We start from the raw sequence: 56,628 nt of genomic DNA on the forward strand, positions 1-56,628 counted from the left end.
ACTGATCCACACTGATCAAGGCGTTTTGGCGCGGTCTGCGGCAGGCACAAAAAAAGCCCCTTGATCAGGTTCCTGACCTGTTCAAGGGGCTTTCCAGCGGTGGTCCCAGCTGGTTTCGAACCAGCGACCTTCCGCGTGTGAGGCGGACGCTCTCCCGCTGAGCTATGGGACCGAACTTTGCCGTCCGGTTGACTCTGCAGTGTCATCCGAACGAGGAGGAACATTAGCACGCACCACCCGGCGTCCACCAAATCGCCACCCGGATGTCGCGGAATGCCATGCCGTAGCGGTGTATTGGATGCTCCGGCGGTCAGGGGCGAATGTGTCGAGATGGGTTGTCCCGACAGGGGTGGCCGAGTCGCGGACGCGGCCGAGTTGCATTGCCGGAGTTGCTCGTCGAACCCATGGCACCCGATCGCATGTGCTGGACCCCTCCGGGCGACACCCGTGTCCGAATCGGGCGCAATGTGCAGCCCAACTCCAGGACCACCACCCGAACAACACCGGTGTGATTCGAATTCGACCCCTCCTACCAGCGGATTTGTACCTTTCCGCGAACGTCGTCTAATGTTTCATCTCGCACCACGGAGGACAGCAAGACGGCCCCCGAGATGCAAAAATGCGGATGTAGCGCAGCTGGTAGCGCATCACCTTGCCAAGGTGAGGGTCGCGGGTTCGAATCCCGTCATCCGCTCGAGAGGTAGGCCAGGCTTAAAATTTCTTTATGCCGTCCTCCTTTGCGCGGTGGAGTGGCCGAGTGGTGAGGCAACGGCCTGCAAAGCCGTGCACACGGGTTCGATTCCCGTCTCCACCTCGCGCGATTAGCTCAGCGGGAGAGCGCTTCCCTGACACGGAAGAGGTCACTGGTTCAATCCCAGTATCGCGCACCACCGTAATACCAGGTCAGCCCCGGTTTTCACCGGGGCTGATTTGTTTTGTGCCCATCGCGTGCCCAATCCCAGAGTCCTACTGGCGCTGTTGAGCTGTTGAATGCCGCGCAGCCGCGCCGGGCAGCCACCGCGCATCCGGAATCCGGCCACATCGACGCCCGCGCAGTATGGGTGTCCGCGATGGTCGCGCGATCGCGCAGGCCACACCGATTGTGTGAGTGATTCCTCCCATCCGCGGACGCTGACATTTCTTCAAGCCACATCGCACTGTCGCCGGGCAGAGTGGCGATCGCACCGATCGACCGACATCCGCGACTTCGCCGAACATCTCTGAACCCATGTGCGGCGGAAGTCGGGCGCAACCACAACCTCGACCTTACGGAGGCATGTTCATGCGGATTCTCATCTCCGGCGCCAGCGTCGCCGGTCCGGTGCTGGCGTACTGGCTCACCAGGCACGACTTCTCCGTCACCGTCGTCGAGCGCGCACCGACTCTGCGCAAGACCGGCGGCCACGCGGTCGACCTGTTCCGACCCGCGGTGGACATCTCGGAGAAGATGGGCGCGCTCCCGCGCATCGAAGAGCGGGCCACCGGCACGACTCGGATGACCCTCCAGCGGGAGGGCGCACGGCGTCCCGTCCAGGTGGATCTCTCCAAGATCTTCAGCGCCGCCTCCGAGCGGCACGTGGAGATCATGCGCGACGACCTGAGCGAGATCTACTACGACGCCGCGCGCGACGACGTCGAGTACATCTTCGGCGACTCGATCACCGCGATCTCGCCCGACGGCGAGGTGCGGTTCGAGAATGCCGCACCGCGTCGCTTCGACCTCGTCGTCGGCGCGGATGGGCTGCACTCCAACGTGCGCCACCTCGTCTTCGGCGACGAGTCCCGCTTCAGCACCTTCATCGGGGCCTACCTCGGGGTGCTGACCCTGCCCAACACCTCCGGCCTCGACGGCGAGCTTCTCATCCACGTTGGCGTCGGCCGCACTGTCGGCATGTACGGCGCGCGGCACCTCGGCGACGCGCGGGCGTTGTTCCTGTTCCGGAGCGAGCGCGAGCTCGACTACGGCTACCGCGACGTGACCCGGCAGAAGGAACTGCTGCGCGATGCGTTCGGCGACTTTCACGCCGACGTGGACCATTGGCTCGACGAGCTCGACCGCACTCCGACGTTCTACTTCGACTCGATCGCCCAGCTCCGCATGGATACCTGGTCGCGGGGCAGGGTGACCCTCGTCGGCGACGCGGGCTACTGCCCCGGCCCGGCCGTCGGCGGCAGCACCAGCCTGGCCGTCGTCGGCGCGTACGTCCTCGCTGGAGAACTGGCGCGGGCAGGCGGCGACAACGAGCGCGCCTTCCCCGCCTACGAGCGCGCGATGGCAGAGCACGTACGCGGCAGCCACGCGGCCGCACTGAGCGCGGCGAAGACCCTCATCCCCGCATCCCGCCTGGGCGTATCGGGCCTGGTACAGGGTGCCCGCCTGCTCTCCGCCCTACCCGCGGGACCCAGCCGCGCTCTGCTGCGCCTCACCACCAAGAGCGCACGCCTCTACAGCTCCATGACAGTCGACGATTACCCGCCGCGGCCCGCCGCATCAGGACGCAGGGTCGGCCTCGGGAACGAGCCAGGCGTGGAGTGACGAGCTCACCATCGAGCTGAGCATGCTGCTGCTCGCCGAGAAATCGTCGTGCCCGGTACATGAGTCCGGGCCATCTGGCCGCCACCTCGATCAGATTGGCATCTCTCCCGATCAGGCCGCCACGCCACCCGCCTCGACCTCGCCACCCAGCTGCCAGCCGCCGTCCTCGCCGATCTACTCGGCATCAGCGCATCCGCGGCCGACCGATGGGTCGAGCATTCAGGCTCCTCCTCAACTACGCCACCGTGGTCCAACGGCGAGCCACCGACTGAGTCTCAGTGGTGTGTTCCGTGGTCGGCACGGATGTGACCGGCGCAAACCGTGCCTAACGTCATGAGCATGGAAATCAACACGAACATCAGCACCGACATCAACGTTCAGCTCGAGGTGGCCGATCCCCAGGCCGCCGCCGCGATCTACGACGCCGCGTTCGGGCTGGGTGACCGGCTCGGGTTCCGGGCCTCGCAGGCACCCACGACCGGTTTCCGCGGATTCCTGCTCTCGCTGGTGGTATCGCAGCCCTCCACCGTCGACAGCCTCGTCGCCAGCGCGGTCGATGCCGGGTTCACCGTCCTGAAGCCCGCGAAGAAGAGCCTGTGGGGTTACGGCGCGGTGGTGCAGGCACCGGACGGGACGATCTGGAAGGTCGACACCTCGAAGAAGAAGGATGTGGGCCCGTTCACCCGCGAGATCGACGACCTGGTGTTGCTGCTGGGTGTGGCGGATGTAAAGGCCAGCAAGCAGTTCTATGCCGATCGCGGATTGACGGTGGCGAAGAGCTTCGGCGGCAAGTACGCCGAGTTCGCGAACCCGGGCTCGCCGGTCACCCTGGCGATGTACCCACGTAAGGCCGCGGCCAAGGACGCCGGGATGTCCCCGGAGGGCAGCGGATCGCACCGCATCGTCATGGACAGCGGCATCGGTTCGTTCATCGACCCGGATGGGTTCGTGTGGGAGGCGACGGCCTGAGCCGGGTGATCAGGTCCTCCCGGCGGCGGCGAGGGTCAGGCTCCGGGTGTACTGGTCAGGGGCAGTGGGCGCGTTCGAATTCCGCCGCGAGGGCGGGCAAACAAGAGGAGAAAGATCATGAAGTTTTCGGCCCACGTCGAGCCACCCGAGCCCATGCGGGGGCTGGAAGTTCCGCCCGAGGTGATAGCAGCGCTCGGCGAGGGTGCGCGGCCGCCAGTGACGATCTCGATCAATGGGCATTCCTGGAAGAGCCGGGTCGCCCTCATGCGCGGCCGTTACCTGCTCGGCCTCAGCAACGCCAATCGGCAGGCCGCGGGTGTCGCGATCGGCGACGAGGTCGAGGTCGAGGTCGAGGTCGACACCCAGCCGCGCGTCGTCGTCGAGCCCCCAGACTTCGCCCGAGCCCTGGACGAGGACCCTGTCGCCCGCGCCGCCTATGACAACCTTGCTCATAGCCGCAAGCGCGAGCACGTGCACGCCATCGAGAGCGCGAAGAAGCCCGACACGCGCCGACGGCGCATCGAGAAGGCCATCACCACCCTGCGGGGCTGATACCCGAGACGCGAGACTGCGCGCCCCGGGATGTCGGTGGGCGGCGTTAGGCTTTGCCGCGTTGCGTTGTGGAGTCGAGGTAGGGGGTTGCCGCGGTGACGATGGATCGAGGCGTTGTGCCGAGTGCGGACGATAGCGGCCACGATGATGCGGAGTTCGAGCTGGTCGACGACATCGAGGGGGATGTGTCGTTCGGGCTCGAGGAGATCAACGAGTTGTTGGGTGAACTGGTCGAGATGCATGGGGATCGCCGGCGGCGGGATGCGGAGATCGTCGGGCTCCGGTTAGGAGTCAGCGGGGAGGCGCCGGAGACGTTGGCGCGGATCGGGGCGCGATATGACCTGTCGCGGGACCGGATTCGGCAGTTGCATACGCGGGCGGTGGGACAGATCATTCGGGAGGCGCAGCTGAGTGGGCACCGAGCGGCGCGGGTGTTCGGGGCGCGATATCCGGTGGGAACCCGGGATTCGCAGTTGGTGCGGGCGTTGCTGGTGGAGACGTATGCGACGGACAGCGATATCGCGGCCAATGAGTTGTCGTATCTGAAACTGCGGCTTGCGGGGCATGCCGGGGAGGACGCGCGGCGGATCGCGGGGTTCGTGATGCAGCGGATCTTGGCGTGGCAGAAGAAGACGAATCGGCGGCTGGCGAAGTTGCATAATGCCGAACCGTCAGCGACCGACGAGGTGAATTCGTGGCTGGGGCACGTTGATTGGCCCGGGCCGATGGCTGCTGCCGCGCTGCCCCGCGAGTCGGTGCGGGTCGTCGACGGCGATGACGACGGCAGGGGCAGATTCTATCTGGGCAAGGTAGGGCGCGACGTGCCGTTCGATTCCGGGCTGGAGGCTCGGCTCTTGCGGACCCTCAACGCGAGCGATCTGATCGCCACGTTCCAGGAGCAGCCGAACGCCGTCGAATATCAGGTGGACGGCACGGATCGGATCTTCTACCCGAGCATCGTCGCCGAGCTGGCAGACAAACGGGTCGTGTTGATCGATGTCCAACCGCTGGGACATGTCGGCTTTCACATCAATCGGGCAAAGTCGGCCGCGGGGCGGGCCGCCGCGCACGCCAACGGATGGGGATGGCTCGTCTGGACAGGTAGCCGACTCGGTGTGCCAGAACTGCGTGGGCGACAGGTCGATTCGCAGTCCGAGAGCCGGCTGCGCGAGCTGATCGACAGCGGGTCGGTCCACTGGCCTGCGATACAGCACCTGCGGACGGAGACCGGACTCGAATTGCTCGACCTCACCACACTGGTCCTGCGCAACGAATGGCGCTGGGATCGTGCGCCGTTCCGATTGAGTGCGGGCCGCTGACGCGGCAGTCGGCGAGCTCAGCGCACCACCATCGCACCGGCCAGGAAGGTGACGATCAGCATCATGGCGCAGCAGGTGATCAGCTGCCAGTGGCTGATGGATTGCTGGAGATTGGTAATGGTGGCGCGCAGGCTGGTGTCGACTCTGTTGTGGTCGGCGAGCCTGCGCTGCGCTGCGGCAAGTGAGTCGGCGTGCTCCTGGGTGGATTCCTCGGCGCGCTCCAACCGAGCGGTGAGCTTCATGATCTGTTTCTGCTTGTCCCGCACAGTTTTCCGGGACAGGGCCAACGTGGTGCGTTGATTGACCAGTTCTTGGCGTTGGCGGGCGATGACGCTGGCCTGCGTTCGGGTGTGATGTTCCCAGTCGGTCACGGTTGCCCATCCTCCTGTCGTCACGTCGCGGTGGCCCCACACGATGTCACCGGTGACCCAGCCCCGCAGAAAGTCGCGCAGTTCATACGGTTCGCGCTGCGGAACAACCACGGCACTGTGTGCGGCGTCGAGCATTCCGAGGTCGATGACGTAGTCGCAGGCGGGCGGTGCGAGATCGGCAATCCCGATCGCGGGCAAGTAGGGCACCCAATAGCCCGGCGCGCACAGCCACAGCACACCGGCACACCCGGACGCACGCAGCCGCTCGGTATGTTGCTGTGCCGATACCCGATCCAGCGGCCCGCTGCGCACCTCGATGGCGAACTGGCGGTCGCCGACCCGCCAGTAGACGTCCACCGGCACATCGCCGACGCGGCGATCGACCTCGGCCTCGTCGGCACCGTAGGCGAGCATCCTGGCCGCCAGCCAATACTTCAGCCGTCGAATATTCCATTGCGCATCGACACATTCCGGGCACCGACAGGCATATCCGGACTCGTCCCGGACCGGTCCGCGCACACGCTCCTCGGACACCACCTCTTCGGACGCGCGACTATCCGATATGCCCAATTCGGCGAGCATCGCCCGACGCCCGCAAGCGGTGTCCACTCGCTGCTTCGTCCTCACGCGACCACTCCCCTGCCCAAACCACCGCAGTTCCGACGACCTCGATCGCCGGCCATAGATCAAGAGTGCGTCAGACTTCCATCGACCGCCAGTCCCCTTTACCCCGCGCTCGGGTGCGCCACCACCGGAGAACCACCGCTCACCAGCCAATGTGCAGTGCGTCACAGGAGATTTCGCAGCGACATGCGAGAGCATCACCACAGATTTCCACCGGATCGACACTTGCCGCCATTTCATGACGGCCGGACCACGACACACGCATATTGCCGTCGTCCAGCCACCGGTACAGCCCCCTCGACACAGTGGCTCGCTTCGATGCCGATCTACTATCGATCGATCATCGCTGCAGCAATTGCGCACCACAGCGAGTAGTTTCCCAAGCGAACGAAAAGTGCCGCGGCCCACTGGGTGTTGGTTGCCTCGAGCCGCGTATCTACCGATCGACGGATAGAATCGGCCGGCCACGGGCGGAGTTCGGGCACATACGGGGAAGAAGGTAGACGAATGGACCACGGCGAGCCGGGTGGCGAGTCGATCGGCACGCTCTTGTCGAGCCTAGCGACGACCCTGCGCGAGGTGAGCGACAAGCTGGACGCTGTGGCCGGCCGCGTGGAGGAGGATCGCGAAGACAACGACGTGGTCGAGCGCCTTGCGAAGCTGGAGGCGTGGGCCTTTCGTGCTGGGGACGATATGGCAAAGCTGGACGGGCGATTGGAACGCGTCGAATCCGGCGACGCCACAAGTAAGGACACCACGGCGGCCACTCCCAGCAGGCTCGACGCGAGTCGTCCGGATGCGCCGAAGCTGCCCTCGCGGGCGCAACGCCGCGAAGCCACCGCGATACCGCCACTGGCCAATCAGTCCGAACGGACAGCGACAGCGCCGTTCGACGTTACTCCGGCGACGCCACGCCGAGCCCCGGCCGCGGCCGTGAACCCGGAGAGTCGGATCGAGCCCGCGGCAGCCGCCTTCCCGAGCGAACGGCTCGAATCCCCGTCTCCCACAATGCAGCACGAACACCCCGAGCCAGCGACGATCACCCCGCGCACACCACGCGCCGAGTCGACCGCAGCGCCGTTCCACAACGAACCTTTCGGTCCCGCAACACACAGCGAGCCCCGTAACTCCCGGCCCGAGCAGACGGCCCCGACCTTCGGCAACGAGCGCCTGGAGCCCCTGGCACCGACCCGTAGCGATTGGCAGGAGGCGGCGCCCACTACGCAGGCCGAGCGACCCGAACCTGCCAAAACCCGGAGCAACGAACGCCTCACTCCCCCTGCCCAGGCATCCCGAAACGACTGGGCCGACTTCAGCACACCCGCCGCGGGCAACGGCCGGGTCGACTACAACACCGCAGGATCGAGCAACGGCCGGACCGACTACAGCACACCCGGTTCGAGCAACGGCCGTTCGAGCAACGGCCGTTTGGAAACGCCCCGAGCCGATTCCGGCATGACCGCGCCCCGCAGCGACCGCGAAGAAGTCGTTCCCATGGCGCCGGGAGCACATCGCGCCGCCACACCCACCGAAGACAATTCTCATGTGGACAAGCTGCAGGCGATGCTCGACGAGCTCAAGCGCAACGGCCCCTTCGGTGCCCGCCCCGAGGCGCCTTCTCCGAGCGAATTGCCCGGTATCGACCCGCATTTCGCGGTGCGAACCGAGGGGTAGACAGCGGCACTGCGGTGCTGGACGCCGGGGCTCTTCGCCGCCCTGAGCACGTCACCGCCGACTCCGGTACCGATCGCAGAAACTGAATCCCGCACCGAACCTTCGGACGACGATGCCGACGGCCATCGTTCGAGACCGCCGGACCGGGTGGCCACGGCCCGGCCTGTGACTTCGGGTGCAGCACTGGGCAGACCTCACCACACCCGCGTGCGCAGACACCTCGGCCCGGTGTCCGAACGGCTCGGCAGAATCAGAACAAGGCAGCGGCACGATCGACGGGACGAGCCGATGTCGATGTCGATGTCGATGTCGATGTCGATGTCGATGGGAGTGTCCCGACTACAGGTGCTCACCAACCCCATTGCCGCCTCTGATGTCGACAGGACACGGCCCCGTCGGCCTATTGTCGGCCGCCGTGGCGAGGTTGCGGGTCGGCGCCATCGACAGCACTGGTGAGGACGGCGCGGATCAGCTCGCGAAACCAGCGATGGCCACTGTCGGCGGTGTTCCGAGGGTGCCAGGCCATACCGACGGTCACCTCCGGCAGGGGCAGCGGAATCTGGAAGGCACACAGCCCGAGCGCGGCCAGCGTGGTCGCGCTGAGTGCGGCCGGGGCCGGACAGATCAGGTGGCCCGCTCGGACGGCGAGCAGTGCGGTGGTGAGGTTGGGGACGGTGGCCACGACGCGGCGAGTGCGGCCGTGCAGGGCCAGTCGGTCGTCGATGGGGCCGCGGGCGCGACCGAGTCGGGAAATGGAGAGGTGGGCGGCCGAGGCGAAGGCCGCCACCGTGACATGGTCGGTGACGAGCGGGTGGTCGGGCGCGGCGACGCCGATCACCCGGTCGCCGAGCACCCGTTGCACCGTCGTTTCCGGATCGGTGTGGTCTATGACGCCGACCTCGATGTCGACTCGACCGTCACGTAACGCTGCGGTCCCCTCGAGAGTGTCGGGCAGAAAGTGCACTGTGACGCCAGGGGCTCGGGTCCGGACGGCGGTCAGCAGTGGGGCGGCGAGTTCGGCCAGCACCGTGTCAGTTGCCTGCACGGCGAAGCTGCGCTTGAGCCCTGCGGAGTCGAGGGCGCCGCGCGGGGTGAGCAGCGCACGGCCCTGCTCGACCAACACGCTCACTTCGTAGCGCAACTCCAGCGCGCGCGGCGTCGGCACCAGGTTGCGGCCTGCGCGCACCAGCAGTGGATCGCCGAGTACGCGCCGCAACCGAGCCAGCGTTCGGCTCATGGCGGGGGCCGAGGTGTGCAACCGCTCGGCAGCCCGCGTGACGCTCTGGGTGTCCAATAGCGCATCCAGAGCAACCAACAGGTTCATGTCCAAGGCCTCCACACCTGGATTATCACCAACGGAAAGATAAGTTACCAACATTGCACTGGTGATAATCCATGGCGAGTCCTGGCGTCGCGGCCAGACGGCGCCGTACCGCCGATCTCGAAATCCACTGTCGGAAGGAACCATCCACTCATGTCCCCCATCCACAGCTGGCTGTGCTGAGCCAGAGCGGCCGCACATTGAGCTTCTTCGACCTCACGACCCGGACCCGGACCGCACGAGTAGCCGTCCTCCCCGAAGGACACGAACTGTGCACAGACCCCAGCTCACGACTGCTATACGCCGGCAACACCCAGCACTCGGACCGTTGGCAGTCCACCTGCGGCCGAGGGCCACGAGATCACCGTGGTCGACCTCGACACCCATGACATCGTCGATGTCATCGACCTGTCTTCGGAACATGCACGGCACGAACTGTTGCTCGACTCCGACGCCGGGCTACTCCATGCCAGTGCCGAGGAAGGATCCGCGGGACCGGGCGGCGTCGTGGCCCTCGATCTGATATCCCGAAATATCGTGCGCCGCATCTCGGCGGATGCCGCGAGCCCGCAGTGGGGCGGACTCACTCAGGGCGGCAAGAAACTGTACGCCAGCAACATACGGGCACCATCCGTTTCGGTGCTCGATCTCGCCGGCCACAGGGCGCCACGGCGGATACCGGTGCCGGGCAGCACCGGCCTGGCCCTGTCACCCGACGGCATGCTGTTGTTCGTGACGACACCAGTCATGAGCATCCGGCCCGATCTGGAAGTGTCATATGCGGTGCAGGTCATCGGGATCAGCACCGACGCCGTGGTCGACCGATTTCCATGCTCGCGGCACCGGCCCGGACCATGTCACCGTGAACAGTCGCCTCCTGATCGGCCAGTGGCGGTTCGGGGGCGTCGGCTCGCCGTTCGGCGCCGGGCTGCTCAATATACGACGCGATCTCTCTCGCGCCACTCGGCCGGATCGAGGTGGGCGTCGGACCCATCAGCATTGTCTCGACTCCCGGCGGCGCATTGGGATTGGTGAGCAATCTGTAATCCGGGACGTCATCGACATCGACATCGACAACGTCACGGTCACAGCCACTCTGGAGGCGGATCGCTGCGACGGTCCGCCGCTGGACATCACGATCGCCCCTCCGGGTGCGCACGGCATGGCCTACATTCCGGCCATCACCTAGCTGCCTGGCACTGCCTGGGTTCCGGCCGGCACCTGCACCCCTGGCGTGGTTTCGTTCGCCGAGGGTCGACGCTCGCCCAGACCGCGGTAGGACGACGGTTTGATCGTCCGGAACCATTGCGCGGCGCGGGTTCGCATCGGCAACCGATAGTGCAGGTCAGCGAGCATCTCATCGATGTTGTGGATCGAGAACGGGGTGATCGCGGTGCCGTGGGCGTGGTGGCCGTTGGTCCGCTCGGCCATCCACTGCAGGCGCTCATCGACCTGCGCGCCCATGGTCTCGGCGGTGGGCAGGGCGAGCCTGCCGCCGAGCAGTGCGGCGGTCCAGTGCGCGGCGACCTCGGCGTTGAGCGCACTGATCACCGAGGAGTTGTAGCCGACGAAGGTCAGGTTCGCAACGCCGACCGGCAGGATATGGCGGTACAGGCGGAAATTGCCGTCGTCGTCGGTGAGCTGACGCTGGATGTATGGGGTGAGGAACGGGACACGCTGATGGAATCCGGTGGCGCAGATGACGACGTCGGCCTGGATCGTCTCGCCGGTGGACAGCTGCACGCCGGGTCCATTGTCACCGAGCATCTCCGCGATGGTGGCGTCACGATGAACCGCGATACGGCCCGCCGCCACCTGTTCGTAGAAGTTTTCGGTGGTCAGACCCACGGTGCTTTCCGCAATCTCCTCGAAGCGGCCCTCGGGCACCAGACCCAGCTCACGCAGGTTCATCCGCTTGGTGGCGAGTTCCTGGATCACATCGAGATTGGTCTCACGGAACGAGCGGCCACGGCCGTGCAGAACACGTTCGAACCGACCGAGCTCCTGATAGCGGAAATGCGCCTCCCCCAGACGGGTCAGCATCAGCCGCTCGTAATCCAGGACGCCGGCCAGCTTGCGCGGCATCTTCCACAGCAATCGTCGCGCGACCACACTGGTCGAGGCGGCGACGTGGCTGACCGCCTCGGCGATATCGCAGGCGGACTTGCCGTAGCCGACCACAACGACCGACTTACCGCGCACGGCTTCGACGTCATGGAATTTCGACGCGACACCCAGCTGCCCGCCCGCCCGGCGGAAGCGGTCGGCGCCGGGGAAGTCTGGCAGCACAGGATCGCTGAACACTCCATTGGCGATCACCAGGTGGTCGCAAGAGGTGCGGTGGATACCGTCCCTGTCGCGAATCTCCAGCAGCCAACCGCTGTCGACGGGATCGGCGGCGACCACCTCGGTGTTGAGCCGCAGGTGCTCGCCCAGGCCGTTGTGGCGGACGTATCCGTCCAGGTACGCCTGCATCTGTTGCCCGTCGGGCACGCGAGGGTAGTCCGCGGGCATCGGATAGTCCGAGAAGTGATAGGTGTGCTTGCTGTTCTGCGCGCGTAGCCCCGGATACCGGCGCGTCGCGCTCCACACACCCCCGACGTCGGAAGTCCGGTCGAATACCTCGACCGGAAATCCCTCCTGTCGCAACACCTTCGCGCAGGCGAGGCCTGCGATGCCCGCACCTACGATCGCGATGCGGTTCCCGCTCGTCATGGGACGGAGATTACGTCGCCTGCGCCCGTGCGGCAAAGCCCGCCCAATATTTCACCCGTCTGAACGCGGAGTGACGACCATCGTGGCCTTGCCGCGCGGCACCGTAGTGATGTTGCGTACACGACCGCGTTCCGGCTTCGCACCCGCGGGCGCCGACAGGCGGTATCTGCTCAGGATTTCGCGTAGCACGGTGGTGCCCTCCATGAGCGCGAAACCCGCACCGATGCAGCGGCGCACCCCACCGCCGAAGGGTAGCCAGGTGTTCGGCGTCACCTCGCCGTCGAGGAAGCGCGACGGCCGGAATGCGGCGGCGTCGCGATAGTTCTCCGTACTGCGGTGCGCCAGCAGGATGGAGCAGCTGACCACGGTGCCCGCGGGCAGCTGCCAGCCACCGATCGTCATATCGTCGGTGAGTTTGCGGACGGCGCCGGGAATCACGGTGCGCAGCCGCAGGGCTTCCTTCATGACGGCTTCGAGTGTTTTGTCGTCGTCGGTGCGCACCGCCTCGATGGCCTGCTGTTGCAGGTCGGGGTGGATGGCGAGTTCATGCAAGGCCCAGGACAGTGCCGCGGCGGTGGTTTCGTGCCCGGCCAGCAGCAGGGTGATCAGCTGGTCACGCAATTCGGCATCGGTGAGCGGCGGGTCGGCGTCTGTCCTACCGCCCGCCTGCAGCAGCCTCGACAGCACATCCGTGCGCTCCGCGAGGTCAGGTACTGTGCGGCGGGCAGCGATCTCCGCGTAGAGCAGATCGTCGATGGCGACCAGGTTGCCGTGGAAGCCCTTCCACGGCGCGAACCGCTGCAGCGCGGGTTTCAGGAAACCGATGTACTGAATAGTGCCGATGGTGACAATGCGATGCAGCCGCGGTGCGAGTGCCGCACGGGTGCGTGCGTCGGTGACGCCGAACACCACCCGCATGATGACCTCGAGAGTGAGCGCGTTCATCCGGTCGAGGGTGATCACTGTCGAGCCGGGCTGCCAGCGGTGCACTTCCGCGCCCGCGATCTCGGCAACCACGGCCCGATAGCCGCGCAGTGCCGAACCGTTGAAGGCAGGCATCAGCAATCGACGCGCCTTGGCGTGCTCGGCTTCGTCGGTCATCAGAACCGAATGCGCGCCCATGATCGGCCCGAGAATCTGGTTGCCTTCACCGGCATGCAGGTCCCGCGGGTCGCCCGCAAAGATCTGCTTGATGTGTTCGGGCCGGGTGAACACCACGAGCTTGTCCGCGAATGGCGGCACGCGCAGCGCGAACACGTCACCGTAGCGCCGACGCAGCGGCGGCAAGATCAGTGACCGGCGGCGCAGGTACAACAAGCCCTGCACGAATGCTGGTAGCGGCGGGCCCGGCGGATACGTTGCTGTCATCGTTTCCTCCGAATCCGAGGCCGGAGGCATCCTTGTGTCCGGTCACGAGCAAATGTCGCACATTCCGTCGACCGCACGTAAGGCCGAGGGCCCGCCTGCCGCAGGTCCGCAGCGCGGGCATGCGGTGCACGAGGAGAAGACCGCTGGCGCTCGCCCCGAATCGACTATCCACGCGCCGCTCGAGTTACCTTGCGCCCCTGTTATTTTGGCGCTCGTCCCGCCGGCCCGATGCCAGGATCCCGAACCCGTGACCATCGCTGGTATCGGCAATCGGTCATCGATGACAGCGTCTTCCAGAGTGGGCGTAGTCGTCGAGTTCGAGGTCGCAGGAGTCCGGCGCGGGTAGATCGCCGGCGATGGTGCCGGCCTGTCGGGCAGCTGCATGACCGGCACGCTGTGCCACGGTCGGCCACCGTGCGACCACGACGTGCCCGGAACGGGGATGCGGCGTGGTTCCCGGCCTGCACGGTTCGGCGGGCGTACCGCCGCCGGTGTCGTTACCCTGCGGGAATGAGTTCGATTGCGCCCGTGCTGCGCGGCGCTCGGATCGCGAACTCCTTCGCGTTCGGGTTGCAGGGTTTCTTCTTCGCGGTGGTGCTCACCCACTTGCCACAGCAGAAGGAGCGGTTCGACCTGTCCGACGGCCTGATCGTCGGGTCGGTGGTGTTGGTGTCACTGCTCGCCGGTGGCGGTAGCGTGGTGGCCGAACGGCTGGCGATCCGCTGGTCGAGCCGCACCACGCTGCGCATCGGTCTGCTCGGCATCGCGATCACCGGCTGCGCGCTCGCCATGGCACCGAACACGATCGCGATGTTGGTGATGCTCGGCTGCTACGGAATCGCGGTCGGCATCGTCGATGCGAGCACCAATATGCAGGCGGTGTTCATCCAGCACGGGTACGGCACCTTTATCCTGTCGTCGTTCTACGCGGCCTGGAGCGCGGGGGCGATCACCGGCGCGCTGTTCGTGTCCGGCTGCGAGGCACTCGAGGTGACGCTGCGCGAATCGGTCCTGACGGCGGCAGGGGTAGTACTTGTGCTCGGGCTGGTACTCGGACCGCGACTGCTCGGCGCCGACGCGGCGGAAACAGGTCCGGCGGAAGCGGGTGCGGCCGAGAGCGAATCCGGAGCAACGGAACCATCGCGGACTGTCGCGCTCTCGGCGTATCTGGTGTTCGGCATTGCTATGGCGTTGGTGTTCGCGATCGACCTCGCGGTCGGCAACTGGTCTGCGCTCTATCTGACCGACGACCTGCTCGCCGGTTCGGCGACCGCGGCCTTGGCCTTGGCCGCCTATCAGGGCGCCTCGCTGATCGCCCGGCTCACTGGGGACATCTGGGTTCGACGCTTCGGGCCGCGTCGGGTCGTGCAGGTCGCCGCCACGATCGGGGTGGTCGGCCTTGCGGTGGTGGTGGCGGCTCCCGGGCCGGTGGTCGCCATTGTCGGCTTCTCGGTCGCGGGTATCGGAATGCCGGTGATCGCACCGTTGTGTTTCAGTGAGGCGGGACGGCTGACCAGCGGACGCGCATTGGACGCGCTGATGGCACGCCTGAACCTGTTCAACTACGCGGGCACGCTCGTGGGTGGCGGTGTGGTCGGCGCGATCGCCGCCGGTTTCGGACACCGTGCCGGATTCGTCATTCCCCTCGTCTTCGCGGCGATCCTCATCGGGCTCGCACGTGTGTTCCATTCCCGTTCCGAAGCGGGCAAGTTTCTCGCGGAGGGCGATGACCATGCTGTACTGGACAGATGAGCAACATCCCAGTCACTGTCGACCGGGCCGGATTGTGGGACGCCGAAGCCCTCAGTGACGTTGCGGCCGCGACCTTTCCACTAGCCTGCCCACCCGGCGCCACCGCCGACGACATGGAGATCTTCATCAGCGATGTGCTGTCGGGAGAGCGCTTCGGCGAATACCTGACCGACCCGACGCGCACTGTGCTGAAGGCGGTCGCGAACGGTGACATCGTCGGCTACGCGATGCTGCACGCAGGCGACCCGACCGATCCCCAGGTCGCCGCGGCGGTGAATCTGCGGCCCGTTGTCGAGATCAGCAAAATGTATGTGCTGCCCGGCCATCACGGCAGTGGGGTATCGAAGGCGCTGATGCGGGCCGCACTTCAACGCGCGCGTGAAGAGGGGGCCGCGGGAGTCTGGCTCGGGGTCAATCAGGAAAACACCCGGGCCCAGCGTTTCTACACCAAGCACGGGTTCACCAGGGTGGGCACCAAGACCTTCCACGTCGGCAACCAGCTGCATCACGACTTCGTGATGCGAATGATGCTCTAGCTCTTCACGAAATTCACCAGCGCCATATGAAATGCCGGTTCGATCACGGCCATCAAATGGTCACCGGGCACCATCGCCAGAGTGCCGTCTGGTAAGGCCGCGGCAAGACGTTCGGGTTCGGCGGCGAATGGGTCGGCGGCACCTGCCAGAACCAGCGTGGGCACGGTAACGCCGGCCAGTGTGGCGATCGGCTCGTCGTCGAGACCGGTCGCGACCGCCTCGATGGCCGCCCGGTCGGCACCGATCGCATCGGCGAGAATCCGGAACATCTTGGCGACCTGGGACGCGCCCGCGCCGTCGCCGCGCATGGCGGTGCGCAGGTCGTCGATGTCGATGACGCGGCGGTCGACGCCACCGCAGTCGAGCACACCCGAGCCGATGCCGCCGACGGCCAGCTTCGTCACCCGCTCGTCGGCGGCCGCGACCAGTAGCGAGATAACCCCACCCATCGAATAGCCGACCTGCACGACGCGATCGAAGCCGAGCTCGTCGTACAGTGCGCTGACGTCCTTCGCCATCGCCGCCCACGAATACCGAGCGGGGTCGTGTGGTTTGTCCGAGCGGCCGTGTCCGCGGGCGTCGAGCGAGACGACGGTGTGCCCGGCAGTGTGCAATGCCTGCACCACCCCGGTGCCCATCCAGTTGGCATTGGTGTCGGCGACGACCCCGTGCTGCAGCACGACCGGGACCCCCTCGCCCTCCCACACGCGGTAGTTGAGCCGCAACCCGTCCCAGGTCTCGAACTTCGTCATGCCCGCATCGTAACTGGATCCGTTTCAGAGGTTGACAAGTTCTGATTGTTCAGTATTTACTGAACACATCAGTTCTTACGGAAATCGCAAGACATACAGAACCTGATCGAGAACATTTCGAAGGAGCATCATGACCACCGCCGCGATCCGCACCGAGGGCCTGACCAAGCACTACGGCAAGCATGTCGCCCTCACCGACCTGAATCTCGAGGTCGGCCAGGGCGAGGTATTCGGATTTCTCGGCCCCAACGGCGCGGGCAAGTCCACCACCATCCGCATCCTGCTGGATCTGATCCGGCCGACCTCAGGGCAGGTCGAAGTTCTCGGCGTCGATCCGCGTGCAGGCGGTGCGGAACTGCGCAAACGCATCGGCTATCTGCCGGGCGAGCTCGAGATCGAAGGCCGCAACACCGCACGCGACCTGCTCGGGTTCCTGGCCGATCTGCGCGGCACGGTCCCGGCGAATCGGATCACCGATCTCGCCGATCTGCTCGATCTGGATCTGTCCAAGAAGGTCGGCGCGATGTCCAAGGGCAACAAGCAGAAGGTCGGCATCATCGCCGCCTTCATGCACAACCCCGACCTGCTCATCCTCGACGAACCGACCTCCGGCCTGGATCCGCTACTGCAGCAGCGCTTCCTGGACCTGGTCACCGCGGCGAAGCACAACGGGCAGACAGTGTTCATGTCCTCCCACATTCTCAGCGAAGTGCAGCAGACCGCCGATCGGGCCGTCATCATGCGCGCGGGCAGGCTGCTCGGCACCGAGAACGTCGAGGATCTGCGGCGCCGTTCGCCGCGCTCGGTCGAGCTGGTGTTCGGCGAGGACATTTTCGCCGACGATTTCGCGAAGCTGCCCGGCGTGCGCGACCTGACCATCGAGGGAAAAACGTTGCGCTGCACCACCGAAGGCGAAGTGGACGACCTGTTCAAAATGGCCGCGAAGTACCGCATGGTCAGCGTGCTCTCCGCCGAGCCGGACCTCGAACGGATCTTTTTCAGCCTCTACGGCCGCTGACCCACACCGCGGACACACCACCAAAATACCTATCGCACAGGAGGACTCGTCATGACCCGCTCGGTTTTCACCCAGACGCTGAAGGAACAGCGCCGCGGCCTGATCGGCTGGTCGATCGGCCTGGCCATCGTCCCGATGATGTACCTGCCCAACTTCCAGTCGCTGCAGCAGCAGGGCTCGCTCGACATCAAGCAGAACAAGATGTACGAAGCCATGGGTATGGGCGATTTCGCCAGTGCCACCGGCTATATGCAATCCATGGTGTACGCGATGATGGGCACGCTGTTGTTGCTCATCTTCGCGGTCACCTTCGCAGCACGTTCGGCCGCCCAGGAAGACAGCGGGACGCTGGACCTGCTACTGGCCCAACCGATCAACCGCCGGGGCCTACTCGCTCAGCGGTTCGCGGCACTGGTGGTGCAAACCGGAATCGTCACCACTGTCTTCACTCTGAGCATCATCGCCGGCGCGAACGCGGGACAGATGAACATTCCAGCGGGCAATATCGTTGCCGCAAGCGCGGGACTGGGCCTGCTCGCCCTCCTCGTCGGCACGATCACCATGTTGATCGGCGCCCTCACCGGAAAGCGTACGCTGACACTGGGATTCGCCGCGCTGGTCGCACTGGCTGCCTACCTGGCCAACAACCTCGGCGGGATGTTCGACGGCACCGATTGGCTGCGCAAGCTGTCGCCGTTCTACTACGCGATCGGTGACTCGCCTTTGGTCAACGGCTGGAACGGCATCAACCTGGCGGTGCTGGTCGCCGTGGTCGTTGTCGCCGTGACGGCCGCGCTGAGTGCCTTCGACCGCCGCGACCTGGCGGTCTGATCCTTCCGAACGGGGCGGGCCGACACGGCCCGCCCCGTTTACCCATATCGACATCACCGAAGGGATACTCGACCGATGAGCGAGCGCAGCGAACGAAACATATGCACAGCGCCACCGGGGACCACCGAACAGACCGCTGGCGAGGCCCGATCATGAGCACCGCGGACAACGAGCCGACCAATGACCCCACGCCGGAACAGTTGGCTTTCGTCGAGGATTTGGCGCTCGTCTTCGAAAAAATGGGCTTGGTCCGGATGGTCGGCCGGGCGGCGGCCTGGCTGCTGATCTGCGAGCCGCCCCAGCAGACGTTCGGCCAGATCGCCGACGCGCTGCAGGCATCGAAGGGATCCATCTCGAGTGCACTGAAGACCTTGGTCGCCATGCGCTGGGTAGACAAGATCTCCAGGCCGGGTGATCGCAGGGACTACTACTCGATCCGGCCTGGAATCCTTCCCGACCTGCAGCGCCAACAGCTCGCTCAATACACCGATCTCACCGACACGACCACACGCGGCCTCGCGCTGTTCGACGACCCGAACGGCGAACAAGCCGCCCGGGTTCGCGACATGCACGAGTTCTTCCTGTTCGTCGCCAAGGAGATACCCGTACTGCTCGATCGCTGGGACGCCGCGCACCCGCGCTCCTGAACCGAGCATCCGAGACTTGGCCTCAGCCGGGATCCCTTGCGTGACAGCCGGAATCAGGCCAGCATTTTGGCCTTCAGTGCAGCGACGTCGGCGGTCGAGAGCCGAAGACCCTCGCGGACGTAGTTGTCGAAACTGCCGTAGGTCCGGGCGGCTTGATCGAAGGCGGCGTCGAGCCACGGCTGCTGGACGCCGTTGATGGTGTCGTTCGGGCCGGTGTTGCGGTACTGGTTGGACAGCAAGTAGTCCTGGTTCACAGTGTCGCGGTCGACGCCGAGAATGGTCAGCAGGACCGCGGAGGTCCAGCCGGTGCGGTCCTTGCCCGCGGTGCAGTGGAACAACACAGCGCCATCTTCGGTGTCGATGATGTGGCGCAGCACCGCGGCAAAGGCTTCATCGGCGCCGGGGGCGGTGATGAAGGCGCGGTAGAGGTCGTCGCCACCGGTCAGGGTGGTGATCAGGGTCTGTGGCGGCGCCTGGCCGATGACATCGGCCCACTGTGGGGTGGCGCCGGCGGGCACCTTGTCGGGGCCGATGGCGCGCTCGAAGACGGTGCGCAGGTCCTCGACGTAGCGGACCTGGCGGTGGGTCAGTTCGGCGAGATCGGCCGGTGTCGCGTTGTTGAGCTGGCCGGTGCGGTACACCAGCCGGTGCGTACCAGGTGGCCGTCCCCGGTGCGGTAGCCGCCCGCGTCGCGCGCGTTCTGCACGCCCTGCAGGTTCAGCGAACGGTCGAACACGGCCTCCGAAACACTCGGCCGGTCCGCGAGGGCAACGCCTGTCACGGGCCCGAAGGCGACCGTGAGACCGGCGGCGAGCGCCACCGGGACACGGATCGAACGACTGACCATGGCAGATCTCCCATCGGTTGAACGAACAGCCCCCGGCTTCGAGACCCACCCAACCAATTGAAATACCATTAGGTCAACTTTGCGTCGTGGCTCCTACGCGGCAGCCGCTTCGAAACGCGACAGCGCCAGCAGTCGCGAGATCGCACGCAGGTACTTCTTGCGGTATCCGCCGTCGAGCATCTCCTGCGAAAAGATCTCGTCGAGCTTGGCACCGGAGACGGTCACCGGAATGCTCGCGTCGTAGAGCCGGTCCGCGAGCACCACGATGCGCAGCGCGACGGCCTGGTCGTTGACCTGGTGCACGTTCGAGATATACACCGACGGCACTCCCGAGATCAGTGCACCGTACTTCGACGGATGCAGCGTGCTCAGGTGTTGCAGCAGCGCGTCGAACTCATCGAGCGTGGATCCCGGTGTGGCAGTGGCCCGTTCGGTCAGCAACTCCGGTGAGGTCGGCTCGGGAGCAGGCGGCAGATCGCGGTGGCGGTAGTCGGGGCCATCGACACGCACGGCCTCGAAAATCGAGCCGAGCTTCTTGATTTCCCGCAGGAAGTCCTGCGCGGCGAAGCGCCCTTCGCCCAGCTGTCCGGGCAACGTATTGGAGGTCGCGGCGATCGACACCCCGCGCGCGGACAGCTCCGTCAGTAGTCGCGAGACCAGCATGGTGTCGCCGGGATCGTCGAGTTCGAACTCGTCGATGCACAGCACACTGTTGGCCGCCAGCCGCTCGACAGCATTGTTGAAGCCGAGCGCACCGACGAGATTGGTGAGCTCACCGAAGGTGCCGAATGACTTCGGCGCGGGCGCGCTGTGAAAGATCGAGGCGAGCAAGTGGGTCTTGCCGACACCGAATCCGCCGTCGAGATACAGGCCCGCGCCACTGACCGGCTTCTTCTTGCCGAACAGGCTCTTCTTGTTGGCCGCGTGGTTGATCTTGGCGACCTGACCGGCGAAGTCCTCGGCCTTGCGCACCGCGGCGGCCTGGCTCGGCTCCTTGGGATCCGGGATGTAGGAGGCGAAACTGACCTCGTCGAACATGGGCGGGGGCACCATCTGCGCGACCAACTGGTCTGCCGGAACCTCCGGATGGCGATCGACAAGGCGTTCTTGCATAGACGGAGCTTAATGACGTGGTGTGATGTTGCTTCATGCAGCGTATCCACAATGCGATCCAGCTCACAGGGCTGAGCGACGACGACCTGGCCGAGCTGTACGCCTACCCCGCCCGGCTCGACCGGCCCTGGGTCCGAGCCAATTTCGTGTCCAGCATCGATGGCGCCGCCACCAGCGGCGGACTGTCCGAGGGGCTCGGCACGCCCGCCGATAAGTCGGTGTTCACAATGCTGCGCGAGTTGGCCGATGTGATCCTCGTCGGCGCGGGCACCGTGCGCGCGGAGAACTACGGCGGCGCCCGCGCCGACCCGCAGCGGCGCCGTGCTCTCTACGACCGTGGGCTCGGCGGCCACCGCGACGGCGCACCCCCGCCGATCGCCGTGCTCACCGCGAGCGCCGCGATCGAACCCGGCTCGCGGCTGTGCACCGATACCTCCGTCGCACCCATCATCATCACCACTGTCGCGGCTGCGCGCGACCGCAAGCAGCAGTTGCGTGACGCGGGCGCGCGGGTCGTGGAGGCGGGCGATATCGCGGTCACACCGAAAGGACTGCTCCGGGCGTTGGAGGAGTTCGAAGTGCGCCGCGTGCTGTGCGAGGGCGGCCCCCAGCTGTTCGGCGAGCTACTCGGCGCCGACGCGATCGACGAACTGTGCTTGACTACCGCACCGGTGCTGGTCGGCGGCACAGCGCGACGAATTTCGCTGTCCGCACACGAGTTCCGCACCCCGATGGCACGCAAGCACATTCTGCTCGACGACGACGGCACGATGCTCACCCGTTGGACCCGTCGCTGATGGCCGCGACACCCATGCCCCAGCGCCCATCTACGGCTCCTTTGTGAAACAACCGGGCGAACCTGGCAGGCTGTAGCGCATGCGCTGGACTCGGGCCGCCGTGCTGGCCTCGACACTCTCGATCATGATCGCCGGATGCGGTGCGGGACCTTCCGATCGCCCCGGTGTCGCCGTCGAGCGCGCGCCCGCCGTCGGGGGGCCCGCCGCCACGTCGACCCCGCCACCGCCGCCAAAGGCCGAGCTGCCCAAGACCGACCTGAGCTGGCGGGAGTGCACGGCGCCGACGCTGAACCTGCTCGGGCTCGGCCCCGCGCCCACCGGCCTGGTTCTCGAGTGCGCGGAGTTCTCGACGCCGATCGACGGGACGGGCTCGGTACTGGGCACCTTCCGCGCAGGCGCCATGCGGGCCCGCCTGCCGCAGACCCCGGCCGACGCCGCCCCGCTGGTACTCACCTCAGGAGCGGATCGGTCCTCCTCGGCCACCCTGGCCGGGCTGGCCGTGGGACCGGCGAGCAGTCTGCTGACCACGCGTCCGATCGTTGCGGTGGATCGCCGGGGCCTGGGCACCTCGCAACCGATCGACTGCCTGCCGACCGACGTGCGTCGCGGCCTCGCCGACAACGCGCAATTCACACCGGGCACAACCGATCCCGCCGAGGCGGTGACCGGGTTCAGCCAGGACGCCACCATCGCGTGCCGCGACTTCCTGCACCCTTACGAGGGCACCTTCGACGCCCCACACGCTGCCGACGACATCGAACAGCTGCGCAAGCAGTGGCAGGTCGAACACATCGACCTGCTCGGCAGCGGCAACGGCGCCAAGGTGGCGCTGAGCTTCGCCCGCAGGTACGGCGACCACCTGTCGCGGCTGATCCTCGACTCCCCCGAAGCCGTCGGCGCCGACGCGATCACCAGGACCGAGCAGCAGGTCCAGGGCGCGGAGGCGGCGCTGACCGCCTTCGCGCAGCGGTGCATAGGAATCAACTGCTCGCTCGGTGCGGACCCGCGCGCGGCAGTGACCGATCTGGTGAAACGCGCGAGCACCGGTGGTCTCGGCGATGTCTCCGCGCACGCGCTGCTGACCGCAGTGACCGGCTTTCTCGGCGCGCCGCGCTCCGACCAGGCCAACCGCATCACCGAACTCGCCGATGCGCTCTCAGCGGCCGGACGTGGCGACCGTGGTGCGCTCGGCAATCTCATCCTGCGCGAATCCGCCGCCACCGCAAGTGACGGGCAATTCGTGAACGGCTGCACCGACAATCAAACGCCGCCGACCCCGAACCGGGCCGCGGAACTCAGTGCCGAGTGGGGACAGAAATATCCAGTCTTCGGCAAGGCCGCCGCGATCGCGATGATGGCGTGCGCCGCCTGGCCGGTTGCGGGCGCGCCACCGCTGCCCGCAAAGCTCGACCTGCCGGTTCTCGTTCTCGGCGGGATCGCGGATCCTGTCGTCGGCACCAACGGCCAGGCATCGGTGACCGGCGCCCTCGGCGCAGCGGGCGCCCGCCACGCCTCGGTAGCGTGGCAGGGCTGGGGCCATCCGGTCTTCACCCATTCCGGCTGTGCGCAACAGGCGCTGCTCGACTATCTGAAGGACGCAAAGTTGCCCAAGGATGGCACCGCGTGCCCCGCGTGACCCCCTGATATCGACGCGCCGGGCAGGTCCCGCAACCGTCATGAGCTGATCCGGTGTACCGTGCCCCAGTGTTACTTCGACAGCTCGAGCCGCGCACCGCTCGTACCACCGCCGAAGCGATCAAGTTCGCACTCTGGCCGCTAGCGGTCATGACTGTGCTCAATCGGGTCTTCATCAAGGCTGTCAACGGGTTTATCACCGACGACTTCAAGCCGGTCTACACCGCGTCGTTGGCCTTCCTCAACGGCAACCCGGTGTACACCGCCAATTTCGACTCGGTGGACCCGCATTACCTGTACCCGCCGAGTGGAACGCTGTTGATCGCGCCGCTGGCCCTGGTCGATCCGGAAAAGTCGCGCTGGTGCTTCATCCTGCTCAACGCCGCCGCCATCATCCTGGCCTGGTACCTGCTGCTGAAGCTGTTCAAGTTCACGCTGTCCTCGGTGGCGGCGCCGGTGCTGATGTTCGCGATGTTCATCTCCGAAACAGTCACCAACACACTTGTTTTCACCAACGTCAACGGTTGCATCCTGCTGGCCGAGGTGGTCTTCCTGCATCTGCTGCTCCAACGCCGAGACCTCTGGGCAGGCGCGATACTCGGATTGAGTATCGCTGTGAAACCGACACTGGCACCGCTGATCCTGATCGCGGCCGCGCGCGGCCAGTGGAAGGTCTTCTACACCGCGATCGGCGTACCCGTCGCGCTGACCGCGATCGCCTGGCCACTGTCGAAGGACGCGGACAAATTCTTCACCCGCACCGCGCGCTACATCGTCGAGTCGCGGGACTACTTCAACAGCGCCATCGTCGGCAATGCGGCCTACTACGGCCTGCCGCTGTGGCTGACCTGGGGCATGCGCATCCTCATGGGCGTTCTGGTCGCCATTACGCTGTGGCTGCTGTACCGCTATTACCGCGAGGACGAGCTGTTCTTCGTCACGACCGCGTCCGGTGTGCTGATGACCGCGTCGTTCCTGCTGCCCTCGCTCGGGCAGATGTACTACTCGATGATGCTGTTCCCGTTGCTGATGTCGGTGGTGCTGCACAATTCAGTGCTGCGCAACTGGCCTGCGTGGCTGGCGGTGTTCGGGTTCATGTCTTACGACAAATGGCTCTCCGACCGCTGGCAGGGCTTCGGGCGCAACCTGGAGTATCTGCGCATTACCTTCGGCTGGGGTCTGCTACTGATCGTGATCTTCTGCGTGCTCGGTGACCGCTACCTGGCAGCCAAGCGTGACGGTCGACTGCACTTGGGCATCGACCCGACCTGGATACGGTCGGCGCCCGATTCCAGCGGCGACACGGTTGCCGCCGCGGTGCCGCGGAGTGCGATCGAGACGGACTCCGAAGACACCGACGCCGAGGACAGCGCACGGTCCGGGCTTCGGGAACCGGAGCCGAGCGCAGTCAAGTAGCGCCATGGTTTGCGGCGCGGCAGCCGAAAACCTATTAGCGTGGAGCAATGAGTTCCGACGCTGACACGACCATGCCCGCGCCTCGCATCCAGCTGACGCCGCAGGAGTGGAAGGCCAAGCTGAATCCCGAGGAGTACGCGGTTCTGCGGCAGGCCGCGACCGAACGCCCCTTCACCGGCGAATACACCGACACCAAGGCCGAAGGCGTCTACGTGTGCCGTGCGTGCGGGGCCGAGTTGTTCCGCAGCACCGAGAAGTTCGACTCACACTGCGGGTGGCCCTCGTTCTTCGATCCGGCCGAGTCGGAGGCGGTCCTGCTGCGCTCCGACGACACCCTCGGCATGAGACGGGTCGAAGTGCTGTGCGCGAATTGCCACAGCCACCTCGGCCACGTGTTCGAGGGCGAGGGGTACAGCACGCCCACCGACAAGCGCTACTGCATCAACTCCATCGCACTGCAGCTGCACCCCTCGGGCACCGCAGCGCAGTAGTCTTCGGCGCTCAGCGGAAGGGTACGGATCGCAGTCGCAGACCGCATGCCCCGAAATATCGGGGCATGCGGTCTGCTGTACTCCGATCGCTCAGTTACGGCTGCCGACGGGCAGGCCGGCGAAACACGTCACCGCAGGTGGACGGCGCCACCTGCGCGCGGTCGGGAGCCGCTACTTCGGTCGAGTCTCATGCGACATGTCGCAGATCGCAAACGGCAGAGTGCCGTGCGTCTTCGCACAGCTGCCGAGGAATGCCTCTCCGCACGCGTCTGCCGAGCCGGACGGCACATCCGTCGACAGATTGTGGCCGATCCTGAATTCAGCTCGGCAGCGTGGAATTCTGCTGCCAGGAATTCCATGGTGGTCCCAGGTACGGCGGCCGGCAGTGTCGCCGCTGCCACAACGCCGGCGCGCACTTCATCTCCCACCGGACACTCGCCGACTCCGCGTTTGTCGGCCCCCGCACACACCGTACTGGTGCCCGCGGCGCGGTCAGATCCGAATCACCGGAGGTCAAAGAGGGAATACCAGGTCACCTCGACCCGCTCGGCAGCCACGACACCGCGCTATGGCACGCACCCGTGGGAGTGGCAGACGGCGCTCTCCGACGTCACCGTCGAAGACAGCTCAGGGCAGCGCGGCGATGAGCTTGTCCACCTCGACGCGCGGACCGGTGTAGAACGGAACCTCTTCACGCACATGCAGGCGGGCCTCGGTAGCGCGCAGGTCACGCATCAGATCAACGATGCGGTGCAGTTCCGGCGCCTCGAACGCGAGAATCCACTCGTAGTCGCCGAGGGCGAACGAGCTGACGGTGTTGGCGCGGACATCCGGGTAGCCACGGGCCGCTTTGCCGTGATCGGCGAGCATCTTGCGGCGCTCGTCATCGGGCAGCAGGTACCACTCATAGGACCGCACGAACGGATAGACGCAGATGTAATTGCCCGGGTCTTCACCGGCAAGAAACGCCGGCACGTGGCTCTTGTTGAACTCGGCGGGCCGATGCAGTGCCACATTGCTCCACACCGGAGCACTCGCCCGGCCCAGCTCTGTGGTGCGACGGAAGTCCGCGTACGCGGCCTGCAGGTCCTCGACGCGTTCGGCGTGCGTCCAGATCATGAAATCGGCGTCGGCACGCATCCCCGCCACGTCGTAGATGCCGCGCACAACCACGTCACGATCGGCGAGCCCTTCGAAAAACGCCTGCGCATCGGCAATCGCCTTCGCCCGATCTTCCCCGAGCACACCCGGTTTCACCTGGAACACCGAGAACATCAGGTACCGGATGGTGGAGTTGAGGGCCTGGTAGTCGAGTCGCGCCATACCTCCATCGTGCCACCCGACAGAACGCCCTTCGCCCACGGGCCGATCGAAGCCACGGTGCCCAGCGATGGCCGGGCCCGGCCCCTGGGGAGATCAAGCCTGTCCGACCTCGAGGCATGGCCAGATCGAGGTGCGGAGACTGCCGACAGAATGTCGGTGGTGCAGCGATGGCCTGCGGTCCACCGACGACCCGAGGGGCCGCCGCCCATCGACACAGACCCTGAAACGGCCGATGAGGCGACAGGGTCGAACGTGAACGAACGGGGCGGCATTCGCCCTCTGCGGTTCGAAACCCCGACTGCCGGCTACGAACGCGAGCGGGTCAGCTGCTCGGACGGCCCCGAGAACCGCGTAGCCGGGACTGGGTTCACGCATGTCCCCCTGCGATCCGGTGGGCAGCCGCCGTGCCCGAGGCGACACAGGCCGGGACGCCGACACCGTGAAGATAGGCCCCCGCGACGGCGAGGCCGTCGAGATTCGCTACGGCCGACTCGATTTCGGCGACACGGTCGGTGTGGCCGGGGGCGTATTGAGCGAGGCCACCCGGCCACCGTTGAACGAGCGCGCCGATCGGTTCGATGGTGGCACCGGTGACGGTGGCCAGGTCTTCGGTGGCTGCGGCGATCAGGTCGGCATCGGACCAGGACAGCGTGGAATCGTCGCCGAACTTGCCGAACGAGACACGCACAGCGGCGGTTTCGCGCTGCGCCAGATGCGTCCATTTGCGGCTGGACAGAGTGAATGCCTTGGCCCGCAGAGGTTCTCCGGTAGCGACAAGGATGCCCGAGTTCTGCGGAAGCGCCGTGTCGCGCGGAAGTGCCAGTGCGACAAGGACAGACGAGGACAGCTCGATGCCTGCCGCTGCGGCGGACGCCGCGGGCGCGAGGGTGCGTAGTAGTCGGGCCGTCACCGGCGCCGGGGTAGCGAGCACGACCGCGTCCACGGCACCCACCGGGTCGAGAACCCAGCCGCGCATACCACGGGCCAGTCGAGTGGCCGGTGTCGCGGTCACGAACTTCGCATCGGATCTGGCCGAGAGTGCTTGCAGCAGAACCTGATAGCCGTCGCGGATGCCGCCGAAGACGGGCGCGTCGGACGGTGGCGGGATGGCCGCAGCGACCGCATGGGTCAGGCTCGGTGCGCCGTCGTCGAGTGCCGCGGCCAGCATCGGCAACGCCGCGCGTACACCGATCGAACGGGAGCTTCCTGCGTACACCCCGCCGAGCAGCGGGTCGACACTGCGCTCGGCGACCTGCGCACCGAACCGGTCGGCGATCAGGCTGTAGACGTCGATATCGGCGTCGGGGTACCAGGCCAGCGGTCTACCGGATTCCGCGGCGATCCGAGCGAGTGTGTCGGCATCGACCAGCCCGCGCATCGATTCGGCGTCCGCGGGGACGCCCATCAGGGTGCGCTCCGGCATCGGATGCGCACTGCCCTCCGACCAGAGCAGCGGACGCAACCCCGCCGGTACTACCAGTTGTGGCTCCAATCCGAGTTCACGCACCAGCCCCGGCACCTCCGGCCGACGGCCGACGAAGGCCTCGGCTCCGAGATCCAAAGGCTCCCCCGCCAATTCACCGGTGTACAGAATGCCGCCCACTCGATCGGCCCGATCGATCACCACGATGTCGGAGCGCGGCCCGAGCAGTGTCCGCAACCGATATGCGGCAACCAGTCCCGTGATTCCACCGCCGACAACCGCGATTCTCATACCTTCGACCGTAACCTGCCTGCTATCGGCCGTTGGTGTCGCCACGGACAATCAGATCTGCCTGCTCCTTGGTGTGATCGGCCGCGAAGTGCGCGTCCTCGGTCGCCATCCACTGCTGCCACAGCGACAGCGTATGGGCACCGTCCCGCTCGAGTCCACGGGCCAACCGCACGTCGGGCGGTGTCTCGACCCACACCGCCAACGACAGCCGACCACGCACAGCGGCGCGCGCGGATGACACGCCTTCCAGCACGATCACGCCACCTGGCGTGACCTCGTGCCACTCCGCCAACGCCCGATCGACCCAGTCGTAGCGCTGATACCGCCCCGGCCTGCCGCACGCGATCGGTTCGAGCACCTGCTCCTCCAACCTCGGCCACCAGGCAAGCTGGTTGTTCTCCGCGGCGAAATCGTCGGTGTGCACCACCGTCGCAGCACACTCCGCGGCCAAAGACGCGGCGAGCGTGGACTTCCCGGCACCACCGCCCCCGTCCACCGCAACCAGACGCGTCGACCCGAGCCGCGGCTCCTGCGCAAATATTCGGGTGGCAATCTCCTGTACCGACACATGCACGATGGTAGGAACCTTCCGCTGATCAGCCCTGTTCCCGATATCTGCGGACGAAATCACCGGCCGATGCGCGAGTCGGCCGGGCAGCGATCGGGTACAGAGCAAGCTCAGAGCTCGTGCACCAGCTCGACCAGGGCGGTCAGGATGCCGGGGTCGGTGTCGGGCAGCACACCGTGGCCGAGGTTGAAGATGTGTCCTGCCGCGCCCATGGTGACGGCCTCGTCGGCTTCGCGGGCGATCCGCCGCGTCTCGGCCTCGACGGCCGCCGGACCGGCGAACAGGACCGCGGGATCCAGGTTGCCCTGCAACGCCTTTCCCGGTCCGACGCGACGCACCGCTTCGGTCAGCGGTACCCGCCAGTCGACGCCGACGACGTCCGCGCCCGCCTCGCCCATCGCGCCGAGTAGCTCACCGGTCCCGACACCGAAATGGATACGCGGCACGCCCGCGGCAGCGACCTCCGCGAACACCCGCTCGGAGTGTGGCAGCACGAAGGTCCGGTAGTCGGCGAGTGAGAGCGCGCCCGCCCACGAGTCGAACAGCTGCACCGCGTCGACGCCCGCGGCCAGCTGAGCCTGCAGGAACGCGATGGTGATATCGGTCAGTACGCCCAACAGTTCGTGCCAGGTCTGTGGGTCGGCGTGCATCATCGCCTTGGTGCGCTCGTGGTTCTTGCTCGGTCCACCCTCCACCAGGTACGAGGCGAGCGTGAACGGCGCGCCCGCGAACCCGATCAGCGGCGTCTCGCCCAGCGCGTCGGTCAACAGCTTCACGCCGTCGGTGACCGCGCCCACTTCCTCGGGACGCAGTCGCGGCAATGCCCGCACGTCGGCGGTGGTGCGCACCGGCGACGCGATCACCGGACCGACACCGGGCACGATGTCGAGGTCGATGCCCGCGGCCTTCAGCGGAACCACGATGTCGGAGAACAAGATCGCCGCGTCCACACCGTGCCTGCGGATCGGCTGCATGGTGATCTCGCACACCAACTCCGGATCGAAGCAGGATTCGAGCATCCCGATGCCCTTGCGCAGTTCACGGTACTCGGGCAACGACCGCCCGGCCTGACGCATGAACCACACCGGCCGACGGCTGGGTGCGGCGCCAGTGGCGGCGGCCAGGAACGGAGCATCGGTCAACCGGCGGCGGGTGTGAGTGTTCATCGCCTTCATCGTAAGCGGGCCACCGCCGGGTCTTCGCTCGGCCGGGCGGAGAGCCACTCCGGAGACGACGCCCGACACACGACCGCGGGCGGCCGGGCAGCGCGCCCGCGACGAGCCACACCCGACAGCCTCCTGACTCGTCTGCGCCCGCCCAGCACGGCGGCGCGGAAACACCGCATCCGACGGTGCAGAAAGCGGCTCGGCGGCGCGCCTCCGACCGCGTCGGGAGGACTAGGTCTACCGTCGCCTTCGTGACACCGCTCGACTTCCGCGACGGAGCCGCACCGACCGAGGGACCCGATGAGCCAGCTCAATTTCGTGCCGCGGTCGAGGCGATGGCCACCGCTGCCGTGCACCCTCGGATCGAGCTGGCACCGATCCGACCGCCGCAACGCCTTGCCCCCTATTCGTACGCGCTCGGCGCCGAAGTCAAACACCCCGAAACCGCGGTCGTGCCAATTGATTCCGAGGGCGATGCGTTCGGCAGGCTGATCCTCCTACACGATCCGGACGGCGACGACGCATGGCACGGCACGTTCCGTCTGGTCGCCTATATCCAGGCCGACATCGACGGCGCGCTGGCCACCGACCCGCTGCTCCCGGAGGTCGCCTGGAGTTGGCTGGTGGACGCACTCGAAACGCGCACCGAGCCGTTCACGGCCTTGGGCGGCACAGTCACCTCGACGAGTTCGGTGCGCTACGGCGACATCGCCGGGCCGCCGCGGGCGCACCAATTGGAGCTGCGCGCATCGTGGACTGCGGTCACCACCGACATGCGGCCACATGTGGAAGCGTTCTGCGAAGTGCTCGCCTACGCGGCCGGGCTGCCGCCCGCCGGCATCACCCATCTGCGGCCAGAGTCCTATACCAGCAACGACCACATCTGACCGCCACGTAAAGTTCAGCTTTATGCCGGTAGCAGACGAGTCCGACCAGGGCAGCCCAGCAGAAGACAACACAGCGGAGCCGCTGCTGGTGCCCGCGGAGGGCGTTCCGCCCGTGCTGGCTACCGCACGCGCGATCACCGACGCCGCTACCCGCCTCGCCGCGGGCACCGGCCCGTTGGCGGTCGACGCCGAGCGTGCGTCCGGTTTCCGGTATTCTGCCCGCGCTTACCTGATCCAACTGCGCCGCGCCGGAGCGGGCAGCTTCCTCATCGACCCGATTCCGGTGACCGATGAGCTCGCCCCGCTGGCCGAGGCGATCAACGACCTCGAATGGGTACTGCATTCGGCGGACCAGGACCTGCCTGGTCTCGCCGAACTCGGTCTGCGTCCCGCGCGGCTGTTCGACACCGAATTGGGTGGCAGGCTGGCCGGTTTCGAACGCGTCGGACTTGCGGCGATGGTCGAGAAGCTGCTCGGCAGGGCGTTGCGCAAAGGCCATGGCGCGGCGGACTGGTCGACGAGGCCGCTGCCCGATGAGTGGCTGAACTACGCCGCGCTCGATGTCGAGCTGCTGCTGGAACTGCGTGACGAAGTCGCGAAAGCGCTCGACGAGCAGGGCAAGACAGATTGGGCCGCACAGGAATTCGAGCACGTTCGCAGCACCGAGCCCGGTGCGCCGAAGGCCGATCGGTGGCGGCGCACCTCCGGCATCCACCAACTGCGCCGCACCAGGCAGCTGGCGATCGTGCGCGAACTGTGGAACACCAGGGACGGGTTGGCGCGATCCCGCGATGTCGCGCCCGCGCGCATCCTGCCGGACTCCGCGATCATCTCCGCCGCGACTACCGAGCCGCGCACCATCGCCCAGCTGCGGGCGCTGCCGGTCTTCGGCGGGCCACGGCAGCGGCGATACTCCAGGGAGTGGCTCGCCGCTGTCGACCGCGGTCGGACATTGCCCGACAGTGAGCTGCCACCATTGACTCAGCCCTTCGACGGGCCACCTCCGGTGAACCGGTGGGAACGCCGGGATGCCGCTGCCGCAGCCCGGCTGACCAGGGCTCGTGCCGAGATGGGTGAGCTCTCCGCCGAACACGCCATTCCGGTGGAGAACCTGCTCTCCCCCGACCTGGTGCGGCGACTGTGCTGGGACGGGCTGCCGGATTATGACCGCATCCCGGATTCACCCGCCGACCTGGCGACGGCCATCGACGGATTCCTCAAATCGGGCGGCGCGCGGCCGTGGCAGCGGGAACTGGCGGTACCTCGACTGACGGCGGCGCTGACGCCGGAACCGCACGACGCGTAGCGACTTTTCCCGCATCATTCGCCTACCGGCGAGGCGCACAACAGGTCAGGATTCGGCGGTAACCGCGCCTTCGACGGTTTTCTTGAAGACCCGCAAACCTTCATCCATACCTACACCGAACGCAACCGCGAGTTCGTCGGGCAACACGTCGTGGATCCAGACGAACCGGCTGCCGTTGTCATGCGGGAAGACCTGCATCGACGCATTGTTGTGCACCGGCGTGACGCTGTCGCCGACAATCGAGTAGACGAAGCGGTGCTCCGCCTCGTCCAACGCGACCAGGCGCTCACGCAGCACCGTTCCGTTCGCGAACGTGGCCACCCGAACTCCGGGACCATCGAGCCGACACTCTGTGACGTAGCCGGGCGCCATGCGAATCGGGCCTTGGCCGAAGTCACGAATGATCGCCCATACGTCGTCGACGGGAGCCTCGACGACGATCTCCTTCTTGATCGATCCCATGACGCAACTCTCCTGTGTGAGGACCCCGAAAGCCTGATAACTAGCGTTAGGGAAACGGTAGTTAGTTAACCTTCTATCGTCAATGGGTAGTTACCATGTATTCATGTCCGCCAGAGCCGAGACCACGGCCGCCGATGACCTCACGCCCGCCGCGATGCGTCGATTGGTGGAGTTCGTGAACACCCGCCGCGCCGACGGCGACGCCATCGGCACCCCGGACGAGCTGGCCACCTGGCTGCACGACCACGCACTACTGTCCCGACACACCGCCGTCACCGCGCACGAACGCGACCGCGCGGCCCGAGTCCGAGAAGGACTGCGCGCCCTGCTCGCCCAGAACAATGCCGACCCCGTCAGCAGCCCACGCCCCGACGGACTCGCCCCCACAGCACACGCCGAACTGTCGGCCATGACCGCAGAACTCCCCCTGACACTCGACGTCGCCAGCACGCCCCCGACCCTGGTGCCCGCCACCCACGGATCGGTCGACACCGCCCTGGCCACCCTGCTCGCCGACATCGCCACCGCTGTCGCCGCAGGCACCTGGCCGCGCCTCAAAACCTGCCGCGAACCGAGCTGCCGCTGGGCCTTCTACGACCACTCCCGCAACCGCGGCCGCACCTGGTGCTCAATGAACGTCTGCGGCAACCGCGTGAAAGTCCGTGCGTCCCACCGCCGCAACTCCATGCGATAGTCGCTGAGCCCACTCTCGCCCGAGCGGGACATGGCTGCGACAAAACGCCCACAGCGGCCACCGCCACATCCCACTCGCCGCAATAAGTGGCCGGCCGCTTGCGGATCGGCTCGATGCCGCAGTCGAGCGCCGCGTCCAGCCAGCCGGATGTCAGAACTCGTTGGAGAACCGTGTCGCCGGTGATCCGGATCTGATGGGCCCACGCACCATGGGGAGGCCTTCTCGACGCTGGTGATAAGCGGATTTCGAACCGGCGGCCGCATGCCGAGGTGAGCATGAGGCCATCCTGCGGCTTGCTCTTCGATCGGGGCGTCGGCCACAATCACACGAATTTCCAGTCGGCGCCGAAAGACACCTGGAACTTGATGATCAGGTGGTCACCCCGCCCAGCTCCCCGACGCGCGGAACAAGCGCAGCGCTTCAGGCCGGTCCACGAACAGTTGCTCCACGCACAACTTGCCGAACGCGTCCGAGGGAGCCGAAACTGCCCGCGCTGCTTCCAAGGCCTGTGCCAGTGGGACGCTCAGCTTTTCGACGTTCGTCGCGTGCGTGCGGATCCGCTCCGGATCGACGTTCAGGTTTTGCGCGTCACCGCTCACGTGCGCCACCCCCGGTTCGGATTCCGACGAACAGGTACTCCGGAATCTCGATACCCATCATCGCCCTCCCGCAGTCACACCACCCGCCAGGGGGAAATGGTAGCGGTGCGCCCGTATCCGACGCGATCGCCAACGTCGTTCCCTACCAAGATCTTCGAGTTCTGTTCACTCGTATCGACGCATGGACGGCTGTTCGGTTCCGTCGGAACCTGCCGGGGTGTCCCCGGCGTTGAATGGCACATCGCGAGTGGCACGTACGATGACGTGCCACTCACCTCATGGTGGGTAGTAGGCGGCGGGTCGCCGACGCGATCAGCGGGCGTCGAGCCAACCCGTGATGCGGCGGGCGATGTCGGGGGCGGTCAGGCCCAATTCCTCGTGGATCTCGCTGCGCGAGGCATGATCCAGGAAGTGTTGGGGGACACCGAGATCGCGGGTCGGGACATCCAGGCCCGCGCCGCGGAGGCGGGCGGAGATGGTGGAGCCGATGCCGCCGTGCAGGCCGCCGTCTTCGAGAGTGACAAGAAGGCGGTAGTTTTCGGCGAGTTTGACGATGGTGTCGGACACCGGGAGGACCCAGCGCGGATCGATGACGGTGATCGAAATACCTTCTGGCTGTAGCAGATCCGCTACCTGCAGCGCGAGTTCGGCGAAGGGGCCAACGGCGACGAGCAGGACGTCGCCACGCTGGGTCTGCGCGGAGCCGCCGTCCCGGTCGGGCAGGCGAAGGACGTCGACGCCCTCGAGGCGTTCGACGGCCGAAATATCTTCGACGACGCTGCCCTTCGGGAAGCGGATGGCGGTCGGGCCGTCACTGATGGCCAGCGCCTCGGTGAGTTCTTCGCGCAGGGTGCTCGCATCACGCGGGGCGGCCACGCGGATGCCGGGGATGATGCCGAGCACCGAGAGGTCCCACATGCCGTTGTGGCTGGCGCCGTCGTTCCCGGTGATGCCTGCGCGGTCGAGTACCACGGTGACCGGCTGCTTCAGCAGGGCGACATCCATCAGCAACTGATCGAAGGCGCGATTGAGGAAGGTGGAGTAGATGGCGACCACCGGGTGCATGCCGCCCAGCGCGAGGCCCGCGGCCGAGGCCATGGCGTGCTGCTCGGCGATACCGACGTCGAACATCCGGTTTGGGAAACGCTCACCGAATGCCGAAAGCCCGGTCGGGCCCGGCATGGCGGCAGTGATAGCGACGATGTCGTCGCGGCGTTCCGCGTGCGCGATCAGTTCCTCGGAGAACACCGCGGTCCACCCGCGAGCTTTGGCGCCGAGCGGCCGGCCAGTCAGCGGGTCGATCGGATCGCACGCATGCATCTGATCGGCTTCGTGATTCTCGGCGTGTGAGTACCCGCGGCCCTTCTGCGTCACCACATGGACGACGACCGGACCGCCGAAATCCTTCGCCCTGCGCAGGGCTGCTTCCAGCGCGACACCGTCGTGACCGTCGACCGGACCGACGTACTTGAGTCCGAGATCACTGAACAGCTCCTGGGGGCTGACGGCATCTTTGATCCCGGCCTTCACCGCGTGCACCATCGAGTACGCGGATTCGCCGACACGCGGGATGCTCTTGAGGATCCGCTTGCCCGCATCCAGCGCGTGCTCGTAGGCAGGCTGGGTGCGCAGCGCGGTCAGCCGATCGGCGAGGCCCCCGATGGTGGGCGCGTAGGAGCGGCCGTTGTCGTTGACCACCACGACCACCGGACGATCGGGAGCGCCGGCGATGTTGTTGAGCGCCTCCCAGCACATGCCGCCGGTGAGCGCGCCGTCACCCACGACCGCGACCACATGTCGATCCTGGCCCGTCAGCGCGAACGCTTTCGCGAGGCCATCGGCGTAGGACAGCGACGCCGAAGCGTGCGAGGACTCCACCCAGTCGTGCACGCTCTCGGCCCGGCTCGGATAGCCCGACAACCCGCCCCGCGTGCGCAGCGAATCGAACTGGTCCTTGCGGCCGGTCAGGATCTTGTGCACATAGGCCTGATGCCCGGTGTCGAAGATCAACGGATCGGCCGGCGAGTCGAAGACCCGATGCAGGGCGATGGTCAGTTCCACCACACCGAGATTGGGTCCGAGGTGACCGCCGGTCGCCGCGACCTTCTCGACCAGGAACTCGCGAATCTCCGCCGCAAGCTCCCGCAGCTCGGCCACGTTCAGCCGGCGCAGGTCTTCGGGCGCATCGACCCGGGAAAGCACTCCCACCTGAACTCGCTCCCTCCGGATAGTGCATCTGATCCGAACAGTCTACGGAGCCGCGGTGGCGCCCCCGCACGACGACGGCACGCCACCTGCCGACATGGCGCTGAAATGTGAGTCTCCACACGAATCACCGGACGAAAAGCACCTGTCCGGGGAACCGAGGGTGAGCGAAGGTCCAACCGCGGCGCGGCGATCGGAGGAAACCCATCCGAAGACACACGCTCAGCGGACGAAGGATCGACCACGGCACATACGCTACCGCGCCTACAGTGATCCTGTGGCCGAGCCCGAGCAGAAGGTTCCACAGACGGTCGAACCCGGCGTCGTGGCACGCCTGGTCGCCGATGTGTACCAGCTGTACCGCGCCGACGAATCCGGTGCACTGGCCGATTACATTCCGGAACTCACTGCGGTGCAACCTGATTCGTTCGCGGTGTGCCTGGCCACCGCGGACGGCCGGTTCTACGGCGCAGGCGATGTCGCCACCATCTTCACCATCCAATCCATTTCCAAACCGTTCACTTATGCACTCGCCTTGGCCGACAAGGGCCCCGCCGCGGTCGCCGAGCGCATCGACGTGGAACCCTCCGGCGAGCCGTTCAACGAGATCAGCCTGGACCCGATGACCGAGCGCCCGCGCAATCCGATGATCAATGCGGGCGCCATCACCGCTGCGTCCCTGGTCAGCGGTGACGATCCCCGCGACAAGTTCGAACGCATTCGACACTGCTACTCCCGGTTCGCCGGACGCGAGCTGACCATGAACGAAGCGGTGTACGCCTCCGAGGCGCGCACCGGGTTCCGCAATCGCGCCATCGGCTACATGCTGCGCTCCTTCGGCATCATCGATTCCGATCCGGACGAGGCGGTCGATCGGTATTTCCGACAGTGCTCGATTGATGTCACCTGCCGCGACCTCGCACTGATGGCGGCGACGTTGGCCAACAACGGTCTCAACCCGGTGACCCATGAGCGCGCGTTGTCGGTCGCATCGACCGAGCAGGTGCTCAGCGTGATGACCACCTGCGGCATGTACAACGCCGCGGGCGACTGGGTGACCACCGTCGGACTGCCCGCGAAGAGCGGTGTCGGCGGCGGGATACTCGCAGTGCTGCCCGGTCAGATCGGGATCGCCGTCTACTCCCCTCGGCTGGATGAGCACGGCAACAGCGTGCGCGGTGTCGCCGCCTGCCGTGCGCTGTCGAAACGACTCGAACTGCACTTCCTGCACGTGACGCGATCCGGTCGCACCGCGATCCGGGCCGCGTATTCGGTGGCCGAGGCGCCCTCGCGGCTGCGGCGCACCACTCGCGAGATGGAGGTGCTCGCCGAGCACGGTGATCGCGCTCGCGTGTATGAACTGCACGGCGACCTACTGTTCGCGGGCGCGGAACGTGCCGTGCGGGCCATCGAGGAGCAGTCGGGCGAGTTGACGGCGCTGGTCGTCGACCTGCGCCGGGTGGGCGAGGTGAGCGAGATCGCAGTGCACATGCTCGACGAACTGCAGAACGAACTCGCCGCGGCGGGCTGCCGCGTCGCCATCGTCGATCCCGACGGCAAGATGGGCCACCTGGTGTCGAGCCTGGTTCCGTACGACCCGCGCGGACGCGTCTTCATCGACCGCGACACCGCCACCGAATGGTGTGAGGACATCGTGCTCGACCACCACCGGCCCGCTGATGAACCGGCGTGCACCTCCCTCTCGATCGAGGACCATCCCGCGCTCGCCGCACTGAGCCCCGACAATCGGGCGCGACTGGCAAAGGACTTCGAGATACGCACCATCGCCCGCGGTGAAGTGATCGCGCGCCGCGGCAGCACCCGCTCGGGTCTGTACCTGATCCTGGAGGGACGGGTGCGGATCACCTTCGAGGGCGCCGACGGGCACACCCACCGGTTGGTGTCGCTGTCGGCCGGGATGTCATTCGGCGAGATCCCGATGCTGGTCGGCACACCGTTCGTCAACGAAGCCCGCGCGGAGAGCGGTGTGCGGGTCGCGGTGCTGAGCCCGGAACGGTTCGACGTGCTGACCGAGAAGGCGCCCGAGCTGAAACTTGCCCTGCTCGAGCGCCTGGCCGCGGGCGCATACGCGCAGATGGACGCTGCCGTGCGCGCGATCGCGGTGCGCGGCGTCGACTATTGAGTTCGCGGGCGGGGACATTTGCGCGGTATCGACCGTTGAGTTCTGCGAGACCACGATCCCACCGAGTCAGGAGAGCGCCGTGAGCAAAAAGAAATCCGACGAAGCCGCCGCGGGCACGGTGACCACCTTCGGAAGCGGCAGCGCCCGCGCCACTCCCGATCTCATGCGCGTGACCATCTCGATCGAAACGCGGGCGAGCAAGGTCGCGCTCGCGTACGGGCAGGCCGGTGAGCGGGTCGCCGCTCTCACCGATTCGCTACGCTCGGATGGGGTTTCGGGAGCCGACATCGCCACGAGTGGCCTATCGGTGCGCACCGAGACCGTCTGGATCGAAGGTGGCGGTTCGAAGATCACCGGCTATCTCGCGACGACCGACCTGACCGTGGTGCTGCGCGATATCGGCGAGCATGCCGACCCCGGACCGGCCACCATCATCGCCAACGCCGTCGATCCGGGCGGCGACGATGTCCGGTTGGGCGGCCTCACCCTGACCTTCGCCGACCAAGAAAGCCTGCTCACCCGGGCGCGCGACGCGGCATGGGACAACGCCCTCGCCAAGGCCGAGCAATATGCCGCACACGCGGGCCGCACGCTCGGGCCGGTGCTCGAAATCACCGAGAACACCACCTCGGCTCCGCCGGCATACCCTCGCCTCCAAGCGATGTCCGCCCCCTTGGACGCCGCGTACGGCGCGGCTCCGGTGCCGGTCGAGCTCGGCGAATCCGAAATCAGTGCCGCGATCCGCGCCACCTGGCAGCTCGACTAGACCGTGACCCCGAACCGACTTCTAGCAGCACAACGGCCACGACAGGACGTGGTACCGCCGCGAGATGTACTGGGCGGCAACGCATTCTGGAAACCCGGTCGGTCGGTCGGATTTGCCACGGCACGACGAGGTCATCACCTATATTGAAAATCGGTGGCCCCGTCACGGCCGCCGGTGAGGATTGCGCATGTCGTTCGTGCTGATCGATAAACCGCGCCCACACGTCGCCCTGGTGACGCTGAACCGGCCGGACCGGATGAACGCAATGGCCTTCGAGGTGATGATTCCGCTGCGCGAGGCGCTCGAGGAGGTCAGTGCGGACAACGACGTGCGGGTCGTGGTGCTCACGGGAGCAGGGCATGGTTTCTGTTCCGGCGCGGATCTACAGAATGCGGGCAAGGTGCCCGGTACCGAGGGGCTGACCGTCACCAGCGTCGCGCGGCGCTCGATGGATCTGCTGAACGACGTGATGATCACCCTGCGCCGCATGAACCAACCGGTCATCGGTGCGATCAACGGCGCGGCAATCGGCGGTGGCTTCTGCCTGAGCGTCGCCACCGACATCCGGATCGCGGGCGAGGACGCCTACTTCCGGGCGGCGGGAATCAACAATGGGCTCACGTCGGCGGAACTGGGTATCAGCTACCTGCTGCCCCGTGCCATCGGCTCCTCCCGCGCCTTCGAGATCATGCTGTCCGGACGCGACGTCGATGCCGCCGAGGCCGAGCGCATCGGCCTGGTCTCCCGCACCGTTCCCACCGCGAAACTCTTGGAGACCTGCTACGACCTGGCCGAACGGATCATCGGCTTCAGTCGGGTCGGCACCGAACTCACCAAACGGATGTTGTGGAGCGGCATGGAGGCGGGCAGTTTCGAATCCCAGATGCAGCATGAGGGTATGGCGCAGCTCTACGTCCGCCTCACCACCGGTAATTTCGACGAAGCGATCCGCGCGCGCCGCGACCGCCGACCGCCCCACTACGAAGACTGACCGACTACGTCCGGTGCCCGAGACCTTTCACCAGTAAGGTCACCGTCTCCGCGCCGGCATGACGGTCTTCGGAGATCTTCAGGTATTCCGGTGACTGCGCCCACTCCTGGCACGCCGACTCGTCGGGGAAGGACATCAACACCACCTTCTCCCGATCCGATTGCCCCTCGAGCACCTGCGGGTGCTCATCGGCAGCAAGCAACGTGCCGGAGTATCGACCGAAAACATCCATGAAGCGCGCCTGATAGCGGTCATAGGCGGCACGATCGGAGAACTTCAGCTGCGCGACGACGTACACGGTCATGGGCGCGACTCTATGCCGCCAACCGTACGATCAACGCTCCAACAGCGCAAGACATTCGACATGGTGGGTGGCCGGGAACGCGTCGAAGGCCCGCAGTCGGGTGAGCCGGTAGCCCGCCGACTGGTAGAGCCCGAGGTCGCGGGCGAAAGCGGCCGGGTCGCAGCCGATGTGGATGATCCGGGCGGGATCGTGCTCGGTCAGTGCCGAGACGACTTCCTTGCCCGCGCCGGTGCGCGGCGGATCGAGTACCACCACTTCCGGTGCGGCACTGCCCTGTTCGCTCAGCCAGCGCTCGACCCGGTCCGCCCGCAGATCCACCCAGGGCAGGTCCAGTAGGGCCGCGTTGCCGTCGGCGACAGCGACGCGGGCGGATTCCGCGGCGAGCACCGAACCGTCCGGACCGACCTGTTCGGCCAGCCGGGCGGCGAAAACCCCGGCGCCGCTGTACAGATCCCAGGCAAGATCGCCGGAGCCGAGTCCGGACCAGTCGGCCACAATGTCCGAATAGCATTGCGCGGCACCATGATGTGCCTGCCAGAAGCCGGTCGCCGATAGTGCCCACCGACGACCGGCCACGTACTCGACCGCCCGACCGCTGCCCTCCAGTACCGACTCCTCGCGTGGCGCAAGTGTCGCCGCACGACGTGCCGATGCGCTGCGCCGTTCGCTAGCCTGCGCCGCACCATTGCGCAGCGCCCGCGGGTCGGGTCGCCCACTATCGCGCCTGCCACGCCGCTCGCCGCCACGCTCATTGCTCCGTGGCCGCTCGCCGCCGCGCCGATCGTCCCCGAGACCACCCGCCGAAACCGGCACCTCGAGTTCGACGATATGCCGCACGCCGTCGCCGTCGACCGCGATCACCAGATCCGCACCGGGCGTCCAGGATTGCTCGGCCACCCCGTCCAACGCGCCGGGAACCGGTTGCGGGCAGCGTAGATCGGCGATCACCTCGGTGCTGCGCAGCCGATGGACTCCGGCCCTGCCCTGCGCATCCACCACCAATCGAACCCTGGTACGCCAACCACCGATCTCGTCGGCGGAGCCGGTGATCGGTTCCACTGTGATGTCGCGCTCCACGCCGGCGATCCGACGTAGTTGCTCGGCGACGACCATCGCTTTCAATTCCCGCTGCGCTGCCGGTGTGGCAAAGGAGAAGTCACAGCAGCCGGCACCGCCCGGCCCCGACACCGGGCAGGTCGCGGGAACCCGATCTCCTGATGCTTCGAGGATATCGATCGCGTCGGCCCGGCAGAACGAACCGCCGCGGTCCTCGGTGACCCGGACCCGCACCAACTCACCGGGCAGTCCGTGCCGGACGAAAACCACTCGGCCGTCGTGGCGGGCCACACAGAAGCCGCCGTGTCCCGGCGGGCCGAGCCGCACCTCGAAGGTGGTGTTGCGCCAGTCGGTCATCCGGTCCTGTCCTCGTACCCACGTCGCACCGCACCCGGCGCGTTGATCACGCCTGCCTGCCGTGCCCGGGTCGAGGAACTCAGCTGCCACGGCACGCTGGTCACCATCACTCCCGGTTCGAAAAGCAGCCTGCCCTTGAGCCGCAACGCGCTCTGGTTGTGCAGCACCTGTTCCCACCAGTGTCCGACGACGTACTCCGGAATGAATACCGTCACCACATCACGGGGCGAATCCTTGCGCACCCGCTTCACGTAATCGAGCACCGGTTTGGTGATTTCGCGGTACGGCGATTCGATCACCTTGAGCGGCACATTGATATCGCTCTGCTCCCACTCCCGGACCAGCCCCCTGGTGTCGGCTTCGTCGACATTCACCGTCACCGCCTCCAGGGTGTCCGGGCGGGTGGCACGGGCGTAGGCCAACGCCCTGCGTGTCGGCAGGTGTAGTCGGGAGACCAGCACGATCGAATGTGAACGGCTGGGCAGCACACCGTCCCACTCGTGTTCGTCCAGCTCGCGCGAGACCGAGTCGTAGTGGCGGCGAATCATTTTCATCACCACGAAGATCGCGACCATGGTGAAGATCGCGATGTAGGCCCCGGCGAAGAACTTCGTGATGAGCACGATGACCAACACCGCACCGGTCGCGCTGAGCCCGATCGCGTTGATCACTCGGGAGCGTTTCATTCTGGCGCGCTGCGCCGGATCGGTTTCGGTGCGCAGCAAGCGGGTCCAGTGCCGCAGCATGCCGGTCTGGCTGAGCACGAACGACACGAACACACCCACGATGTAGAGCTGGATCAGCTTGGTCACCTCGGCGCCGAACAGCACGACGAACGCGATGGCGGCACCGGAGAGGAACAGAATGCCGTTGCTGAAGGCCAGCCGGTCGCCACGGGTGTGCAGCTGCCGGGGCAAATAGCGGTCTTGCGCCAGAATCGAGCCGAGCACCGGGAATCCGTTGAACGCCGTATTGGCGGCGAGCACGAGAATCAGTGCCGTCACACTGGTGATGAAGAAGAAGCCGAGCGGGAAGCCGTGGAACACCGTCTCGGCGAGCTGCGCGATGAGCGTCTTCTGGTGGTAGTCGGCAGGCGCACCGGACAGTTCGGACACGTCGTGCGCGTACACGATATTGATCTTCTGGGCCAAGATGATGATGCCCATCAACAGCACGATCGCGATGGTGCCGAGCATCAGCAACGTGGTCGCGGCATTGCGCGACTTCGGTTTCCGGAAGGCGGGCACCCCGTTGCTGATTGCCTCGACACCGGTGAGCGCGGCACAACCGGAAGAGAACGAGCGCGCGATCAGGAAGGCGAAGGCAAGACCGTAGAGGTGCTCCTCCTCGGCGTTGAGCTGGAAGCCCGCCGACTCCGCCTGTAGGTCGTCACCGAGGACGAAGATTCGGAACAGCCCCCACGCGAGCATCGCGAACATACCGATGATGAACGCATAGGTCGGAATCGCGAACGCGGTGCCCGACTCGCGCACGCCACGCAGGTTGATAGCGGTCAGCACAGCGATGGCGACCACAGCGAACAACACTTTGTGCGTATCCACGAACGGGATCGCCGACCCGATATTGGAGGCCGCGGAAGAAATCGACACCGCGACAGTGAGCACATAGTCGACGAGCAGTGCGCTGCCGACGGTGAGCCCGGCATTGGGGCCGAGATTGGTGGTGGCAACCTCATAGTCACCACCACCGGACGGATAGGCATGCACGTTCTGTCGGTAGCTGGCCACCACCACGGCCATGACGAAGGCGACCGCGAGTCCGACCCACGGGGCGTACACATAGGCCGAAATTCCGGCTACCGACAGGGTCAGAAAGATTTCCTCTGGCGCGTACGCGACCGACGACATGGCATCGGAGGCGAACACAGGGAGCGCGATTCGCTTCGGCAGCAGGGTGTGGCCCAGCGAATCGCTCCGGAAAGGCCTACCCAGCAGCACCCGTTTCGCTGCCGTCGTCAACTTGGACACTGGAGCGAGCATAGATCCCCGAACGGTTGATCGCGCCTGGGGGCGGCCCGCGTCGCAGGTTTGACTTCCGGCCAGAGGGGGAAAGTGGGCCATGGACGCTCTCGGCGGGTACGGTTTTGCCGAAGACAAGCAGACCGAACGGCACGAACGGCTGCATCGCCTTCGCTCGGCTCGACGCCGCAGGCGTCGACGGACCTTGTCCGGCTGTTGGATCGTTTCCAGGAACGAGGTTGCACGGTGTACGTAGTGATCATGGGGTGCGGGCGCGTTGGTTCGTCGCTGGCACGCGCCCTGGTCCGGGTAGGTCACGAGGTCACGGTGATCGACCGGGACCCGAGTGCCTTCCTGCGCCTCGGCGAGGACTTCCCGGGCGAACAGATCGTCGGGGTCGGTTTCGACAGGGACGTGCTGATTCGCTCCGGAATAGAGCGTGCGGACGCGTTCGCCGCGGTGTCCTCCGGCGACAACTCCAACATCATCTCGGCGCGCGTTGCTCGCGAAACCTTCGGCGTCGAGCGCGTCGTCGCCCGCATCTACGATGCGAAACGCGCCGCGGTCTACGAACGTCTCGGTATTCCGACGATCGCCACGGTGCCGTGGACGACCGACCGGTTCCTCACCGCACTCATCGGCGACAGCGGCACCACCACGTGGCGCGACCCCACCGGCACGGTCGCCGTGGCCCAGCTGACGCTGCACGATGAGTGGTACGGCCGCACGGTGCGCGAACTGGAACGCACGGTCGGTGCCAGGGTGGCGTTCATCATCCGATTCGGTCAAGGACTGTTGCCCGAAAGCAAGACCATGGTTCAGGCCGACGACATCGTCTACGTCGCCGCCACCTCCGGCAGCGTCGGCGAGGCCGTCGCATTGGCCGGTAAGCCCCCAGCAAGCGAGGACTGAACATGAAAGTGGCGATCGCCGGAGCCGGCGCCGTGGGCCGATCGATAGCCAGGGAGCTCCTGCGCGGCGGCCACCGCGTGATGCTGCTCGAACGTCAGCTCGACCACATCGACCCGACCGCCATCCCGGACGCGGTGTGGGTGCATGCGGACGCCTGTGAGCTCGCACTGCTCGAGGACGCGGGGCTGGAGACCTACGAGGTCGTCATCGCCGCCACCGGCGACGACAAGGCAAATCTGGTGCATGCCCTGCTCGCCAAGACCGAGTTCGGGGTGCGCCGCGTGGTGGCCAGGGTCAACGACCCGCGCAACGAGTGGCTCTTCGACTCCTCCTGGGGCGTCGACGTCGCCGTGTCGACGCCACGGCTACTGGCCTCGCTGGTCGAGGAGGCGGTGTCGGTCGGCGACCTGGTCCGGCTGATGACACTGCGGCAGGGTCAGGCCAATCTCGTCGAGATCACCCTGCCGGCCGACACCGCGCTGGCAGGCAAGCCGGTGCGCACGCTCACCCTGCCGCGCGACGCCGCCCTGGTGACGATCCTGCGTGGCGGCCGGGTGATCGTCCCGCAGCCCGACGACCCGTTCGAGGGCGACGACGAGCTGCTGTTCGTGACCTCCGTGGAAGCCGAAGAAGATCTGCGGGTGGCGCTGGCCCACCACGGCATCAAGCCGTAACACCCCGATACGGCCGGATGCGAACACCGGTCCGGCCGTGTCAGGCAGCGGCGAGCTCGGCGCGCAGCCTGTTGAGCGCGCGGTGCTGCATCACGCGAACCACGCCCGGGCTGGTGCCGATCGCTTCCGCGGTCTGCGCGGCGCTCCAGCCGAGCACGATCCGCATCACCAGCACCTCGCGGTGCGCGGGCGCCAGGATCTTCATCAATTCCCTTGTCACGTCACGACGTTCGGACGCCAGCGCCCATTCCTCCGGGCCCGCCGCGGTCGAGACAGCGTCCGGCACGTCGGCCACCGGGTAGCTCGGGTGCATCTGCGAACGCCGGAACGCATCGGCGACCTTGTTCGCCGCGATCCCGTACACGAAGGCCAGGAACGACTTTCCCTGATCCCGGTAGCGCGGGATGGCGTTGACGGTGGCCATCAGGATTTCCTGCACCACATCGTCGACGGTGACGTGCAGGTGTGAGGTATTGCCGAGGCGCGCACCGCAATACCGGCGGACCAGCGGATGGACCAGGCGCACGATCTCGGTGACGGCCTGTCGGTCGCCCGCAGCGGCGGGTCCGATGAAGGTGTCGAGCTCCGCCGAAATTCGGCGACTCTCCGAGAGTGCCGGGCTGTGGTGGCTGCGGGTCTTCGACAGTGCCGCAATGTTGTGCTCGGTAGCCATCTTCCGAGTCCTTTCGCCGATGTTGCGCTTTTTTGTCTCGCAACGATCGTCTGATGAACTCGGCGTTCCAACCAGTAACCCCAGGGTGGGTACTGCCCCACCTCCGCGGTGCCTGTTACCGCACCCCGGTGTGAATCGCCCGGAGTCCCCCGCGGCTAACCCGGTCGCACGGGACCACGACAGTCGCGGCACCCCTAGCCCGTGCGACCGTGAGAACTCTCGGGCCGCGCCCGCGCCAGGTCTCAGGCAGCTTCGGCAGTAGTCGCCCGGCGGACCGGTGTGTGCCCGGCCCTGCGCACCGCCCACACGGTGACCGCCAGCGCGACCGCCGTCAGCGGCCACCCCATCGCGATGCGGGCGGCGGCAAGCCAGCCGGTGTGGTCGGAGTCGTAGAGCTGCGACTGCACCAGGTAGCGCGCCGCGAACACCAGCACCCAGGTAGTAGTCGCGACATCGTAGAGGCGCACCACATGCCGATCGGTCCGCCAATCGGAGCCGTGTCCGTTCAACACACCCCAGATGACACCCACCAACGGCCGGCGCACCAGCATCGACGCCAAGAAGACGCCGGCATAGACGAGGCTGGTGTAGATGCCGAACAGGAAGAAGCCCTTTGCTTCACCCATGCGGTAGGCGATGAACGCGCAGATACCGACACCGAGGAAACCGGAGATAGCTGGTTGAATCGGGCTGCGGCGTATCAGCCGCCAGAGGAGAATCGCGGCGGCCACGCCAAGGGCCGCCCAGATCGCCGCCGTGAGACCGGCGAAGGTGTTCACGGGGACGAACACGAGGACCGGCAGCGTCGAATAGATCAGGCCACTGAAGCCGCCCAGCTGCTCGAGCAGTGTCTGCTCGACCGTATCCGCTGTTTCGTCGAGCGGTCGTGCGTGGTCTGCCTGCCGGTGCCGACCGGAATCGCCGGCGGTGCGCCGTGCATCCTCCGCCACCGCACCGGGTTCGGCGGGCTCACGCATTCCGGTATCGATCGATTTGTCGGCGGTGTTCTCGTTGCTCGATGGCATACGTCAGCTGTTCCCGCGCAATTCGTAGTAGGGGTTGTAGATCACCTTGCGGCCGTCGCGGTCGCCGACCCGGCCACGGACCAGGATGCGCCTGCCCGGCTCGATCCCGGGAATGCGCCTGCGCCCGATCCACACCAAGGTGATGGCGTCGGTGCCGTCGAAGAATTCTGCCTGAACACTCGCGCCCGCGGACTTCGGACACGCCTCGACACTCCGGAGTCGGCCGAGCATGGTGGCTTCGTCACCGCGCTGACACTCCGATGCCCGACATGCTCCCGAGGCATCTGCTGTCTCGGCGAGTTCTTCGGCGTCCAACCGATCGAGGTCCTCGGTCAGTCTGCGGCCCAAACGGCGAAAATAACCTGAGGCAGCGGATGGCATTGCACGCTCTCCTGCATGGAGCAAGACGACGTGGGTTGCACGCCATCGTGGTTTTCCGGTAACGACCGGCTAGTGGCCGTATACCCGCCACTGTAGATGGGCAACCCTGCCCCCGCTACGCTCGGTCCGATGTTCGAGACCCTCTCTCCCGCGGTTGTCGTCGCGCTGCCGGGCACCGGATCCGACGCCGACTTCGCGCGCCGCGCATTCGAACCTGCCTGCGTAGCCCGCAAAACTGCGTTCCTGGCTGTCGAACCGGACCCGGGCGCCGTCGTGGCATCGTGCCGGGCAGCCTTGGACGCCGCGGCCCACTCCGGACCGGTGCTGGTGACGGGAATCTCTCTCGGCGCCGCGATTGCGGTGGAATGGGCGGCCGAACACCCCGACGCCGTCGTCGGCGTGGTCGCGGCGCTACCTGCGTGGACCGGATCCGACACCGCCGCATGCCCTGCCGCGCTCAGCGCCGCCGCAACGGCCGCACAGTTGCGGGCCGACGGTCTGGACGCGGTGATCGAGCGGATGCGAGCGAGCAGCCCACGCTGGCTGGCCGATGCGCTTACCCAGTCCTGGCGCGCCCAGTGGCCGCAGCTGCCCGACGCGCTGGAAGAAGCCGCCGACTACAAGTGGCCGGACACCCAGCGCCTCGCCACCCTCGACGTCCCGGTCGCCCTGGTCACCGCGATCGACGACCCGGTCCACCCGCTCGCGGTCGCCGAGGAATGGGCCGCGCTGATCCCGCGCTCCGAACTGATCCGGATCACCCTCGCCGAGCTGGGCACAGATCCGGCAATCCTCGGGAAGACCGGACTGGCCGCATTCAACTGAGCGACGCTGACAGCCGCGGCCTACCACGAGGGAGCGAACAACACGAGCGACATTCGCTTCGGCGCACTGGGCGGAGCGAGTGCACTGGGCGGAGCGAGTCTTACGAGCGACCGTTCGCGGCCGGCTCGCGTCCGAGTGGCCGAAGCGCACGCGACGCAGTCGCGAGTCTCGGCCGCTCGGACGCGAGCCTTGAGGGCCGCGAACACGCAGTGCCGCAGGCGCTGCAAAAACCAACACAGCCGCGAACACGCAGCGCCGCAGGCGCTGCCAACCCAACACAGATCAGTTCAAACCGAGCTGCTGCATCGCGGATCCATCGGCGCCACGACGGGGTTCCTGCGGCATCCGCGGCGGGATCACCGCGGTGGGCGTGGCCTGGGCTGCGGCTTGGGCGGCCGCGGCTTGCTGCTGCGCCTCCACTTGCTGCTGATGCGCGGCGGCGAGCTGCTCGGCCAATTGCTGCGGCAGCACTACGGCGAGGGGTTCACGCACCGGCATCGGGTCGTCGCCGCGACGAATCACAGTCTCGCTGAGGATGGCTCGCGCGGCCGCAACCAGCGGTCCACCCGCGTCGGCGGCGCCCGCCGGGCCCGCGGCGACGAGACGGACCATCCAGCGTGGCCCGTCGACTCCGATGAACCGGAGGTCGGCACCCTCGGTGATCGCGAGCAGCTCGCGCCCCCACGGTCCGGTCTCGACCGCGACCCTGGCGCCGTCCTTGCGTAGCGATTCGGCGAGATCAGCTGCCACCGTGCGCCATTGGCCTGCCGACTTCGGCGCAGCGTAGGCCGCGACAGTGATCCGCCCGTGTTCGGTGGCCAGGTGCACCGCCTGCGGGGTGCCGTCGGGAGTCATCTCGACCTGCAGCTGGCCGCCCGGGGGCACCGGCAGAATCACCGATCCGAGGTCGAGGCGCTGGTCGGCTACATCCTCGAGCAGCTCGGCGACGTCGCCGTAGTCGTAGGGACCGGACTTCTGCGCGTCGGTATCGTCGTCGTCGTAGTAGTCGTCGTCGGTGTCATAGTCGGTGTCGTCGTAGTCGGTGTCGTCGTATTCGGCCGCGGCGTACGCAGCCGGAACGTAACCGGCTGGGATAATGGGGTTTTCATCGGTGATGGGCTCGTCGATCGGGATGATCGGGTTTTCGTCGGTGATGGGCTCGTCGTCGTAGCCCGGCTGCGCGTACTCGGCGTCGATGTACTCTGCCGCGTCGTCGTACAGGTCATCGGCGTACCGGTCGTCGGACTTCTTCTTCCTTCCGAACATTGCTGTCATGCCTCCTTACCCGCCGAGCCCACCCCATCGGCCTGCGCGGTCAGACTCGCGTGGCCGCCGCTCGAGCCATACCCGCCGGCGCCGCGCGTGGTGTCGTCGAGCGTGTCGACCTCGACGAAATCGACCAGCTCCACTCGTTGCACGAGCAGCTGCGCGATCCGGTCACCGCGCCGCAGCTCGATCGGGGTGCGCAGGTCGTGATTGACCAGGCACACCTTGATTTCACCGCGATACCCCGCGTCGACCGTGCCGGGGGTATTGACCACCGACAGCCCGGTTTTGGCCGCGAGGCCCGACCGGGGATGGATGAGGCCGACGGTGCCGACCGGCAACGCGACGGCGACGCCGGTGCCGACCAGCACCCGCTCGCCCGGCTCCAGAATGACGTCCTCCGTGGTGCACAGATCCACGCCCGCGTCGCCGTGATGGGCACGCGTGGGCATGGGGATGCCGGGATCAAGCCGCAGCAAGGGTATGGGTGAAAGTGCGTTCACGTTGATCGAGCCTACGCGTAAGCCGCTGACCACCGTGACTTAGTGTTGAGTCGTGTCGGACCAGCCCAATCCCGCGACGACGGACCACGAAAACAACAGCCAGCACCTCTACCGCGAACGCCTGTGGGTGCCGCTGTGGTGGTGGCCGGTGGCCTTCGCCATCACTGGGCTGCTTGCCGCCGAAATTCATATGGGCGCACCGGGAGTCCGGGCGTGGCTGCCGTATGTGGCGCTGTTCCCGGTGCCGGTGTGGGTGCTGTTGTGGCTGAGCCGCCATCGGGTCGAGGTTGCACCGGATTCGACCGGCACGCCAGAACTGCGCGTCGATCGCGCACATCTGCCCGCGACCTTCGTGGCCCGCGCGGCGGCTGTCGCGCCGACAGCGAAAAGCGCGGCGCTGGGTCGCCAACTCGACCCGGCCGCCTATGTACAACATCGGCCGTGGATCGGGCCGATGGTTGTGCTCGTGCTCGACGACCCGGACGATCCGACGCCGTACTGGCTGGTCAGTACGCGACGGCCCGAACGGGTCCTTGCCGCGCTTGGCATACCTGGCACAGAGCCTGGCGTGCCGAGCGCGGGCTGACCTCGATCTCGCTACGAGATCAGGCGGCGCAGTCCATGCAAATCAACTGACCGCCGCTTTCACTGGCCAGCCTGCTCCGGTGATGAACCAGGAAACAGCTGGAACAGGTGAACTCATCGGCCTGCTTCGGAATCACTCGAACTGTCAGCACTTCCTCGGACAGGTCCGCGCCGGGAAGCTCGAACGACTCCGCGGTATCGGATTCGTCGATATCCACGACGGCGGACTGTGCCTCGTTGCGACGAGCCTTCAGCTCCTCCAGCGAATCTTCCGACACCTCGTCGGTTTCGGTGCGCCTCGGTGCGTCATAGTCGGTTGCCATGTCGTCTTCCCCTCGTCCTTACTCCGTATATCCCGGACCGGCCGCATCAGTCCCGATTCCTCTCGGAATCGCACTGACCCGCACCGCCCCGCCGGTGGTGCACATCACACGTGCACCGGTCACCTATCAGGTCGGACCCATTCGATCCATCACTGATAGCGTCTGGTGAACGCAGGACATGCCCTACTTGTTCCCGCGACCGACCACCATTTTCGCCGCCGGTGATTCGATCTGGGCCGCCAGACAATAGCGGACCACGCGGCAAAAGTCGCAATCAAAACACAGACGAGTCGAAACCGACGATGAATCGACACCGTTCGTCGAACTCGCCGAGACCTTGCGCACCGTCACCGAGACAATTTCGTACAGTGTGCTCGTGGTTTCACTGATCACCGAAGGCAGCGCAACGGATCAACGGGGTCAACCCTTCCTCCGACGGCGCAATCAGCCATGGCTCATCCTGGTCGGCGTGTTGGTGCTGATCTGCACAGTTGTGTGGGTCAGAGCTCTGACGACCGAGGACGACAGCGGCACGGCCATGTCGTGCAACTCTCCGAGCCCCGCAACTGACGCGAAAGCGCCGCCACCTGCGCCGTTAGGGCAGCGGGTCGGATCGTCGCGGCTCCAGGACGTCGATCCGGCGCCGCTGGCCTCGTCGAAGGTCCGGGTGCTCAACGCCAACAACAAGAGCGGGCAGGCCTCGCACATCGCTACGGCGCTCGGCGATCTCGGCTTTGCCAGTCCGCCCGGGCAGCAATTCGGTAACGATCAGACATACGTCAACGGTGACCTTGAATGCACCGGCCAGATCCGCTTCGGGGTGAACGGCCGCCCGGCCGCCGCCTCCGTGCAGCTGGTCGCGCCGTGTGCCGAGCTGATCGAGGATCAGCGCGGCGACGAGACCGTGGATCTGGTGCTCGGGTCGGTGTTCGGTGAGTCACTGCGGCCGAGTACCGATGCCGAGGAGGTGCTGCGTTCGCTGAAGAATCCAGCGCCGGGTGGGTCTCCGTCGATCGACGGCACGCTGCTGGCGGCCGCGCGGAAGAGCCGTTGCTGAACCTCGTGTCCCTGACTGGGCGCTGAATCGTTCAGCGCCCAGCCTGCCGCACCGGGTCCACTAGACATCCGGGATCGGGTCGGTAGCACCGACCCGATCGAGCAGCTCGATCACCTCGTCGGCGATTCCCGGTGCCGCGGCGACCACCAGATCGCCTGCCGAGCCGGGGTTGATAGCCGGTGGCAGGACGAGCCGCGCGCCCGCCTCCGCGGCGATCAGGGCCCCGGCCGCCCAGTCCCACGCATTGAGCCCGTGCTCGTAGTAGGCGTCGACACGGCCGGACGCGACGAGGCATAAATCGAGGGCCGCCGCACCGAACCGCCGAATGTCCCGAATATCCGGCAGCACCTCGGCGAGCATGGCGGCCTGCCTGCCGCGCCGGTGCGTGCCGTAGGCGAATCCGGTGGCTACCAATGCCAGCGACAACGACTCGACCGGCGTGCAGCGCAATTGTTCGACGGTGCCGTCGGCGTCCTCACGCACCGCGCCGAGGCCGAGCCCGGCGCTGTAGGTCGATTCCCGCGCGACATCGACAACCGCGCCGGCGACGGGCCGTCCGCCACGAACCGCGGCGACCGAGACCGCGTAGCCCGGAATGCCGTACAGAAAGTTGACGGTGCCGTCGATCGGGTCGACCACCCAGTAGATCGTGTCCTCGGCGCCGCCGGTCAGGCTGCCGCCGCCTTCCTCACCGAGGATCGGGTCACCGGGACGCAACTCGGCGAGCAGCCCACGGATCAGTTCCTCGGTCTCGGTGTCCACGACGGTCACCGGGTCGGTGGGATGTCCCTTCGTCTGCACGTCACCCGCGACGCGTGCGCCGTCCGGACCGAAGACCTCGGGACGGCGCGCACGGACGTGTGCGGCCGCGGTCTGCGCGAGATGGACGGCGATCCGGCGCAACTCGGCGTCGTCGCCAGAGGGCGTCGAAGGGGCTGCAACAGTGGCTGGCGACATGGTTTTCGGCACGGCCTCCATCGCATCACAGATCCTCGCGGAACGCGCAGCAGCGCACGCCATTACTCTTGTCGTGCACGACACAGCGCCGTCGTCGGGCACAAGCTCATTCGCGTGCCTTGCGGCCGTGGCGGGGACTGTGCTGCGGCGTCATCATCACACCGGCCAGCACAGGGAACGAGGGAATCGTCATGTCCGCTCGGGGGCACGCATTCGGTATCGACATCGGTGGCAGCGGCGTCAAGGGCGCTGCGGTTGATCTGGCCACCGGTGCGCTCGTCCATGAGCGGATCAAGATCGCGACACCGCATCCGTCGACACCGCAGGCGGTCGCCGACACGGTGGCCAAGGTCGTCGCTCAGGCGGACTGGGACGGTCCGGTCGGCGTCACGCTGCCGTGTGTGGTGCTCGACGGCGTCGCACGCACCGCGGCCAATGTCGACAAGGCCTGGATCGGCACCGACGCCCGGGCGCTGTTCTCCGACGTACTCGGCGGCCGGGAAGTCACCGTGCTCAACGACGCGGACGCGGCCGGCCTGGCCGAAGACCGTTATGGCGCGGCAAAGGATTTCGCCGGCTTGGTGCTGCTGCTGACCTTCGGCACCGGCATCGGCTCGGCGCTGATCTTCCACGGCACGCTGGTGCCCAACAGCGAATTGGGTCATCTCGAGATCGGGGGCATGGAGGCCGAGCATCGGGCCGCCGCCTCGATCAAGGACCGTGACGGGCTGTCCTACGAGCAGTGGGCGGCGGAGGTCAGCGCGGTGCTGAGCGGGCTGGAGAATCTTTTCTGGCCGAAGGTGATCGTCGCAGGTGGCGGCATCAGCCGCGATGCGGACCAGTGGATTCCTTTGCTGACCAACCGAACTCCGGTGATTCCCGCGGATCTGCGCAATACCGCGGGCATCGTGGGTGCCGCGATGGCCATCGACGCGGGCATCGCGCCGTGATGCGACGCGGTGTTTTGCGCGCCGAGCCGAGGGTGCGAGGAACCGCCAATGCGGCAGGTGGCCATGAGTACCCTGGTTCGATCGTTACAATGGAAAGTACTCCGGCCGCGAGCCGGAAACCCCCAGCCCGGCACTCCGCCGGTGAAACCCGACAGACCGCTCCGCCGGAACACCACTCTGGCGTGACGCCGCACGAGACCGTCACGAAAGGGCGTACGTGGTAGCCACGACCCGTCAGACCGCCGACTCGGCCGAGGCCGACTCCGCAGATGTAACCGAAGCACGGCCGGTCCGCAAGGCTGCTGCGAAGAAGGCCCCGGCGAAGAAGGCCGCAGCCAAGAAGGCTCCGGCCAAGAAGGCCGCGGCCAAGGCGCCCGCGAAGAAAGCCGCGAGCAAGAAGGCCGACGGCGAGCCCGGCGAGGAAAACCTCGACGAGGAGTCGCTCGATCTCGAGGACCTCGGCGATCTGGAGGTGTCCGAGGACGACCTCGTCGAAGAGGAGGTTGTCGACGACCCCGCCGAGGAGGTCGACGAAGCCGAGGCCGAGCCGACGGCAGCCGACAAGGCTTCCGGCGATTTCGTCTGGGACGAGGAGGAATCCGAGGCACTGCGGCAAGCCCGCAAGGATGCCGAGCTCACCGCCTCGGCCGACTCGGTGCGTGCCTACCTCAAGCAGATCGGCAAGGTCGCGCTGCTCAACGCCGAGGAGGAGGTCGAGCTCGCCAAGCGGATCGAGGCCGGCCTCTACGCGGCGGAGAAGGTGCGCGAGTTCGCCGAGCAGGGTGAGAAGCTGCCGGTCGCCATGCGCCGCGACTACACCTGGATCGTGCGCGACGGCAACCGCGCCAAGAACCACCTACTGGAAGCCAACCTGCGCTTGGTCGTCTCGCTGGCCAAGCGCTACACCGGTCGCGGCATGGCGTTCCTGGATCTGATCCAGGAGGGCAACCTCGGTCTGATCCGCGCAGTGGAGAAGTTCGACTACACCAAGGGCTACAAGTTCTCCACGTACGCCACCTGGTGGATCCGGCAGGCCATCACCCGCGCCATGGCCGACCAGGCTCGCACCATCCGTATCCCGGTGCACATGGTCGAGGTCATCAACAAGCTCGGCCGTATCCAGCGCGAGCTGCTCCAGGATCTGGGCCGTGAGCCCACTCCGGAGGAGCTGGCCAAGGAAATGGATATCACGCCGGAGAAGGTGCTGGAGATCCAGCAGTACGCGCGTGAGCCCATCTCGCTGGACCAGACCATCGGTGACGAGGGTGACAGCCAGCTCGGTGACTTCATCGAGGATTCCGAAGCCGTTGTCGCTGTCGACGCGGTGAGCTTCACACTGCTGCAGGATCAGCTGCAGTCGGTGCTGGAGACGTTGTCGGAGCGCGAGGCGGGCGTGGTCCGGCTGCGCTTCGGTCTCACCGACGGCCAGCCGCGCACACTCGACGAGATCGGTCAGGTGTACGGAGTTACCCGTGAGCGCATCCGGCAGATCGAGTCGAAGACCATGAGCAAGCTGCGCCACCCCAGCCGCTCTCAGGTGCTGCGGGACTACCTCGACTAGATCGAAACGGTTCCGACAGGCCCGTATCCGCTCAGCGGATACGGGCTTGTTTCGTTATTCGACCGCTAACCAATTTCGGTTTCAACCAAACCGTGAAGTGACCGAAACCACTTCTGCGGATTGAATTTTCACGACTCGAGCCACGCAGTGCTGCCGTATCGTCTGACCCGCTGTCGTTTCAATAGCCGGATGTTCTTACTCCGGTACAGGGGGCGTTACGTGCTAGACATTCATCATTTCAGCTACGGGTTGCTCACCCCACTTCTGGCCTACACCATGTCTGTCACCGGATGCCTGCTCGGATTGCAGTGCGCCGCAAGGGCACGCACCGGAGAAAGCCGCGGCGGCTGGATCGTCGCGGCCGCGATCTCCATCGGTGGCACCGGCATCTGGGTCATGCATTTCATTGCGATGCTCGGCTTTTCGATCCGCGGTACCGAGATTCGCTACGACGTCCCGCTCACCCTGGTGAGCGCGGTGACCGCGATGGCGGTGGTCGGCATCGGGCTGGTCATCGTGATCAGGCCGCAGCCGACAGTGCTCGGCCTGCTGACAGGCGGAACCTTCACCGGCATCGGCGTCGGCGCGATGCACTACACCGGGATGTATGCGATGAAGTCCGACGCGGACATCGCCTACGACTCGACGCTGGTTGTGCTGTCGATGGTGATCGCCGTCGTCGCCGCGACCGTCGCGCTCTGGTTCACGTTGCGCGTCACAGGTTTTCTCGCCACCGTCGCCGCGGCACTGATCATGGGCATCGCGGTATGCGGCATGCACTACACCGGGATGGCGTCGATGCACGCGCACCGCAACGACCATGCGATGCCGCCGTCGGGCACCGGTGCGATGGAGCTGATCGCCCCGGTGATCGTGGTGATCAGCGTGGTCAGCATGCTGCTGCTCATCAGCGTCAGCCTCACCGACATCGATCGCAGTATCGAACTGCCGCCGCTGAAGCTGAGTAATGCGCGCACGGAAAGTGCTGCCGCGCGGAGGGTTTCGATCGCGCAGCCCGAGCCGCTGGAGCCGGCAACGGCCTACTGGCCGACCATCGAGATCAGCGACCGGCCTCGACCGAAGTGAATTCCCCCGGGCCGACCGCATCGGTGCGCGAGGCGTCCTTCAGGTC

Annotated in this window: 55 protein-coding genes and 4 tRNA genes (1 of these 59 running past the window's edge); 32 read left to right on the plus strand and 27 right to left on the minus strand. The window is 66.5% G+C overall.

Annotated elements, in window-relative coordinates:
• Positions 1-100: 100 nt before the first annotated feature.
• Positions 101-172 (minus strand) — tRNA-Val (locus AB0M74_RS04950).
• 449 nt (positions 173-621) lie between these two features.
• Between AB0M74_RS04950 and AB0M74_RS04955 the strand changes: the two genes are divergently transcribed.
• The 7 genes from AB0M74_RS04955 (at position 622) to AB0M74_RS04985 (ending at position 5,376) form a co-directional block, all read left to right on the plus strand.
• Positions 622-694 (plus strand) — tRNA-Gly (locus AB0M74_RS04955).
• A 49-nt stretch (positions 695-743) separates the two neighbouring features.
• Positions 744-814 (plus strand) — tRNA-Cys (locus AB0M74_RS04960).
• A gap of 1 nt (position 815) precedes the next feature.
• A tRNA-Val gene (locus AB0M74_RS04965) sits at positions 816-890 on the plus strand.
• 392 nt (positions 891-1,282) lie between these two features.
• Positions 1,283-2,536, plus strand: coding sequence for an FAD-dependent monooxygenase (locus AB0M74_RS04970; RefSeq protein WP_364901708.1), 1,254 nt, complete (start codon positions 1,283-1,285; stop codon positions 2,534-2,536).
• A 339-nt stretch (positions 2,537-2,875) separates the two neighbouring features.
• Entirely contained in the window at positions 2,876-3,505 is a 630-nt protein-coding gene (locus AB0M74_RS04975) for a glyoxalase (RefSeq protein WP_364901710.1), read from the plus strand.
• A 117-nt stretch (positions 3,506-3,622) separates the two neighbouring features.
• The gene (locus tag AB0M74_RS04980; protein ID WP_364901711.1) at positions 3,623-4,057 is read left to right on the plus strand and encodes a YdeI/OmpD-associated family protein; all 435 of its coding nucleotides are present in this window, start codon (positions 3,623-3,625) and stop codon (positions 4,055-4,057) included.
• A gap of 101 nt (positions 4,058-4,158) precedes the next feature.
• A complete protein-coding gene (locus tag AB0M74_RS04985) occupies positions 4,159-5,376 on the plus strand; it encodes a sigma factor-like helix-turn-helix DNA-binding protein (RefSeq protein WP_364901958.1) in 1,218 nt (405 codons plus the stop codon).
• 17 nt (positions 5,377-5,393) lie between these two features.
• On the opposite strand, the gene AB0M74_RS04990 is transcribed toward AB0M74_RS04985, so the two are convergent.
• Entirely contained in the window at positions 5,394-6,374 is a 981-nt protein-coding gene (locus AB0M74_RS04990; protein ID WP_364901713.1) for a hypothetical protein, read from the minus strand.
• Between the two features lie 504 nt (positions 6,375-6,878).
• Between AB0M74_RS04990 and AB0M74_RS04995 the strand changes: the two genes are divergently transcribed.
• Positions 6,879-8,045, plus strand: coding sequence for a hypothetical protein (locus AB0M74_RS04995; RefSeq protein ID WP_364901714.1), 1,167 nt, complete (start codon positions 6,879-6,881; stop codon positions 8,043-8,045).
• 400 nt (positions 8,046-8,445) lie between these two features.
• Here AB0M74_RS04995 and AB0M74_RS05000 read toward each other — a convergent pair whose 3' ends face one another.
• Positions 8,446-9,375 (minus strand): LysR family transcriptional regulator, encoded by a 930-nt coding sequence (locus AB0M74_RS05000; RefSeq protein WP_364901960.1) that lies wholly within the window; start codon positions 9,373-9,375, stop codon positions 8,446-8,448.
• An 853-nt stretch (positions 9,376-10,228) separates the two neighbouring features.
• On the opposite strand from AB0M74_RS05000, the gene AB0M74_RS05005 reads away from it, so the two are divergent.
• Complete coding sequence (locus tag AB0M74_RS05005) at positions 10,229-10,555, plus strand: hypothetical protein (RefSeq protein ID WP_364901715.1); 327 nt, start codon at positions 10,229-10,231, stop codon at positions 10,553-10,555.
• Here the strand turns inward: AB0M74_RS05005 and AB0M74_RS05010 are convergent.
• Both AB0M74_RS05010 and AB0M74_RS05015 read right to left on the minus strand, forming a co-directional pair.
• A complete protein-coding gene (locus AB0M74_RS05010) occupies positions 10,552-12,081 on the minus strand; it encodes an NAD(P)/FAD-dependent oxidoreductase (protein WP_364901717.1) in 1,530 nt (509 codons plus the stop codon). The two genes, AB0M74_RS05005 and AB0M74_RS05010, sit on opposite strands and share 4 nt — an antisense overlap.
• A 51-nt stretch (positions 12,082-12,132) precedes the next feature.
• A complete protein-coding gene (locus AB0M74_RS05015) occupies positions 12,133-13,449 on the minus strand; it encodes a cytochrome P450 (RefSeq protein WP_364901718.1) in 1,317 nt (438 codons plus the stop codon).
• Between the two features lie 510 nt (positions 13,450-13,959).
• On the opposite strand from AB0M74_RS05015, the gene AB0M74_RS05020 reads away from it, so the two are divergent.
• Both AB0M74_RS05020 and AB0M74_RS05025 read left to right on the plus strand, forming a co-directional pair.
• A complete protein-coding gene (locus tag AB0M74_RS05020; protein WP_364901720.1) occupies positions 13,960-15,201 on the plus strand; it encodes an MFS transporter in 1,242 nt (413 codons plus the stop codon).
• Positions 15,202-15,206: 5 nt separating this feature from the next.
• On the plus strand, positions 15,207-15,737 hold the full coding sequence (locus AB0M74_RS05025) for a GNAT family N-acetyltransferase (RefSeq protein ID WP_364901962.1): 531 nt from the start codon (positions 15,207-15,209) through the stop codon (positions 15,735-15,737).
• Here AB0M74_RS05025 and AB0M74_RS05030 read toward each other — a convergent pair.
• Complete coding sequence (locus AB0M74_RS05030; protein WP_364901722.1) at positions 15,734-16,489, minus strand: alpha/beta hydrolase; 756 nt, start codon at positions 16,487-16,489, stop codon at positions 15,734-15,736. The genes AB0M74_RS05025 and AB0M74_RS05030 overlap by 4 nt on opposite strands.
• 130 nt (positions 16,490-16,619) lie before the next feature.
• Here AB0M74_RS05030 and AB0M74_RS05035 point away from each other — a divergent pair, with 130 nt between their 5' ends.
• The 3 genes from AB0M74_RS05035 (at position 16,620) to AB0M74_RS05045 (ending at position 18,985) form a co-directional block, all read left to right on the plus strand.
• Positions 16,620-17,507: an ABC transporter ATP-binding protein gene (locus AB0M74_RS05035; RefSeq protein ID WP_364901724.1), complete on the plus strand. Its 888-nt coding sequence runs from the start codon at positions 16,620-16,622 to the stop codon at positions 17,505-17,507.
• Positions 17,508-17,558: 51 nt separating this feature from the next.
• Complete coding sequence (locus AB0M74_RS05040; protein ID WP_364901726.1) at positions 17,559-18,338, plus strand: ABC transporter permease subunit; 780 nt, start codon at positions 17,559-17,561, stop codon at positions 18,336-18,338.
• 152 nt (positions 18,339-18,490) lie between these two features.
• A complete protein-coding gene (locus AB0M74_RS05045) occupies positions 18,491-18,985 on the plus strand; it encodes a MarR family transcriptional regulator (protein WP_364901728.1) in 495 nt (164 codons plus the stop codon).
• 53 nt (positions 18,986-19,038) lie between these two features.
• Here AB0M74_RS05045 and AB0M74_RS05050 read toward each other — a convergent pair whose 3' ends face one another.
• The 3 genes from AB0M74_RS05050 to zapE all read right to left on the minus strand — a co-directional run bounded on the left by AB0M74_RS05050 (position 19,039) and on the right by zapE (position 20,945).
• On the minus strand, positions 19,039-19,626 hold the full coding sequence (locus tag AB0M74_RS05050; RefSeq protein ID WP_364901730.1) for a tyrosine-protein phosphatase: 588 nt from the start codon (positions 19,624-19,626) through the stop codon (positions 19,039-19,041).
• Positions 19,572-19,832 (minus strand): hypothetical protein, encoded by a 261-nt coding sequence (locus tag AB0M74_RS05055; protein ID WP_364901732.1) that lies wholly within the window; start codon positions 19,830-19,832, stop codon positions 19,572-19,574. The genes AB0M74_RS05050 and AB0M74_RS05055 overlap by 55 nt, the downstream gene beginning before the upstream one ends.
• Before the next feature lie 93 nt (positions 19,833-19,925).
• The gene (gene zapE, locus AB0M74_RS05060) at positions 19,926-20,945 is read right to left on the minus strand and encodes a cell division protein ZapE (RefSeq protein WP_364901734.1); all 1,020 of its coding nucleotides are present in this window, start codon (positions 20,943-20,945) and stop codon (positions 19,926-19,928) included.
• A gap of 35 nt (positions 20,946-20,980) precedes the next feature.
• On the opposite strand from zapE, the gene AB0M74_RS05065 reads away from it, so the two are divergent.
• The 4 genes from AB0M74_RS05065 (at position 20,981) to msrB (ending at position 25,284) form a co-directional block, all read left to right on the plus strand.
• Positions 20,981-21,742 carry a pyrimidine reductase family protein gene (locus AB0M74_RS05065; protein ID WP_364901736.1) on the plus strand — a complete coding sequence of 254 codons (762 nt, stop codon included), beginning with the start codon at positions 20,981-20,983 and terminating at the stop codon, positions 21,740-21,742.
• Between the two features lie 79 nt (positions 21,743-21,821).
• Positions 21,822-23,378 carry an alpha/beta hydrolase gene (locus AB0M74_RS05070; RefSeq protein ID WP_364901738.1) on the plus strand — a complete coding sequence of 519 codons (1,557 nt, stop codon included), beginning with the start codon at positions 21,822-21,824 and terminating at the stop codon, positions 23,376-23,378.
• 68 nt (positions 23,379-23,446) lie between these two features.
• Positions 23,447-24,793, plus strand: a complete 1,347-nt coding sequence (locus AB0M74_RS05075) for a glycosyltransferase family 87 protein (protein WP_364901740.1) — start codon at positions 23,447-23,449, stop codon at positions 24,791-24,793.
• A gap of 47 nt (positions 24,794-24,840) precedes the next feature.
• Positions 24,841-25,284, plus strand: coding sequence for a peptide-methionine (R)-S-oxide reductase MsrB (msrB, locus tag AB0M74_RS05080; protein WP_364901741.1), 444 nt, complete (start codon positions 24,841-24,843; stop codon positions 25,282-25,284).
• A gap of 627 nt (positions 25,285-25,911) precedes the next feature.
• On the opposite strand, the gene hemQ is transcribed toward msrB, so the two are convergent.
• The 4 genes from hemQ to hemE all read right to left on the minus strand — a co-directional run bounded on the left by hemQ (position 25,912) and on the right by hemE (position 30,064).
• Positions 25,912-26,607 (minus strand): hydrogen peroxide-dependent heme synthase, encoded by a 696-nt coding sequence (gene hemQ, locus AB0M74_RS05085; protein WP_364901743.1) that lies wholly within the window; start codon positions 26,605-26,607, stop codon positions 25,912-25,914.
• Positions 26,608-26,974: 367 nt separating this feature from the next.
• Positions 26,975-28,321 carry a protoporphyrinogen oxidase gene (locus AB0M74_RS05090; protein ID WP_364901745.1) on the minus strand — a complete coding sequence of 449 codons (1,347 nt, stop codon included), beginning with the start codon at positions 28,319-28,321 and terminating at the stop codon, positions 26,975-26,977.
• Between the two features lie 22 nt (positions 28,322-28,343).
• A complete protein-coding gene (locus AB0M74_RS05095) occupies positions 28,344-28,889 on the minus strand; it encodes an aminodeoxychorismate synthase (protein ID WP_364901747.1) in 546 nt (181 codons plus the stop codon).
• A 110-nt stretch (positions 28,890-28,999) separates the two neighbouring features.
• Positions 29,000-30,064 carry a uroporphyrinogen decarboxylase gene (hemE, locus tag AB0M74_RS05100; RefSeq protein WP_364901749.1) on the minus strand — a complete coding sequence of 355 codons (1,065 nt, stop codon included), beginning with the start codon at positions 30,062-30,064 and terminating at the stop codon, positions 29,000-29,002.
• Between the two features lie 326 nt (positions 30,065-30,390).
• Between hemE and AB0M74_RS05105 the strand changes: the two genes are divergently transcribed.
• Positions 30,391-30,942: a DUF3000 domain-containing protein gene (locus AB0M74_RS05105; RefSeq protein WP_364901964.1), complete on the plus strand. Its 552-nt coding sequence runs from the start codon at positions 30,391-30,393 to the stop codon at positions 30,940-30,942.
• A gap of 22 nt (positions 30,943-30,964) precedes the next feature.
• Positions 30,965-32,248: a ribonuclease D gene (locus AB0M74_RS05110; protein WP_364901751.1), complete on the plus strand. Its 1,284-nt coding sequence runs from the start codon at positions 30,965-30,967 to the stop codon at positions 32,246-32,248.
• A 45-nt stretch (positions 32,249-32,293) separates the two neighbouring features.
• Here the strand turns inward: AB0M74_RS05110 and AB0M74_RS05115 are convergent, their stop codons facing one another.
• Positions 32,294-32,710, minus strand: a complete 417-nt coding sequence (locus AB0M74_RS05115) for an SRPBCC family protein (RefSeq protein ID WP_364901753.1) — start codon at positions 32,708-32,710, stop codon at positions 32,294-32,296.
• 103 nt (positions 32,711-32,813) lie between these two features.
• Here AB0M74_RS05115 and AB0M74_RS05120 point away from each other — a divergent pair, with 103 nt between their 5' ends.
• Positions 32,814-33,404 carry a CGNR zinc finger domain-containing protein gene (locus AB0M74_RS05120; RefSeq protein WP_364901754.1) on the plus strand — a complete coding sequence of 197 codons (591 nt, stop codon included), beginning with the start codon at positions 32,814-32,816 and terminating at the stop codon, positions 33,402-33,404.
• A gap of 377 nt (positions 33,405-33,781) precedes the next feature.
• Here AB0M74_RS05120 and AB0M74_RS05125 read toward each other — a convergent pair whose 3' ends face one another.
• Positions 33,782-34,003, minus strand: a complete 222-nt coding sequence (locus AB0M74_RS05125) for a hypothetical protein (RefSeq protein WP_364901756.1) — start codon at positions 34,001-34,003, stop codon at positions 33,782-33,784.
• A 312-nt stretch (positions 34,004-34,315) separates the two neighbouring features.
• Positions 34,316-36,211, minus strand: coding sequence for a 1-deoxy-D-xylulose-5-phosphate synthase (dxs, locus tag AB0M74_RS05130; protein ID WP_364901758.1), 1,896 nt, complete (start codon positions 36,209-36,211; stop codon positions 34,316-34,318).
• 322 nt (positions 36,212-36,533) lie between these two features.
• On the opposite strand from dxs, the gene glsA reads away from it, so the two are divergent.
• The 3 genes from glsA to AB0M74_RS05145 all read left to right on the plus strand — a co-directional run bounded on the left by glsA (position 36,534) and on the right by AB0M74_RS05145 (position 40,108).
• On the plus strand, positions 36,534-38,351 hold the full coding sequence (gene glsA / locus AB0M74_RS05135; protein ID WP_364901966.1) for a glutaminase A: 1,818 nt from the start codon (positions 36,534-36,536) through the stop codon (positions 38,349-38,351).
• Positions 38,352-38,430: 79 nt separating this feature from the next.
• Positions 38,431-39,117 carry an SIMPL domain-containing protein gene (locus AB0M74_RS05140; protein ID WP_364901759.1) on the plus strand — a complete coding sequence of 229 codons (687 nt, stop codon included), beginning with the start codon at positions 38,431-38,433 and terminating at the stop codon, positions 39,115-39,117.
• Positions 39,118-39,304: 187 nt separating this feature from the next.
• Positions 39,305-40,108 carry an enoyl-CoA hydratase gene (locus AB0M74_RS05145; protein WP_364901761.1) on the plus strand — a complete coding sequence of 268 codons (804 nt, stop codon included), beginning with the start codon at positions 39,305-39,307 and terminating at the stop codon, positions 40,106-40,108.
• Between the two features lie 4 nt (positions 40,109-40,112).
• Here the strand turns inward: AB0M74_RS05145 and AB0M74_RS05150 are convergent, their stop codons facing one another.
• The 3 genes from AB0M74_RS05150 to AB0M74_RS05160 are packed head-to-tail and all read right to left on the minus strand — an operon-like array spanning position 40,113 to position 43,813.
• A complete protein-coding gene (locus AB0M74_RS05150) occupies positions 40,113-40,412 on the minus strand; it encodes a DUF1330 domain-containing protein (protein WP_364901762.1) in 300 nt (99 codons plus the stop codon).
• Positions 40,413-40,442: 30 nt separating this feature from the next.
• Positions 40,443-41,825 (minus strand): TRAM domain-containing protein, encoded by a 1,383-nt coding sequence (locus AB0M74_RS05155; protein WP_364901764.1) that lies wholly within the window; start codon positions 41,823-41,825, stop codon positions 40,443-40,445.
• A complete protein-coding gene (locus AB0M74_RS05160; protein WP_364901766.1) occupies positions 41,822-43,813 on the minus strand; it encodes an APC family permease in 1,992 nt (663 codons plus the stop codon). Before AB0M74_RS05160 ends, AB0M74_RS05155 begins: the two co-directional genes overlap by 4 nt.
• A gap of 237 nt (positions 43,814-44,050) precedes the next feature.
• On the opposite strand from AB0M74_RS05160, the gene AB0M74_RS05165 reads away from it, so the two are divergent.
• Positions 44,051-44,716, plus strand: coding sequence for a TrkA family potassium uptake protein (locus tag AB0M74_RS05165; RefSeq protein WP_364901768.1), 666 nt, complete (start codon positions 44,051-44,053; stop codon positions 44,714-44,716).
• Positions 44,717-44,718: 2 nt separating this feature from the next.
• Positions 44,719-45,390, plus strand: coding sequence for a TrkA family potassium uptake protein (locus AB0M74_RS05170; protein ID WP_364901770.1), 672 nt, complete (start codon positions 44,719-44,721; stop codon positions 45,388-45,390).
• Between the two features lie 40 nt (positions 45,391-45,430).
• Here AB0M74_RS05170 and AB0M74_RS05175 read toward each other — a convergent pair whose 3' ends face one another.
• The 3 genes from AB0M74_RS05175 to AB0M74_RS05185 all read right to left on the minus strand — a co-directional run bounded on the left by AB0M74_RS05175 (position 45,431) and on the right by AB0M74_RS05185 (position 47,469).
• Positions 45,431-46,063, minus strand: a complete 633-nt coding sequence (locus tag AB0M74_RS05175; RefSeq protein ID WP_364901772.1) for a sigma-70 family RNA polymerase sigma factor — start codon at positions 46,061-46,063, stop codon at positions 45,431-45,433.
• Positions 46,064-46,305: 242 nt separating this feature from the next.
• Complete coding sequence (locus AB0M74_RS05180; protein ID WP_364901774.1) at positions 46,306-47,088, minus strand: DUF3159 domain-containing protein; 783 nt, start codon at positions 47,086-47,088, stop codon at positions 46,306-46,308.
• Between the two features lie 3 nt (positions 47,089-47,091).
• Positions 47,092-47,469 carry an OB-fold nucleic acid binding domain-containing protein gene (locus AB0M74_RS05185; protein WP_328403479.1) on the minus strand — a complete coding sequence of 126 codons (378 nt, stop codon included), beginning with the start codon at positions 47,467-47,469 and terminating at the stop codon, positions 47,092-47,094.
• A 129-nt stretch (positions 47,470-47,598) separates the two neighbouring features.
• Between AB0M74_RS05185 and AB0M74_RS05190 the strand changes: the two genes are divergently transcribed.
• Positions 47,599-48,294 carry an alpha/beta hydrolase gene (locus tag AB0M74_RS05190; protein ID WP_364901776.1) on the plus strand — a complete coding sequence of 232 codons (696 nt, stop codon included), beginning with the start codon at positions 47,599-47,601 and terminating at the stop codon, positions 48,292-48,294.
• A gap of 282 nt (positions 48,295-48,576) precedes the next feature.
• Here AB0M74_RS05190 and AB0M74_RS05195 read toward each other — a convergent pair whose 3' ends face one another.
• Positions 48,577-49,560, minus strand: a complete 984-nt coding sequence (locus tag AB0M74_RS05195; RefSeq protein ID WP_364901968.1) for a DUF3710 domain-containing protein — start codon at positions 49,558-49,560, stop codon at positions 48,577-48,579.
• Between the two features lie 5 nt (positions 49,561-49,565).
• Positions 49,566-50,063, minus strand: coding sequence for a dUTP diphosphatase (dut, locus tag AB0M74_RS05200; RefSeq protein ID WP_364901778.1), 498 nt, complete (start codon positions 50,061-50,063; stop codon positions 49,566-49,568).
• Between the two features lie 52 nt (positions 50,064-50,115).
• Here dut and AB0M74_RS05205 point away from each other — a divergent pair, with 52 nt between their 5' ends.
• Positions 50,116-50,649 carry a DUF3093 domain-containing protein gene (locus AB0M74_RS05205; protein ID WP_364901780.1) on the plus strand — a complete coding sequence of 178 codons (534 nt, stop codon included), beginning with the start codon at positions 50,116-50,118 and terminating at the stop codon, positions 50,647-50,649.
• A 19-nt stretch (positions 50,650-50,668) separates the two neighbouring features.
• Here the strand turns inward: AB0M74_RS05205 and AB0M74_RS05210 are convergent, their stop codons facing one another.
• Positions 50,669-50,971, minus strand: a complete 303-nt coding sequence (locus AB0M74_RS05210; protein WP_062988999.1) for a DUF4193 domain-containing protein — start codon at positions 50,969-50,971, stop codon at positions 50,669-50,671.
• A gap of 376 nt (positions 50,972-51,347) precedes the next feature.
• Here AB0M74_RS05210 and cei point away from each other — a divergent pair, with 376 nt between their 5' ends.
• A complete protein-coding gene (gene cei / locus AB0M74_RS05215; RefSeq protein ID WP_364901782.1) occupies positions 51,348-52,028 on the plus strand; it encodes an envelope integrity protein Cei in 681 nt (226 codons plus the stop codon).
• Positions 52,029-52,088: 60 nt separating this feature from the next.
• Here the strand turns inward: cei and AB0M74_RS05220 are convergent, their stop codons facing one another.
• Positions 52,089-53,006, minus strand: a complete 918-nt coding sequence (locus AB0M74_RS05220; RefSeq protein WP_364901784.1) for an inositol monophosphatase family protein — start codon at positions 53,004-53,006, stop codon at positions 52,089-52,091.
• Between the two features lie 170 nt (positions 53,007-53,176).
• On the opposite strand from AB0M74_RS05220, the gene ppgK reads away from it, so the two are divergent.
• The 3 genes from ppgK (at position 53,177) to AB0M74_RS05235 (ending at position 56,582) form a co-directional block, all read left to right on the plus strand.
• A complete protein-coding gene (ppgK, locus tag AB0M74_RS05225) occupies positions 53,177-53,935 on the plus strand; it encodes a polyphosphate--glucose phosphotransferase (RefSeq protein WP_364901786.1) in 759 nt (252 codons plus the stop codon).
• A gap of 217 nt (positions 53,936-54,152) precedes the next feature.
• Complete coding sequence (locus AB0M74_RS05230; protein WP_364901788.1) at positions 54,153-55,496, plus strand: RNA polymerase sigma factor; 1,344 nt, start codon at positions 54,153-54,155, stop codon at positions 55,494-55,496.
• Positions 55,497-55,715: 219 nt separating this feature from the next.
• Positions 55,716-56,582, plus strand: coding sequence for an MHYT domain-containing protein (locus AB0M74_RS05235; RefSeq protein WP_364901790.1), 867 nt, complete (start codon positions 55,716-55,718; stop codon positions 56,580-56,582).
• On the opposite strand, the gene eutC is transcribed toward AB0M74_RS05235, so the two are convergent.
• A protein-coding gene (gene eutC, locus AB0M74_RS05240; protein WP_364901792.1) for an ethanolamine ammonia-lyase subunit EutC crosses the window boundary here: on the minus strand, positions 56,557-56,628 show its 3' end. It continues 894 nt past the right edge of the window; the window shows 72 of its 966 coding nt (coding positions 895-966); its start codon lies beyond the right edge, outside the window; it ends in the stop codon at positions 56,557-56,559. The genes AB0M74_RS05235 and eutC overlap by 26 nt on opposite strands.

The organism is Nocardia sp. NPDC051463 (assembly GCF_040681975.1).
Lineage (GTDB): Bacteria > Actinomycetota > Actinomycetes > Mycobacteriales > Mycobacteriaceae > Nocardia.

What these genes read in the sequence shown, in the direction of transcription:
- AB0M74_RS05110 (WP_364901751.1), top strand. Translation starts at nt 30,965, where the DNA reads ATGCCGGTAGCAGACGAGTCCGACCAGGGCAGCCCAGCAGAAGACAAC.
- AB0M74_RS05195 (WP_364901968.1), bottom strand. Translation starts at nt 49,560, where the DNA reads ATGTTCGGAAGGAAGAAGAAGTCCGACGACCGGTACGCCGATGACCTG.
- AB0M74_RS04970 (WP_364901708.1), top strand. Translation starts at nt 1,283, where the DNA reads ATGCGGATTCTCATCTCCGGCGCCAGCGTCGCCGGTCCGGTGCTGGCG.
- AB0M74_RS05185 (WP_328403479.1), bottom strand. Translation starts at nt 47,469, where the DNA reads ATGCCATCCGCTGCCTCAGGTTATTTTCGCCGTTTGGGCCGCAGACTG.
- msrB (WP_364901741.1), top strand. Translation starts at nt 24,841, where the DNA reads ATGAGTTCCGACGCTGACACGACCATGCCCGCGCCTCGCATCCAGCTG.
- AB0M74_RS05010 (WP_364901717.1), bottom strand. Translation starts at nt 12,081, where the DNA reads ATGACGAGCGGGAACCGCATCGCGATCGTAGGTGCGGGCATCGCAGGC.
- hemQ (WP_364901743.1), bottom strand. Translation starts at nt 26,607, where the DNA reads ATGGCGCGACTCGACTACCAGGCCCTCAACTCCACCATCCGGTACCTG.
- zapE (WP_364901734.1), bottom strand. Translation starts at nt 20,945, where the DNA reads ATGCAAGAACGCCTTGTCGATCGCCATCCGGAGGTTCCGGCAGACCAG.
- AB0M74_RS05170 (WP_364901770.1), top strand. Translation starts at nt 44,719, where the DNA reads ATGAAAGTGGCGATCGCCGGAGCCGGCGCCGTGGGCCGATCGATAGCC.
- AB0M74_RS05150 (WP_364901762.1), bottom strand. Translation starts at nt 40,412, where the DNA reads ATGACCGTGTACGTCGTCGCGCAGCTGAAGTTCTCCGATCGTGCCGCC.
- AB0M74_RS05175 (WP_364901772.1), bottom strand. Translation starts at nt 46,063, where the DNA reads ATGGCTACCGAGCACAACATTGCGGCACTGTCGAAGACCCGCAGCCAC.
- AB0M74_RS05180 (WP_364901774.1), bottom strand. Translation starts at nt 47,088, where the DNA reads ATGCCATCGAGCAACGAGAACACCGCCGACAAATCGATCGATACCGGA.
- AB0M74_RS05015 (WP_364901718.1), bottom strand. Translation starts at nt 13,449, where the DNA reads ATGACAGCAACGTATCCGCCGGGCCCGCCGCTACCAGCATTCGTGCAG.
- AB0M74_RS04975 (WP_364901710.1), top strand. Translation starts at nt 2,876, where the DNA reads ATGGAAATCAACACGAACATCAGCACCGACATCAACGTTCAGCTCGAG.
- AB0M74_RS04995 (WP_364901714.1), top strand. Translation starts at nt 6,879, where the DNA reads ATGGACCACGGCGAGCCGGGTGGCGAGTCGATCGGCACGCTCTTGTCG.
- AB0M74_RS05065 (WP_364901736.1), top strand. Translation starts at nt 20,981, where the DNA reads ATGCAGCGTATCCACAATGCGATCCAGCTCACAGGGCTGAGCGACGAC.
- AB0M74_RS05115 (WP_364901753.1), bottom strand. Translation starts at nt 32,710, where the DNA reads ATGGGATCGATCAAGAAGGAGATCGTCGTCGAGGCTCCCGTCGACGAC.
- AB0M74_RS05035 (WP_364901724.1), top strand. Translation starts at nt 16,620, where the DNA reads ATGACCACCGCCGCGATCCGCACCGAGGGCCTGACCAAGCACTACGGC.
- AB0M74_RS05090 (WP_364901745.1), bottom strand. Translation starts at nt 28,321, where the DNA reads ATGAGAATCGCGGTTGTCGGCGGTGGAATCACGGGACTGGTTGCCGCA.
- hemE (WP_364901749.1), bottom strand. Translation starts at nt 30,064, where the DNA reads ATGAAGGCGATGAACACTCACACCCGCCGCCGGTTGACCGATGCTCCG.
- AB0M74_RS05105 (WP_364901964.1), top strand. Translation starts at nt 30,391, where the DNA reads ATGGCCACCGCTGCCGTGCACCCTCGGATCGAGCTGGCACCGATCCGA.
- AB0M74_RS05190 (WP_364901776.1), top strand. Translation starts at nt 47,599, where the DNA reads ATGTTCGAGACCCTCTCTCCCGCGGTTGTCGTCGCGCTGCCGGGCACC.
- AB0M74_RS05040 (WP_364901726.1), top strand. Translation starts at nt 17,559, where the DNA reads ATGACCCGCTCGGTTTTCACCCAGACGCTGAAGGAACAGCGCCGCGGC.
- AB0M74_RS05030 (WP_364901722.1), bottom strand. Translation starts at nt 16,489, where the DNA reads ATGACGAAGTTCGAGACCTGGGACGGGTTGCGGCTCAACTACCGCGTG.
- AB0M74_RS04980 (WP_364901711.1), top strand. Translation starts at nt 3,623, where the DNA reads ATGAAGTTTTCGGCCCACGTCGAGCCACCCGAGCCCATGCGGGGGCTG.
- AB0M74_RS05155 (WP_364901764.1), bottom strand. Translation starts at nt 41,825, where the DNA reads ATGACCGACTGGCGCAACACCACCTTCGAGGTGCGGCTCGGCCCGCCG.
- AB0M74_RS05220 (WP_364901784.1), bottom strand. Translation starts at nt 53,006, where the DNA reads ATGGAGGCCGTGCCGAAAACCATGTCGCCAGCCACTGTTGCAGCCCCT.
- ppgK (WP_364901786.1), top strand. Translation starts at nt 53,177, where the DNA reads ATGTCCGCTCGGGGGCACGCATTCGGTATCGACATCGGTGGCAGCGGC.
- AB0M74_RS05210 (WP_062988999.1), bottom strand. Translation starts at nt 50,971, where the DNA reads ATGGCAACCGACTATGACGCACCGAGGCGCACCGAAACCGACGAGGTG.
- AB0M74_RS05020 (WP_364901720.1), top strand. Translation starts at nt 13,960, where the DNA reads ATGAGTTCGATTGCGCCCGTGCTGCGCGGCGCTCGGATCGCGAACTCC.
- AB0M74_RS05055 (WP_364901732.1), bottom strand. Translation starts at nt 19,832, where the DNA reads ATGGTCAGTCGTTCGATCCGTGTCCCGGTGGCGCTCGCCGCCGGTCTC.
- AB0M74_RS05120 (WP_364901754.1), top strand. Translation starts at nt 32,814, where the DNA reads ATGTCCGCCAGAGCCGAGACCACGGCCGCCGATGACCTCACGCCCGCC.
- AB0M74_RS05070 (WP_364901738.1), top strand. Translation starts at nt 21,822, where the DNA reads ATGCGCTGGACTCGGGCCGCCGTGCTGGCCTCGACACTCTCGATCATG.
- AB0M74_RS04985 (WP_364901958.1), top strand. Translation starts at nt 4,159, where the DNA reads ATGGATCGAGGCGTTGTGCCGAGTGCGGACGATAGCGGCCACGATGAT.
- AB0M74_RS05145 (WP_364901761.1), top strand. Translation starts at nt 39,305, where the DNA reads ATGTCGTTCGTGCTGATCGATAAACCGCGCCCACACGTCGCCCTGGTG.
- AB0M74_RS05045 (WP_364901728.1), top strand. Translation starts at nt 18,491, where the DNA reads ATGAGCACCGCGGACAACGAGCCGACCAATGACCCCACGCCGGAACAG.